This window comes from Leptospiraceae bacterium, assembly GCA_016708435.1.
Classification (GTDB): Bacteria; Spirochaetota; Leptospiria; order Leptospirales; family Leptospiraceae; genus UBA2033.
Genome location: JADJFV010000031.1, coordinates 115,343 through 173,013, shown reverse-complemented (window position 1 = coordinate 173,013; position 57,671 = coordinate 115,343). Strand labels below are relative to the sequence as shown.

The following is a 57,671-nucleotide window of genomic DNA, read 5'->3' as shown; positions in this document are numbered from 1 at the left end:
CCAAGACCTGTTCCGGTTTCATTATTTGTTCCTACTCTACTTGATTTTGAATCAATTCTGAAAAGGGATTCGAGCGTCTTTGAATTCATGCCAATACCTGTATCGTTGATCGAAATTTCTATGCAGTCTTTCAACTCTCTGGAGGTTACTGTTATTATGCCATTCGGGTGTGTAAATTTTATAGCGTTAGTCAGAAGATTTCGTAAAATCGTGCTTAGGCAAAATTCGTCTGCGCATACTATAGGATTTCCTGATAAACTAGATTCAATCGTAATATTCTTTTTGAATGCATTTACACTTACAATGGGAATTGTAAAGGAGATCATTGCATGTAAGTTAAGATTACGGGGGTTAATATTGATTTCACCCGTTTGTGATCTTGCCCATAGAAGTAAATTTTCTAGAAGGGTAAACGCAGACCTAGATGAAGTTTGGATTAACTTGGCGTATTGCAGAAGAGTTGGATAATTTTCCTCCTTTTTGGCTAGAAGTTTTTCTTCTAGTAGATCGGCAATGCCCATGATTCCACCGAACGGATTACGCAGATCATGCGCTATGATATTAAAAAATTTATCCTTTGTTTTGTTTAAACTTTCTAGGTCTTTCATATAATGGTGCAATTCTTTTTCTACTTCTTTGCGCCTAGAAATATTTACTACAGCTACTCTTATAAGATGAGTTCCTTCGATATCTGTAAAAGGCATGGCATCGAATCTTACCCAGAATTCAGAGCCATCTATTTTTTTCATTCTAAGTTCACAGGATTGTTGTTTTTTTGAACGGCGTAATTCTTGTTGAAGATAATGAAAATTATCATGGTCTTGATAGCAAATGAAAGGAAAAATCGGTTGCAATAGAATTGAGTCTCTATCTACTCCTAGCGAAGTGGCTAATGTGAGATTTGCCTCTACAATCTCTCCCTTTTCATTCGTGCTGAAATAGCCAACCGGTGCAAGGTCATAGAGATCAAGATAACGTGTTTTCACTGTATTCAATTCACTATTGATTGTTTCCAGTTCTTTGTATTGTGCTTCTAACTCCAATTGATGTGATTCCAATTCTTCTTCGGCTTTTTTTCTATTTGTAATATCAGTTCGAATTGCAAAGTATTGTTCGATTTTTCCTTCTGCATTTTTGATTGGAGCAATAGTAGTGGCTACCCAATAGTAGCTGCCATCTTTTGCTCGGTTTCTGATTTCTCCATGCCAGGCAAGTCCTTGTTTTAGAGTTGCATACATTTCAATGAAGAATTTTTGGGGATGATAACCTGAATTTATAATGCGATGGTTATTTCCTAATAGCTCTTCTCCGGTATATTGAGAAATTTCACAAAACTTTTCGTTTACATAAAGAATTGTTCCACGAATATCAGTGATTGCTACAATTGCATGTTCATCAATCGCAAACTGTCTTTGCAGCAATTCAACATGTGCTTTTTGAATTCTTTTATTAAATGTTTCAATTAATTCTTCTTTATTTTTTTGATCAGTAACATCTCGAATCGTAGCTTGTATAAAATTATCAGGTCGGAGTAACGCATTCGTTTCCCCCAAGAAAATACTTCCATCTTTACGCCTAAACCTGCGAATATTAATTGCTTTTCCTTTCATCCTCAATTCATCGAGTCGGAGTCGTTGTTCTACTAAATCTTCTGGAAGTTGCGTATCTGGAATCGATAAATTTAAAAGCTCATCATGCGTATAGCCGAGTAGGTTACAAGCTGCCGGGTTTGCGTCCGCAAATTTTGAATTTGAATCCACAATCAGAATTGCATCATTTCCATGTTCAAACAGAAATCGATAATGAGCTTCGCTCTGTTTGAGGGTAATCTCCGTTTCCCTCGCTTTTTGCTTTGCTTCAAAAAGTTTTATAGTCATCTTGATTGTTGTATTTAAAATGATAGGAGCGGAATTCTTTAGTATATAACCATAACAGTTGATTGCTTCTTTTTTTTGAACAGTTTCAACATCGGTGTGACTAGAAATAAATATTAAAGGAATATCTCTTTGCGATAAAATAATATTAGCCGTTTCGATTCCATCCATTTCAGAGCCAAGATCAATATCCATTAACACAATAGAAATTGCAGAGTTAGTTTGAATTTCTTTAATTGCCTTAGTCGCAGTATTTGCGGTAAAAACAGAGTATCCGAATTTTCGTAGAGATTCTTTTGTTACGATACTTAGCATTTCGTCGTCTTCGACTAACAAAATGGGAATGGATGGATTGATGTGCACTAGCGAATTCCCTTGCTTTTTCTGTTTCTTTTTTAGTGAAAAAATAAATAATTAACGTAATTTAAATTAAAGAGGAAACATGTATAGTCTTTTTATTGAATAGCATTTGTTAGACGATAAAAAACTTACGGATATTAATTGAGAATCAGTTTAAAAAAGAATTGTGGCGAATGCGGTTTATTCGATGAAATTATTTTCCAACCCCCGAACTATTGACGGGGATTACATTGATACAGATCTAGAACTTTGTAGAAGTTAAAAGTCATAAAAATTCTTATCATTTTTATTGGTGATATTTTTAAATACAATTACGATTCACGCTTGACTGTTGTTTTAATTCCACCTCGCACACTGAAGTCACCAAATACTTTTAGATGTTTTGGTTTGATCGCTGATTTAAAATCATCGTAGATTTTGTTGACTACGTTTTCGTGAAAGATTCCAACATTTCGAAAAAATAAAATATATTCTTTAAGACTCTTGAGTTCAATACATTCTGCGTTTGGAGTATAGCTGATATGAATGGTTCCGAAATCAGGTAGACCCGTCTTAGGGCAGATGGCAGTGAATTCTGGAATCGTAAAATCAATTGTGTAATCATTACCCTTATAAATATTAGTAAATGTTTCCAGCTCAGGGGTTTTTAAATCGCGAATAGAGGCTTGTTTTCCTTCATAGGATGAGATTGTTTTTTTCATTGGTTACCTTTGGTGATTGGTTAATTTATTGTATCAATAATTTTCAGGGATTGTATGAATCATAGTAAAAAATTAGGCGTCGTAGATTTTGGCGGGCAATACGCTCATTTAATTTCCTCAAGAGTTCGAAGGCTCGGAGCATACACAGAAATTCTTTCGAACGAAGAGAGTTTAGAAAAGTATAAAGAATACGCAGGATTAATTCTCTCCGGCGGACCGAATAGCGTATACGAAAAAGATTCCCCGCAGATTGACTCTAAAGTATTAGAGCTAGGCATTCCGATTTTAGGAATTTGCTACGGACATCAACTCATTATGAAAATTCTAGGTGGCAAAGTAGAATCGTCGGCTAACAGAGAGTATGGTCCTGCAATCTTAGAAGTTGAGGATAACACACCGTTTATCGTAAATGGATTTACTGCTAAAGAAAAAATCTGGATGAGCCATGGAGACGAAGTAGTTGCACTTCCTTCCGGGTTTAAGCCATTCGGTCGAACGGATCATTGCCGTTATGCGGGAGTATTTAACGACACAAAAAAAATCTATGGTATCCAATTTCATCCCGAAGTCACTCACTCCGAAAAAGGATTAGTGTTTCTCGGAAATTTCATTTCCATTTGTGGGCTTTCTAACACATGGAGCATACAGCAATTTTTAGAAGCTAAGATTTCTGAAATCAAAGCGGAGGCTAAAGACAATAATGTGTTCATGCTTATTTCCGGTGGAGTTGATTCTACAGTATCCTATTTGCTACTCGCGAAAGCGCTCGGTGCTGAGAGAGTCAAAGGGTTGTTAATCGACACTGGATTTATGCGATTCAATGAAGTTGAAAATCTCCGTCATAAACTGCATGACTTAGGCGTTGACCTACTCGTCTCAGATGAATCGGAGAGATTCTATTCTGCTCTACATCAAAAATCGGAGCCGGAAGAAAAACGAAAGATTATTGGTCAGCTATTTATTGATTGTAAAAACGATGTAGCCGATAAATTCCATTTGGCGGAATCCAAATGGCTTTTGGGGCAAGGCACTATTTACCCCGATACAATTGAAAGCGGTGGAACCAAGCACTCTCATAAAATCAAAACTCACCACAACCGTGTGCAAGCGGTGCTTGATCTAATGGAAAAGGGAAGAGTCCTCGAACCAATTCGAGATTTATATAAAGACGAAGTGCGTGAACTTGGAACGATGCTAGGACTAGAAAAAAACTGGGTTATCCGTCATCCATTTCCGGGACCCGGACTCGCTGTTCGAATGCTTTCTTCTCATGAGTATCATGGGTTTAATAACCAGGAAGGATTAGAAAAGGTAATTTCTCGTTATCCACAGCTTCACTCTAAAATTCTTCCTGTTCAATCGGTAGGTGTGCAGGGTGACCAGAGAAGTTATAGTGCCTGTGTGGTTTTAAGTGATTCTCTTGCTGATTGGGGCAAATACGACGAAGCCTCTAGTCTTATTACAAACCTTGTAAAAGGAGTAAACCGAATTGTTTTACTTCCTTTTGTAAAAGATTTATCTAAAGTAGAATTTCATTTTTCGAAAGTAGAACTAGATCGTTCTCACTCAGATATTTTAAGAGAAGTGGATGATATAGTATGGAATCACCTGGTTGAAAACAACTTAGTCGAAGCCATCTGGCAAATGCCTGTTGTCCTCGTGCCCGTCGGATCAGAACTTGGAAAATTTAGCATCGTTCTTCGTCCGGTCGAGTCCCAGGAAGCAATGACCGCAAATTTTTATCCAATGGATAGAAACGTATTACAAGCATTATGCGCTAAAATTCAAAAAGTGAAAAATATTTCGTATGTATTCTATGACATTACCCATAAGCCCCCCGGCACGATAGAATGGGAGTAGAGTTAATTATGAATTATGAATGAGGAGTTATTACTGTCATTTCGAACTGCCTCATCGTGAGAAATCTACCTTAGTTCTTAGAACTAGGAAATTTTTTTATTTTTTTGCCAGATAGACCTCTCACATCGCTTGGCGGTAGGTGAGCAAAGCGAAAGGGTGGAAACTGTTCGAGGTGACAGTGTTCAATAGGAGAAATTATGAACTTTGAGTTTTTTCAGAAGACGTTTTATGGGAATTTGATTTCGGATTGGTTGATTGCGGCTGTAATTATACTTAGCTCGCTTGTTATTGCGAAAATTCTTTATTGGCTTTTTAAGCATACGATAGCGCGTCTAACTTCCAAAACCAAGACTAGGATAGACGATATCATTGTTGATATGATGGAAGAGCCTGTTTCGTTAGCTGTTATCCTCATCGGATTTCATTTTGCCTTTGAAGTGCTCACTGTATCACCTGCCGTTGATTCTCTGAAAGGAAAAGTATTTCAATTTTTATTTATTTTAAATGTAGCCTGGTTGATTGAAAGACTTGTGAATTCTCTATTTGAAAATTATCTAGTTCCTCTTTCCGAAGAAACAGAAAATGACTTGGATGATATTATCGTTCCGATTGTGCAAAAGGGAACTGCATTTACCATCTGGGCTCTTGGTATAATCGTTGGTCTTAACAACGCAGGCTATGATGTAGGTGCGGTGCTTGCCGGACTTGGTATTGGAGGTCTTGCATTTGCGATAGCCGCAAAGGATACAGTCTCGAATATGTTTGGCGGATTAACGATATTTATCGACAAGCCATTTGTCAAAGGCGATCGTGTGAAAGTGAAAGGGGTGGATGGGAAGATTCATGATATTGGTTTACGCACTACAAAATTAGAAACGATGGATGGGCGGCGGCTAACAATCCCTAACTCTGCTTTCATTGATAATCCGGTGGAAAATATTTCTTCAGAGCCAACTCGAAAAATTGTGCAGACGATTAAGCTTGCGCATACTAACAATTACACCAAGGTAAATGAAGCAATTCTTTTTATCAAAGGAATTTTGGAGAAAAATAAAAATATCGAAAAAGAAAAGTCAATCGTTAGCTTTATTGCCATTGAAGATACGGGATTTGTTATCCAGTTGATTTATTTTATTCTTCCTAAGTCTTCCAAAGAAATATTTGATACACAAACAGATGTGAATTCAGAAATACTAACTACCTTTGAACAAAATTGGATTAAGCTTTCTTACAATGTTATTCCTAAACAATGAAGTAAAATTCTATGTAAAAGCTAAAAAATTTTAGGACAAATTTAACAGGATTTACATGATGTAATACATAATCCTGTTAATCTTGTAAATCAATCCTGTCTAAGAAAATACACAATAAAACTTACTTAACTCACGTTACGCAAAGAAGTAAAGCTATGGATTATTTTATGAAATTAAGAACATTAGATAAATCTAATGAATCAATAGCCCGCGGCAGCGAACCCACCGTTAGGTGTAACCCCACCTTCAGCGCTGGGCACGCTGGTCGCTCACCTTGCGTAAGGTGAGTTACTTAAGGACTTAAAATGAAATTTTCAATTCTATTTCTAATTGTAATTTCTAGTTGTGCTTTTCTTTTAAAACCAGAAAAGACCCTAGAGCAAAATGCTAATTTGCTATTGCCAGATTATTCTGAAATGAATTATTGGGCAGCTCATCCTGAAAAAAAAGACCTCGCTGATCTGGTTCCTGAAAATTCAGGTTTTACCGATAAACAGGCATTAGCCCGTGCCGATGTTTTTTTTATTCACCCTACCACTCTTATTAAAGGAGTATACTGGAATGGGGATTTAACGGATGAAGCTTTAAACAAGCGAACCGACGAAGGCACGATGAAGATGCAAGCGAGTGTGTTCAATGATTGCTGTCGTGTGTATGCGCCTCGCTATAGACAAGCAGCGATTTTCGCTTTTTTAAAAGAAACTGATGAAGGAAAACAAGCATTAGCCTTTGCCTATGAAGATGTAAAGAACGCTTTCGAATACTACTATCATAATTTTAACAAGGGTCGTCCATGGATTCTGGCTTCTCATAGCCAGGGAACTCATCACGCAAAGAGACTTCTTTCTGAAGTAATTGCGAAGTCAGATATGGGCAAAACGATGGTAGCCGCTTATACGCTTGGCTGGCCTTATCCCGCTAGTGATTCTGGATTGCCAGTTTGCAAATCCGCAACTCAAACGGGTTGCTTGATTAGCTGGAATACCTATGTCTGGGATAAAACACCAAGTCGGCTAAAAGAACTCTATGATAACGGTTTCTGTGTTAATCCGCTGAGTTGGTCTGAGGATAATGTCTATATGCCGAAAGAATCAAACCCGGGGAGTATGCCTAAAACCTTCGATAGAATTCTTCCCGGAATTGCAGATGCAAAATGTGAGAATGGAATTCTCTGGACGCACAAAGTTGCAGAAGATGGATTTCCAACTCTTGAGCTTGGAAAGAATTATCATTTAATGGATTTTCATCTTTTCTATAAGAGTATTCGAGAAAATGCTAGTCTTAGAGTCAAAAGTTTTCTAGAGAAATAAAATCTTGACAATTTCAACCAAGATAATTGAAGCTAGGGAATAATCTTTTAAAATGTAAGAATTCAAATGCTCTTCTTATCGGGATTATTTTTTTCATTTTAAAAGCAGATTATAAGGATAAAAAATGCAAAAATATCTAAAGAAAATAGCTTTCATTTCTCTAATCATTTTCTTTTTGCCAGTATGTGCTACAAAGAAAAAAGATGACTCTCTGCAAACTTTAATTCTATTGTTTTTGTTGCAGAGTATTAGTCGATCGTCTTCGTCGGCAGGAACTAGCACGGGAACTGGGACAGGAACGGGAACGGGAAGTTCTTCTGGGACTGTAAATGTTTCAGGCACGATTAATTATGAAAATGTTCCTCTCAATACAACCACTAGTACGTTAGTTACATCTGGGATAACAAATCGACCCGCTAGAGGAGTCTTGGTGAAATTATTAGACAGTAGTTCGAATACTGTTACATCGACTAGCACTGATAGTTCTGGTGCTTATACGATTACAGGCGCATCAGTCAGTACCTCTACTTTTACTATTGTTGCTGTCGCGCAAATGGTAAAAACAACTTCGCCAACCTATAACTTTCAAGTAGTAAATACAGTCACAAGTGGATCTGTTGGAACAGCTTACGCTGTTTCCTCTTCAAGCACAACGACGAGTAGTTGCACAACGTCTTGTACGGTAAATGTAACTGCCCTAGATTCCAATCGAGGGAGTGGACCCTTTAGCATCCTAGATGTTGTGTATACTGCCATTCAAAAAATACTAACAGCAAATTCGACTACCGTTTTTCCTGCCTTAAATATTAAGTGGACTTCTTCTAGCAATACTGGAAGTTTTTTTACAACATCTACATCTACTTGCGGAACGGGGGTTAATAACTGTATTGTGCTACTAGGAAATCGTTCTAGTGATTCGGATGAGTTTGATAGACATGTAATTGCGCACGAGTTTACACATTATTTAGAGTCTGCTCTATCAAGAAGTGATTCTATAGGTGGTTCTCATTCCAGTAATGATACGTTAGAGCCTAGAATTGCTTACGGGGAAGGACTTGGAAATGCGATGGGAGCAATTTTTTTAGACGATCCAATTTATACAGACACGAGAGCTTCCGGTGGGTTTACTATCAATATGGAGACAGTACGCATACAAACAATGGATTTTATTCAGAAGGTTCAGTGCAATCTGTCATCTGGGATTTGTATGATAGTGTTTCTGATGCGAAAAATTCTCAAACGGATAATCTTAATTATTCGTTCACTAAAATTTGGAATGCGGTGATTGCGCTCAAGACTATTAACAGCATTACCTATATCCATGAATTTATCATTGCTCTAAAAGCGGCTAATACGGGTGATACGACAGCGATTAATAATATTCTGACAATGGAATCAATTGCTGCAACGGAAGGTGCTGAGGCAAATGTGAGTAAGGCTTCCGCCAATACATCTAATGGTCATACTTGCACTGGTTCTGGGACAAGTGCCGGTTATCCTTATAATTTTATTTTGGAAGTACCGGGAGCTAGCACGGGAACTGTAATTAATGCAGTCAGTGTCTCAGGTAGTCAAAATTGTGGAATGACAAGTGTTGCAGCCAATAAATTATTCGGAAGTAAATTCTATAAAATTACTCCTACCAATTCTGGAAATATGACAGTAACAGCGACAGACGGTGGTGGCACAACGGAAGATCCAGATGTTTATATTTTTCAACAAGGAACAAGCGTAAAAACTTGTAACCAAGCTGTTTCAGAAACTTGCACCACGTCAGTCACTGCCGGAAAAGTTTACATCGTAGAAATAAGAACCTATTCGGCTTGCGCTGTGATTTCAAATGCATGCACTACCGGAAATACAAATAACGCAACAATAACCATCACACTACCATAAAGGAGAAATTTATGTTAAACAATTCAATCAAACTATTTTTATTTTGTCTTCTAATTGCCCAGTGTTCTTTGAAATCCAATAATGAACAGAGCACAAGAGTATTTTATACTGATAGAGAAAATCCGCATGCAAAAATGCAACTACCAGTTGAAATTAGTTGGTCGCACGATAGAGCGGGTAATCCTAATCAGCCAATCAATGTAGTCGTTACTGCAAGAGCTTTTTCAAATCTTACAAATGCGAAGATGAATTTGACATTTTCGCCAAACCTAAAAGTTGTAAGTGGTGATACTTCTAAAACATTGGCGACCTTTGCATCGGGAACTTCTACTGAATTAAATTTCACTGTTAGCCCTGAGAAGACTGGCTCATATGATATAAACATTTTACTAAATGCTTCTCTAAATGGAGAATCCATTGGTACTGCCAGAACAATTAGATTCGAAACAATTGATTATGTAGCAGAAAAGCCGCAAGCTCATCCATCCGGATTAGATATAAAAGAAGGAAGAACGGATTACGGGAAATAGCCGTTGTCTTAATCATTGCACAGTATTCTTATTGGAATTCTTTTTAAGAGAGATCCCTGACAGAAAATTTCGGGGATGACAGGCTATCTCAGCTTCTGGATTGTTTGTGACATACAGTCCAGTAGCCGTTCCACTTCTGTGTCTAATGTAAAGTAGCCGCTTGAAATACGGATGGCTCGTAATGCTTCTTCTTTGGAATAACCCATTCGCAAGAGAGAAAAACTGGGATCGCGTGTACGAGACTTGCAAGATGAACCAGTGGATACTACGATATTTGCCTCTTCCATTCCCATCATAAAAAAATCAATTTCATCAATGGGGAGTAGGGTGAATATGGTAGAAGGAAGTCTAGGTGAAGTGGGGGCGATGATCTCTGCTTCCAATTCACTCAGAACTTTTTCGATTTTGGATTTATATAAAGTAAGTCTCTTATTTTTTTCTTCGAGAGTGGCTAATTGCTCTTTGCTGGCAGTTTGAAATGCTTGAATTGCAGGGCTATTTTCTGTTCCTGCACGATGGTTATTTTCCTGGTTTCCACCTTTAAAAATTCCAAGATCTTTTTTTAAATACTTCGCGGGAGCATACGCAAGACTTGCCCCCATTCCCGCTCCAATCTTATGACCACTAAATGTAAATCCTTCCAGAATTGAAAAATCAATTTCAATTTTTCCAAACGCTTGCATTAAGTCCGAAAAGATTGGCATTTCGTATTGGCGGGCAATCGAATAAATCTCCTGCATAGGCTGAATGACTCCCGTCTCGTTTGCTGCATAGATTACAAACACAGGAGCAGGAGCTTGTTTCATTTTGGCTTCCAGGTCATTCAAATCAACTTTACCGGTCTTATCCGTTGCTATCAGATCAAATGGAATTTGGAAGTAATCAAGGGAGCCGTAAAAAGAAGAATGCTCGAATGGAGAAATATAGACTTGTTTAAATTTCTTTAAGTAATCGACTAGACTTGCGATTAATAAAGCGTTAGCCTCTGTTCCCGTTGAGCAGAATACAAATTGGTTCTTGTCCTTCTTCGTAATTTCTCCAAAATAACCGCGCACCCCTTCTAGTAAAGATTGTCTGGAAAGGGAAAAACGAGTAGCACCGGAGGGATTGAAAAAGTTTACCGCGTAATCAGTATATGCCTCTAAGAATAGTTTTGTAAATGGCGGGTGAGTCGCATTGTAGTCGAAGTAGGCAATTCTATTCACTCGATTTCATCTGCTTCTTTGAATCTGTCTAACTTTTTCAAAGTTTCTCTGAGTGAGTTTTTATAATCATTTAGCAAGTCGATTTCTACCGCTCCACCAGTTCTTCCATCAATATTAGAAAGAAGGTTTTCTACTGATTTCAGTGAGAGAAGAGCTTCTTTGTATTTGCCTAGTTTAAAGTTACACTTTGCTATCATCAAATTCGATTGAAAAATATGACTCGCTATGAGTCGCATTGAAATAGGAGATTCCTCTTTTAGATTGTCAAATTCTTTCGCTGCGGTAAATTCCATTTTGGCTCTCTCAAATTCTCCTGTATTAAAAAGAAGAATTCCTCTCTTGAATCGAAAGAATCTTTCATTTCTTTGCTGTCCGGAGTCGGTTGTGCCCTGTAAAAAATATAAAATGGTTTCATAAAGTGCATCTGCTTCATGAGGAGAAGAATTTCTGAGATTGGTATCTAGAAGCAAAATATTGACTCCTCTAATATAGTCAGCCAGTAGAGGCAAATTCGGATCAGCCGCTCTGCTTCCTTTGATTCCTTCTTTGATATTCTTTTTAATTCGAGCCCAGATAATAGATTTTTTCATGAGAGGATTTAATCCATACATTTCATTTCTATCTGCAGCCGGGGCAAGACCAAAGATACGAAGCAAAGGAGCAAAGAAAGATTGTTTGCTTTTTACAAGCTCTTCTGTTTCTTCTTGTAAAATTTCTTCCACATAGGCATCGGAAAAATTTAAAAATGTAGTATAGGCTAATATTATTTCTTCCGGTCTACAAATTGCTTTTGCAACTGATCTAATTTTATCAGCGGCAATAATTTCGGGACCGGAATAATTTAATCCTCGTTTATAATAATCCAGAGCGTCTAATATCGAGTCTGCGTTCTTTCTCCAGTATTCATCGGGAGCAGTTACTTCAGGGAGGCGCTTTCTACTTTTTCCAATCCCGTCTGCTGAAAGTTCTTGGTCGCTTGTCCAACGAATGTTTCTATCTAGCCAGGAGGGATATTGCAAGACTTCATTTTTATTTGCGACAGATTTGTAGTAATCGCAGGCTTCTTCCATATTCTTTAAATGACCTGTTAGTATGGCTGGTCTATTTTTTACATTCTCTAGTTCTTCTTTGAGGCGCGGAGATTTGATTGCGTCTTCTAAGTTTTTATTTAAAATCCCATCACCTTTATCTAAAAATTTTCGCATGACTTTTGGAGAGTGACCGCTCGGAGACATGGTGATTGCATACCAATTGAGGATTGCGTGTCGTTTGAAAATGACAACCGGAAATGCAATCAGCCAAAAAATACCAATTGCCAATACAAAAATTAGGTTGTCTTTTAAAATTTTAATCAATGGTTCCTCTTTCTCTTTGTTCGTAGAGAGCGCAAAAAAGCGTATTACTATAAGAATCGTAAAAAAACCCGATTCTATAAATTAAATTATTGGTTTATTCTGCTCTTTATTTAGTTAAGTACCTATTATCAGTTAAGGGTTACAATATGAATTTATCCGAGCTACAGTCAATTCCAATTCACAGACACGTCTCATCTCTTCTTTTTATTGCAATTATCGTCATTTCAACCTCTGGAATTTTGGGACAGGAAGAAAAGCCTAAAGTTTGCCAACCGCTCGCCGGTGAGACGGAAAGTTTTACGCCTGCGTTCTTGCTTTCTCTCGGAATAAAATACCAGGTGCAGGCAAATCATATGAATACCCGAAATGTGAATCAAATTATCAGCTTGCACCGAAAAGCAATTCAATACTTTCAATTCTATATAGCTTGCTCGAAGGAAAATAATCTTCCTATTAGCAGTTCTACTTATTATCTAAAAGCAAACAGTCATTTTGAAATCAAAGAATGGGCTGAGAGCATGAATGATGTAGAATCCTCATTAGCTCTCGCGAACAATCAATACAAAGAAGCACTTATTTTAAAAGCAAGACTCTTAATTAAGCAAAATAAATTTAAACAAGCAGCAGATCTTTTGGAGAGTGTAATATCATTTTACTCCGAAGATTCTGATTTACTTTATTTTCTTGGATCTCTCAATGCGGAAATTGAGAATTATCCGAAAGCAATTCTATATTTTACTTCTCTTTATAATTCGATCCAGAGAAAAGATGGAGATGCGAAGTATAGGAATTATACGCTCAAATACTTAGGCGATATCTATGCGAAGAAAGGCGATTCTATTAAAGCGATATATTATTATAAGCTTTATCTAAAGTATCGCGAACATGATCCTGAAATATTTTTTACGCTCGCTCAGATTTTAATTACGATAGGCGATTTCAATGAGTCGCGAGCTTACTTAAATAAAATTCTAAAAGTAAATCCTGACTCCAAGCCTGTGATTCAACTCTTAGCAGAAATTCATTTCATTGAAAATAAAATGTTCTCTCTTAGTTATTTTGAAAAATTAAACAAAGAAGGAAAGTTCAAAGAAGAAAGTTTACTTGGCTCGATTAACAAGGTGTTAGTCGGTAAGCACAAAGAAGCAGAAGAATACTTTGTCACCATGTCAGCTAAAAATCCAAATCGTCTGTCTTTACGAATTGCGCTCATTATTATTTATTCCAAGCTTAAAAAAACAGCAGAGCTTGCGAGCGAGCTAAAGGCAACTTCTGAAATTGCGTATTCTTATAAACAATACAATCTTGCAATAGAGCTATCCTTGCAACTTCTTGAATTGTCTTTGACTAACCCTGAATTAAAAATTCGCCCTGTGTTAATCTATGATTTTTTAGCTACTTGCTATGAAGATAGTGGGGCTCCTTTTCTTGGAATTCATTATTTAAGAAAAGGTCTTGATATTTCAGAAGATGATTCTGAAAAAATAAATTTATCTCTACATATGGCAAATATCTACCGGCATAATAAAGTTAAACGCTTTGAAGAATCCAATAAGATTTTGCAGCCTTTGGTCAAAAGTGGAAATCCAAATGTATTTTTCGTAATGGGAATGAATTATTTTTCTCTCGATCAATACAAAGAAAGCATTGCTTCTATTACAAATGCAATCCAAATTGATCCACAAAATCCAAACTTTTATTTTTTCAGAGCGTCTGCTTATGAAAAGAATAAACAGTTAAAAGAAACGATTCAAGATTTAAAAAAATCAATTGAACTAGATGATAAGAATGCGGCTACTTACAATTATCTTGGCTACTTATATACTGAGAATAATATGGAGTTGACGGAAGCGCTTTCTTTCATTAAAAAAGCAGTCGAGCTAGAGCCTGACAATGGAGCCTTTCAAGATAGCCTTGGATGGATTTTATTTAAAATGGAAAAACTAAAAGAGTCCCTTCATCATTTGAATCTAGCCGTTCAAATCATGTTAGATAAAAAAGAAGATGACCCTGTTGTTTACGATCATTTAGGAGATTTATTTTATAAACTAAATGATATGGACAATGCAAATGAAAATTGGAAAAAATCTGTTGAGATGCAAAATAGCCCAACAGAAAAAGAAAAGATACTACAAAAAATTAAAAAATTAGGAATTAGTAAATCATAAGATTACTTGGAAAAAAGCATGAAACATACAATTCGCATTTTATTATCTATCTCCATTATTCTTTTTCTTGGCTTCTGTAAAACAGACAAAGAAAATATTAAAGACCCGGATTATACTGACTCAAAACAAGCTCAAAATTTAAGATACAATGACCCGAGAGCCAAGTCGTTAGTCGAAATAGTCGAACGATTAGAAAAAAATTCTGTTTCGTTCACGGGAGAATTTTCGATGAAGATTCAATCGGGAGAAAACTTAAGAGAAGTAAACAATGTAAATGGAAAAATCTTTTTCGATAGACCCACTGGAAAAGTAAAAATCCAACTCATGGAGCCTTTCTTTGGACTTATCATCTCTCAGATTATTTCTGATAGTAATACAATTCGAATCAAATCCTCCGGACAAGAAAAAATCTACGAGCAGCCAATGGGTGATATCCACATGGTTGATCCTACATCGCGCAAACCTATTGTTATCCCTTACCCGATCATCTACTTCACAATCGCACAAAACTTCATTGAAGAATTCAAATCAGACAAAAGCTATTTGAGTCCGGCAGATAAAAGAGTATTAGTCAAACGCGGTAACGATGAATACAAATATACCTTCTACGACAAAGGCTTAGCTTCTTTAGAATTCCTATCCCCCGAAAAAAAAATCAAAGCCATTTGTGATGTCCCCGAAACCCATAGAACAGGCGACCACCCACCCGGCAGGCTATCTACACGCGTCACTGATTCCACCACAGACATGGATACTTCTAAAGTAGAAATTCAATACAAAAACGTTAAGCGCAATGTAACGATACCGGCTAATACGTTTAGTTTTTAGCGAAATGAAAACAGAGGAAATTATCACAGTCGTTAATAGTTTCTTTAAGCAGACAGAGGCTACTAGGGTGTATCTCTTTGGTTCCCGAGCTAGAGAAGAGGAAAAGGAAAACAGTGATGTAGATTTACTTGTTTATTTTCCAGATCATATTAACCTTTTAAAAATTGCAAAGTATAAGGGACTGCTCGAAAAAAAAGTTAATCAACGAATTGATTTATTGACTCCTGATTCTATTTCAGATCGAATCCTCCCTTATATTCAAAAAGATATGAGGCTAATTTATGAACGATAAGGATAATATTCGTTTGACTCATATTTTTGATTAATGTGTAGAGTTAAATCAAATTATTTCTGATTTTGAGAGTGTAGATGATTTAGATTATATCAGCATGCAACCGTTCGTTTGCTAGAAATTATTGGAGAGGCTTGTGGCAGTTTATCCGATGAGTGCAAAGAAAAATATTCTTCTGTTGAGTGGCAGGCTTGGAAAGACATGAGAAATATTCTAATCCATCAATACTTCGGTGTGGATTACAAAAGAGTTTATTTAGTAGTTAAAAATGAAATCCCTGATTTAATGAATGAAGTAAGTCAAATATTAAAAGAATAGTTTTAAGCCCCAACGGGGCGAAATAATGTGTCGGTATGGGTGCTAGCCCATATCGACCCGTTGTTCTATTATTTTTCTGAAAATTATCTCCAAAACATCGCCCAGAAATATCCAACGAGCACAAGCCATGATATAACTTGTCCTAATAGAAACGCTACTCCTGCCCCCATAACTCCGAATTCGGGAATGAGGGCGGTGTCTAGCAGATAACCGAATACTAGCCGCAATAGAGCGAGGATTGCGAGTATTCGTGGTTTGCCCATGGCGAAGAGTGCGATTCCGAGCGGAGCAAATACAAGTTGGAGCATGTAGTTGGGATAGAGAATTTTAAAAACAGGAATTGCTTCTTCGTATTTATGATTGAATAGTAAGTTTAAAATCGGCTCGGCTAAAAAATATCCAGGCGAAAGTAAAATGGCTACTGCAAAGCTTGCGAAGATTGACTTGAGTAGAAAAGTTTTAAATTCGTCTGTGTGCACAAGAGCGGATAATCGCGGATAGACGAGAGAATTCAAAGTAGAGAGTATGATTACAAATCCACTGAATAGTTGAAGGGCGGTTCCATAGACTGCAACGTCTTCGGAAGAGTGAAATTTATTGAGCAGAAAAATTTCTAATCTATCAGAGACGATGGCAAAGATAGAAGCTACAAACGCCCAGGTGTTGAATAGAGAGAGTTCTTTTGTTGCGAGTCCTATTTCATGGACTTTTGCTCCCCAGTAGATTTGTTTTCTGTTGAAAATAAAAAAGAATAAAACCAAAATAAAAATCGGGCTTAAGCTAAAAATGGAAAGTATATCCAAATACGTGAGAGGTAATTGAGAGTAATGGTTTGTGAGATATAATAAAATTAACCGCATTAAGTTGGCGAGTGGATTCCAGAAGGCGAGTGCTTTATATGCTTGAAAGGAAACAAAGATACTTTCAAAGTAAGATACAAATGAAATTGTTGTCCCGCCGACTAGCAAAATGAATATAATCAGTGGATCTTCGTTGTAAAAGAAATAAGCAAACAAAGCAAGTCCGATTAAAAACAAAAATGAAATACTTTTAATGAGTAGAGAAGATGAGAGGATAATTCCAATTTTGTGCTTATCGTCTTTTTCTGAAGAAAGAAATTTTACAATGGCAGAAGGCAACCCGAATTCTGCCACTGCGAGGATTACGGGAAGAAACCCCAAATAGTATTGGAATACTCCATTCTCCGATTTGTTTAAAATATTTACTGCAAAAATCATAAAGAGCAAATTGCAAATCGAAGAGAATACTTTCGATAAGCTTACATAAATCGAGGACTTTAAAAATCCCGATTTCAGAAAACTCTTTAGCAGATTTTGTATTTTATGAATTAGCTTCATTCTTCCTTATAAAATAATACCAACCAAGGGGGGCAAATAAAACGATATACAGGTTGGTTATAAAATAACGGAAATAGCGAAATAGACTGTCTTCAATATGATAGGCTTTGCCGACTAAGCCAAGTCCAATGTAAAATAGCAATATTCCCGGAAGTAAAAATCCGGCGCGGGTTAATAAGTCTTTTGCGCTCGATACTGCCTCCCACTCAGAGGCTTTTGGAAAAAGGATAGTTAAATACAAAAGCCCTACAAAAAAACCAGCAATAGATCCCGTTCCAATTAATACTTGTTCAAGAGAGGAAATTTGTGGGTGAGTGGTTCCTTTTGAAAGTAGGGTACTTGCAAGTGTTATTGCAATGATCATAAGAGAAATGGAACGAATTACTTTTGATTTTGACTCTTCTGCTAAGTTTATAAAAGGAAAATTTGGAATTTTATAAAAAAGAAATTCTATGAGTAAAAGGCTTGTTAGCCCCATTGTGAATCCGCCTAGAACATCACCCGGATAATGAACTCCTGCATACATTCTACTAAAGGGGGTGAATAAGATGATAAAGACCGCGAATGCTCGAAAGAATTTGTTTTTAAACTCTAAAAATAAAATTCCCCAGACTAGAATGGAAACATGCGAATGACCGGAAGGAAAACCAAAAGAAATCTCTTTAATCAAATCGCTTTGCACAGCGAGGATTGTATCTGACAAATCAATCGGTCTAACACTTTCAAAAAAATACTTGGCTAACCCGTTGAAGAAAGCAGTCGAGAGAAGGGCAACTCCTAATTTGATTCCGAAATTTTTGTTATAACAAAAATATACAAAGGGTAGTAGGAAAACCCAGAAATTCGCTCCTCCCATGAAGTGACAAAGAGTAGAAAGCCATCTGAGTATATCACCTAACGTTCCTGTTGGATGCGGAATGGCTTCTAGAAAAAGATTTCCAAATAGATAGCCATTTTCAAATAATACATGGTGTTCGTTCATTTTATTCCTCTTTGAACTTTCTAACTTTGTTGATTTCTTTTGATAGAAGGATTGTCTCGCCTGCTAGTTTACCTTCTAGTTTGTGAATGCCTTTTAAAATGGAGTTTTCGGAAATTCCTGTCGCGACAAAGCCAAAGAAATCTCCCGTAACAAGATCGTTCTTGTCTAAAATTTCTTCTTCCTGTCTGCCAGTTGCTATCCATTTTTCTAAGTGTTTATCTTCGTGCGGGCGGATAATCGCTTTAAACTCCGACCCTGTAGCTTTTGCAATGACGGCACCGATGAGTCCTTCGGGCGCTCCATAGGTTCCGATGATAGCATCGTAATTTCCTTTCTCGAGGCAAATGTCCATTATGCACGTAAGAGAGCCGGAGTCTATGAGGGAAATTCCACAATTTAATGAGCGGATATCTTCAATTAGCTCCTTGTGTCTTGGTCTGTCTTGAACGACTATGATTAAATCAGAAACATTCTTTTGTAAGCAGGAAGCGAGTCGCTCTAAGTTTTTTTCTACGCTTTCTTTTGGTTTAAATGGATATTTCATTTTCGGTGAGGCTATCCATTGTTCCATATAAGTTCCGGGCATTCTATGCAGTCCGTCTTTTTCAGTAAAAGCAATTACGCATAGAGAATTTGGTAAGCCCTTTGCGAAGTTCGTAGTGCATTCGAGTGGATCGACCGCAATATCAATTTCAAATCCTGCTTCGCCCAATACTTCATCTTCATAGAGCATCGGTGCATTGTCTTTTTCGCCTTCGCCAATTATGACTCTAGATTGAAAAGGTAGTTTGGAAAGTTCTAATCGCATTTTTTCAACAGCAATCTGGTCAGCCTTTTTCTTGTTCATTTTCCCAAATTCGGGAAATGTTTTACACGCGGTCTTTTCTGTAACATTTGCTATTGCGTTTAATATATCTTGGATTTTTGGGTTAGATTGTATCAAAAATAAATTTGTCATCAGAGAATTCCAAAAAATGACTTTCCCTGTGCCTCCATGACTCTCTAGCTAATCTTTTTACACTGCCTACATTATGAAAATCTTTTTATTCCTATTTTGAAAAGAAAAAGTGACAAAGTTAAGCTTAGATAAAATAACGATTATACAGAATGAATCAAACTCTTTATTATAAGAATTTGCCACAGAGGCACAGAGACGCAGAGGTTTCAATATGGGATGACGAGAAAAGCACTTTTATCAATAATTGAAACAGAATATAAAAACATTGGCATAGAATTAAAAATTAATAAAAATGAAATAAAGAACTCAGTGTCTCTGTGCCTCTGTGGCAGAGAATTTATGAGTTCTAAATAAGGACATTATGGATATTAAATACCCAACAGAATGTAGTGATTCTAAAGAAGTCTTTTCTATTTGGAAAAATTTTCGAAAGGAAGTAATTGCCTGTTTGCAAAAAACTCCAGCAGACGAATTTACCAAAAGTCCAGAAGAAGGGCGTTGGTCTATTTCGGAAGTCGGCGAGCATCTTTACATTACGGAGTGGAATATTGCTAGATCTGTGCCAATTATAATGTCTGGTAGAGGAAATGCATTGTTTGCCGGATATACGAAAGAGCCTGACTATCGAATGATAAAAGTTACTCTGATGAAACCATCAGGTGTAAAAAATCCTCCTTCTGTTTCGCCTTTGCATAAATATAGTTTTGAAGAATTGCTTCCATTACTAAATAAAGCCGAGTCCAAATTGGAAGAGAGCATCAATAAATATTCCAAAGAAGAATTAATGAAGTATAAAATGGAGCATCCCTATTTTGGTGACTTGCATATTTTCGATTTTATTTGGGTGATGGGTATGCATGAAAATTCTCATTTAGCTGCTTTGAAAAAACGCACACAGGATTATTAGACCAATGTCGTTTATCTGGAAATTATTCTGGGAGTTTCCGCTGACTGCTGCGGTTACTTTGTTTTTGCCCGCGTTTTATTTTTTTGTATTGGCGACAGTTCCTCCTATCACAATTCAAAATTATTTCTATTCGTATCCGGGTAAATTAAACTTAGTGAATTGGTTTTTATCCTCTCTCTTTCACGCATCTGTTGGACATTTGCTTTCCAATATTGCTTTTCTTTATTTTCTTGGACGTGCGGTGGAAGCGAAAGTAGGAAAGGGTAAATGGTTGTTATTCTATCTAATGGCAGGAGTTATTTCTATGATGGCAGACTCTATCATTCGCGGGTTTATGTTAGGAGATAGAAGAGTTCCATCAGTGGGTGCCAGCGGGGCTATATCGGGATTAGCCGCTATTGCTGCTTTGCTTTCCCCTGTGACTTATCGGATTGCCGGTCATAATTTTCCTTTTCCTGTGTTCTTAGTCGCATGGATGATGGTATACACTGATTTTATGCTCGCATTTTCTTCTGATATGATAGCGCACTGGGCACATCTGGCAGGATTTTTTTCTGTGTTTATTACGGCTTATTTACTCAATCCAGCGGACCAGGCTCGTATTAAGAATGGATTTATTTTTAATTTTACTTTTTTTGTTTTAACAGTTATCCTCTTATATCTGATTGAAAATAGGTGACCTATGCATATTAAATTTAATGCTTTCGATTATACGGCAGAAGATACCTTCGTAAATTCTGAATATGAATATTCAGGAGATAAAAATTCTGGTTGGGAAATAAAACGAAATGGAACCGACTATCTCAGGCTTGGCAGCGGATACGAATTGTTAAAGACAAAACTCTGCGGTGTTTGCTCAACTGATATTGCTAGAAGATTTCTTCCTTTCCCACTTCCACAGATTACCGGACATGAACTTGTTGCTGAGACCTTAGACGGCAAACAGCATTTTGTCGTTGAGATAAACGATACTCCTGCGGCTAGGGGTGATTTGCTGCAAGATCAATTTTGCATGTCTGGAATTCCTACTCATAGTCCGACGAGACTCGTTTTAGGAATTGATAGACTGCCCGGCGGATTTGGTCCCTATATTCTAGCTCCACAAAATGCAATGGTTCCTTACGATAAAATTTCAGATTTAACGGCAGTGATGATTGAGCCATTTGCTGCAGGCTTACAAGCAGTAATCGCTTCACCTCCGAAAGAGGGAGATTCCGTTGCTGTTCTTGGACCTAGAAGATTGGGAAGTCTTCTGATTGCTGCTCTTAAGGCGTATAAAGAAAATTATAAAATCGATTTTACAATTACAGCACTTGCGAGACACGAAGAGCTTTTGGTTTTAGCAAAAAAACTCGGAGCGGATAATGGCATTAACCTTACCAAAGTAAATCCTGAGTCTTTACGTAAATTTTACGATATTGTGTATGATACAACTAGCACGGAGGCAGGCTTTCAGTCGGCACTTAAGTTTGCGAAAAGAGAAGTGCATTTAAAATCTACAAATGGTATGGAGATGTGTGGCTTTCATAAATTAACCGAACTTGTTGTAGATGAGCTTTCTATTTTACCTTTTACAAAAGAAAATTTAGAGTTTAGATGGGAGAACCAAACGCATAGAAATGATAGAATCTATTCAACATTTCCTGTGAGCTTAGAAAACAAAGAAATCAAAGTCTACGAGTCTGATATTTTGAGTGCAGAGACACTTTTAGAATCTGAAGAGTTTGCAGATAGACTTCCCCGTTTTGACTTGGGGGTTGCTTCTTCTATTTCTGAGGTTGATGCCTTGATTCGACCAAATCCAGCAAATGAAAACTCACTCATTCGACCGAGAGGAGCGATTTTGTTTAAAGGGGATAGTGCTGGTAATCCGCTACTTGAATTTATAAACGGGGGTGGTAGTCTGCGCACTTCTCGTTGTGGAGATTTTCACTTGGCTATACGTCTCCTTGAGGATAACAAAGAATTAGCGGATAGTCTATCAAAGAATATGATTAGCCATTTGTATTCCGCAGAAAAGATGACAGATGCATTTGCAATGGCAAAAAATCCAAACGCGATCAAGGTAGTCGTTGAACATAAATGAAAACAATTGAAACTTCGCTTGGTTTTCCCCTTGAGCAAGACGAGAATGGATGGAAAATCCATTTAGAAGAGCTTCGTCTATTTACTGGTTTATCGGTATTAGCCAGAATTCTTGCAGATCAGATATTAGATCAAATGGCATCGCATTTTGGAGATGTGTCTTTTTCTTACAAAGTCAATCCCAATATCAATCCTGAACTTTTAGAAATGCAGATAGTGGCTATTCAAGTGTATTCGAAGTCAGGCGTATTGGATGATGCACTATTTCATACGGACGAATTTCATTCTCAGCTTAGAACTATTTTCGGAACTTTTCAACGACCAAAGTGGGCAAAGAAAATTCATCCGGAATTTTATGGAGAAGATCCTCGAGAGGTAGAATCTCTAGCACTAGTTTTTCCTTTCACTGTTAGGTCTGGATAAAACAAAAACTTTCAATTCATTTTGGAAAGAGTGGCTAATGTCCATTATACCGGGAAGTTTTTTATGAGATTAACAATCGAAACTGCTTCTGAGTCGATTCATGAAAATTCTAAGAATAGAATGATTGTTGATGATTTAGATGCCCGTGTCTATATTGCCGGAACAACCAAGCTTTCTGAATCTATCAGTGATAAAATTTTAACCGCTTCCAATAAAGGATTGGTTTCTTATTCAGAGGATAACGCTCCGTATAGTTCTTTATTTGAACAATTGCATAAAACTCATTTAGAGAAAGTAGACCAGATCAATTTTTATTGGAATCGGAATTTTTCTGAGCTAGTGCAAGATTTAGTTAAAGAAGAGCAAGTGCTTATCTTTAAGAAAATATTTCTTAGCTTAGAAGATGAAGCTGTGTGTAGACTCTTGCAGGATGGTGAGACAATTCGTTTAGAGCTAGGAATTATTTTTGTAAACTTGTATCTAACACGTCTTACCCGCGTTTTGAATTTCAGCCTCGGACAGGATAAGAAAAGTTTTACGCTAGACTATTATCTAAAACGAATGCCTAGTCTAGAAAAAATTGCTGATTCAAAGAGTCATGGTTTGGATTTTTCGAAGACTCGAATATTTTTGATTCATCATATCACTTCTGAAATTATTGCACTCATAGAAGCATTTCGTCGGCTCAATGTAGAAGCACTCGATGTAATGTTTGTGAAATACGCGGGTGTAATTCCTTCTGCTTATTTGGATGTGCTTTTAGATGTTGCCGATAAGAATTTCTTTATGGCAGGTCTAATGCGGCATCTAACAGAGAATAACCGCGAATTCTTTACCCCGGCAAAATATTATACTGATATTTCTGCTCATGTTAAATTACAAGAAACGATGCTCGAAAACAAATTCGGCTTTTTAGAGGCAATGAAATATCTTTCTTGTTATTTCTTTTTGTTATTTCTTTCGAGAGCATACGACGACAAAAAGAAAATCCTAATTGTGGAAGACGGTGGCTATCTTGCTCCTCTTCTAAATGAATATTGTCTGGCTGGTAAGACTACAGAGGAAGTCTATGCAATGTATCAAATTGCGCAGAGCATTCCAAAGGAAGAATCATTTACAAAGCTCTTGCAATCAACTCTAGTGGGAAGCGTTGAGCATACTCGAAACGGTTACGATAGATTATCCTCTGTCATTGCAAAACATGGAAACCTAATTAATGTTGCCTATTCGATTGCTATTTCAAAGAATAAGGTTGTTGAGGAATCGAAAGAAGTTGCTCATTCTATTCTCAGTGCCATTGAGTCAATTCTACACGGACAGGGAATGATTCTTTCCTCTAAGAAAATGATTATACTTGGCGCGATGGGGAATATCGGTAGTTTCCTCTCGAAGTATGTGCGGGATGGAAGGTTACATGATTCTAATAAGGAGCTCATACAGGTAGATATCCGTTATCCGTCAGTGACACGCGAAACCTATCGAGCACTTTCAGAAATTCCGGAAGAACTTTTTTTATCACTCGAATTATTCATTGGTGTAATCGGAGCATCTATTGTAAAGAGAGAGTTTTTAGAAAAATTGATTTTGAAAGGTAATAAGACTAGGCTCATTTTTGCCTCTGGATCTACTAAGACAGTTGAGTTTTCTGAACTCTCAGAATATCTTTACGAAGTGTTCTCGATGGAGTCACCTATGATTGGAGAGGTTCCTGTCCAAATTTCCTATGACAAAATCATTGACCCTCAGACGAATACAATTCAAGGAACAAAGGTTTTAATTTCGTTCCTATCCCAAGGAAGTAAAGTAGAAAAGACGATTTACCTACTTGGAGATTTGAGTCCTATTAATTTTTTATTTTACGGAGTTCCAACGGAAACGATGGATTTAATTATTTCGCAGCTAACTAGTGTTAGCCTTGGTCTATTACGTCAATACAAAAAGGGAGAATTACCCGATAACGGATTGTATGCAGTAGACCATCAAATTGATGAATGGGGAAGAAAGTTATGAAATCTAAACATGGGTTATTCCAGATTACACAAAAGGTATTTATTCGAAATGGGAATTTACTGCTTGTGATGAAAGATAAGAAGTCCGGTGCAGGAGATTTACCGGGTGGAAGAATGAATGAGGATGAATTTTTTATGGATTGGATGGATTCCTTGAATCGAGAATTGATTGAAGAGTTGGGTAGTAATTTCCAAGTTAAAATTAATCCCGCTCCAATCCTTGTGCATAAACATCGTGTGAACGAAGGAAATCATCCGTGCGTAATCATTGGATACGATGGAGTTTTTCTATCAGGCGAAATTTCCATCTCTGATGAGCATGATTTTTTTCAATGGGTAGATGTTAATACTTATAAACCAGATGAGTTATTCTCTGAATATATGTTAGATGCTATGAATGTTTATTTGAAAAGGAATTAGAATGAATCGATTATTTCGCTATATATTGTTTATACTATTTGGGGTTGGAGCATTTTACTATGCATGGTCGGAGGGAGATAGAAGAGTCGGAGAAAGGGAATACTCAAAATTATCCTCCACTATACCACCTCTTCTAGTAAGAAGCATTGGTTACGATCGTAGCAATGGAAACATCCTTGCAATGCAAGCCTATATGAATGTCCTAGACTATTCTACTCCGGAAAGATTTTTTGAAAAACTTGATTCTTACTTACTCGAAGCAAAGAAAAAGGGTTTCGTAAATGAGAATACTGTTGTAGTCTTCCCTGAGCATATAGGATCGGCTCTCGTATTACTTGGTGAAAAGACGGAAGTATATGCGGCTAATTCTGTTTCGTCTGCCTTCTCTAAAATTGCCGTTGGAAATTTGATTGGATATTCAAAAGCGTCTATAGCACATCCCGGTAAAAATAAAATGGAAATCATATTTAAAATGAAATCCGAAGAAATGAAAAATGTTTATACGGATACATTTCATAGACTATCAACGTTTTACAATGTTACAATTATAGCGGGTTCTATCATTTTACCGCAAGCTGAAATCAACGCAACTTCAAACGAGATTGAACTGAAAGGGGGAAGTGTTTACAATTCTAGTTTTATATTCTTGCCGGATGGAAAAATACATCCTAAGATTGGAATTAAATATAATCTATCCATGACTGAGCAGCAAATAGCTGTAACCCCCGCATCGGGAAAAGAAAATTCATTTTTACAGTTTAAAAATATTGGAATTGTTCTGTCAAATGATTCCCTTTACAATTCAATCTATGCTGAAAATGGAAAGGACAAAGAAATAATCATCGCATCGTCTGCCATTTTCGAAAAGGATGTGATTGATTGGAAAACGGAGGATATTTATTCTCCTAAAGAAGCACCAGATTCTGCCTTAACTCAAGCGGAACTTTGGCGTAAATACAGTATTTTTGAAAAAACAAAACTTTCCCAAGCAAATCGAATCACAGTTCAAGTTGTAATGCTTGGTAAATTCTTTGATCTAACATTAGAAGGGGAGACTGCAGGAACGCTTCGTTATATCGCCACAGAAGGCTTGGATAATAAAAGTCCCGCGATTCTAAATATTTGGTTCTAGTTCTGCTTGACAATTTTGAAAAGAAATTTTTACTCTAATCATGACCGAAATAATTACCTCTAAAAAAGAATTCCATATCCAATGCCCTCATTATATGAAGAACTTAAAATCCTGTCCTGGATCAAAGAAGATTATCTTTCCAGAAGACATGGAAAGGCTGGAATCTTGTTGTCTTTCGGAATCATACTCTGCCTGCGGAGTGCTTAGAGAGTTAAGCGAGAAAGCAGCGTAATATTTCTTGGATAGTCATTTTTTCTTCCTAGCAATTTGTATCCAACTTCTCCCATAATTGTATTCCATTCTAATGCCGCAAATAGATGCTGCTAAACGGGTGAGTCTGTCAAACTGCGGTTCGAGCAGAGTATCAGGTAGGTTATAACTTTGCAGTGCTTGTAATCTTTCTTTTTTATTTTGGGGTATAGGGGGATTTGAGTTTTTGTTTACCATGTCTTTTGAATTATTTTTGGTTTCTAATTTATATTATTGCAACCTAGCTATATTTAACAGAACTTTTTGTTACAGAGGGGCTTAAAAAAAGAGAATAAAATAAAGCCAGTGTTCAGAACAGAAAATTCTTTGGCTTTCAGTCTGCTATCCTAGATGGCATTGTTATGGAAATTTTAGAAGTTGCGATGAAATGCTTGTATCATAAATTTCGAAAAAAGGTATTTCTCAATTTATTTTCTCACTTCATTTTTTTTTGGTTTTAAGCGAAAAGTCCGGCTGGTTAAATTCAGCCATAATTTCTAATACCTGTTCTTTTACAGAGAAAAATAGTTCGACGAATCTAGGGTCAAAATGTTTTCCAGATTCGTTGCGAATCAGCTCAAAAGCCTGCTCAGTCGACCAGGGTTCTTTGTATGGTCGTTTGGTAGTTAATGCGTCAAAGACATCTGATATCGCAACAATGCGGGCTGATTCTGGTATTTCATTGCCACTCAGTCCATGTGGATAACCACTACCATCCCATTTTTCATGGTGGTACAGTGCGATTTCAGCGGCCATCAAAAATAGGGGAGTATCGCTTTTAGCCAGAATCGAATGACCAACTTCAGAATGCTGTTTCATGATTACCCACTCTTCATCAGTAAGCTTTCTTGGTGCTTTGAGTACGGAATCGGGAGTTCCGATTTTGCCTGTGTCATGCAAAGGTGCAACCAATTCAAGCATTTCTGCCCTTTCTACCGGCCAATCTGCAGCGGAAGCGATTGCTCGACTGTAAGCAGCCATTCGCCAAATATGAAGACCAGTGTCCGTATCATTGTAATGCCCGGCTTCAGCCAGCATGTGAATAGCGGCATTCTGGCTCTTTTCTAGTTCATGGGTCTTTAGTTCGACCTTTTCTTCACAGAATTTTTTCTGCTGAGCAAGGGCAATATGCGTTCTAATTCTTGCAAGGGTGACGACAGCCGAAATTGGTTTATGAATATAGTCTACTGCACCTGCTTCAAAACCTACCCTTTCGTCATTTGCACTTGACATTGCTGAGACGAAAATCACCGGTATGCGGGCTGTCAGAGGATTTGCCTTTAATTTTCGGCAGATTTCATAACCATCCATGTCAGGCAGCATTACATCAAGTAATATTAAATCGGGCAAAGGTAGACTTTGCGCCTGGGTAAGTGCCTCTTGCCCGTTTATCGCGATTCGGGGTTTGTATTCTTCGTTCAGTATACCTTGAAGTAGCGTTGCGTTAAACTCTACATCATCGACTATCAATATATGCATTTTTTCCATGTTTTATCTCAATATGTATCTACGTTTTTTTCTTCTTAGTGGTTTTATTTTTTAAGCAAGTCATCAGGTATTCATTCATTCATTCATTCATTCATTCATTCATTCATAATTTTTTTTACCTTTTCCCATTCTGCTAAAAGCATTTCAAATTGTTCTGGTAACAGTTCCATCCCTTCAGGTTCTTTTAGTATCATTTCCATTTCACCAGTTATGCGTGCCATGCCTTTGCAATGAAGATTCAGTGCTATCCCTTTGATATTGTGTAACATACGAGCTGTACCGGTAGAATCCTTTTTGCCAATCAATTCCCCGAGTTCCTTCAATTTTGGTATGCAATTTGTTTGTGCCTGTGCGAGCAATTTATCGATGACGTCCTTATTGCCTATATTTTGAATCAAACCCTCTCTATCAAAAAGTTCTGTATTATTTAGAGCGTAAGAACTCAGGTATTTTGAAATTATTAATTTGATATTTTCTTGCGCTATTGGCTTTGTCAAAAAGTCAGTCATTCCGGCAGAGAGGCATTTTTCTTCATCTTCTTTGAAAGCCCCTGCTGTTAAGGCAATAATGGGAACCTGGTTGCTACTGATTTGTTCTAATTTGCGAATTTCTCGGGTAGCTTCAAGACCGTCCATTTCAGGCATTTGCACATCCATAAAAATCAGATCAGGTTTATTCTCTTTGAATTTAATTAGTGCTTCCTGCCCGGAACTGGCCTCTATAAAATTAGCTTTTGGTAAAAACTCATATAGAATTGTTTTCAATAAAAAAATATTCATTTCTACATCTTCTGCAATGAGTATCGAAACCTGTTCCTTATGCAGTGTCGCATCGAGACTTTCGGAAAGATTAGATTTTTTAATATCAAAATCGGGGGCATGGATTTGACGCAGGTATGCGGCAAGATCGCCCATTTTAACAGGTTTTACCAAATTAAATCGAACGCCAAGTTCATTGCTTCTATTAACTATTTCTGCATCGTCCGAAGAAGAATGTAGTAAGATTATAGGTTGTTTCTCAGGGGTAAGTTTGAGCTGTTCCCGTATCAAACGAATGGTTTCCAAGCCGTCAATGTAAGGCATGTGGTAGTCGCAGATAATGAGGTCGAATGGTTTGGACTGTTCTAACATTTTTAAAGCGGTTAGTCCGTTATCACTTGATTCACTTTGAATACCCAATGTTTCTAACATCCGTTCCAAAATGAGTCGGTTATTTGCATTGTCGTCAATAATCAGACAGCGTTCAATTTTATCAATGCTGCCGATGAATGGCTTTTCACCATCTTCGGTCCTAGTGACAATTTCAAACCAGAATGTAGAGCCTTCACCTTGTTTACTATCAAGTTGAATTTTTCCACCAAACTTGTTGACAATCATCTCAGAAATAACAAGACCTAACCCTGTGCCTCCATATTTACGAGTAATAGAACCATCTGCTTGTGAAAATGCTTTAAAGAGTTTTCCTTTTTGTTCTTCGGTAATACCAATACCTGTATCCCGAACAGATATTATGAAATTGCCCATGCCATTTTGCTGACTCTCATAGGCTATTTTTAGTTCTACTTCTCCTGTTCCGGTGAATTTGACCGCATTGCTGAGTAGATTGGTGATGACCTGTTTTAAGCGGATAGGGTCAACCATTCCATAACGAGGCATGTTGGTATCGATATTCAATAGGACTTCTAGATGTTTTTTAGAAGCCGAATATTTTACAATATCAACACAGTTCTCTACTAACTCAAACATGTCAGTTTTGATCAGCTCGAATTCTAACATTCCAGCTTCTATCTTAGAAAAATCTAAAATATCATTGATGACTCCAAGCAGAGTATGTCCAGATACATTCGCATTATCTACGTAAGTTTGTTGAACATGCGATAAGGGAGTGTTTTTCAGTAACTCGGTAAAGCCAATGACACCATTTAGAGGGGTGCGAATCTCATGGCTCATATTGGCAAGAAATTCCGATTTAGCTTTATTTGCTTTTTCGGCTGCTTGTTTGGCGGTCACCAGTGATTGCGCAAGTAACTTTTCTTGTGTAATATCCCAGTTTGTGCCGACCAAACGAATAGGTTGATTATCAGAATCTCGGATTACGGTTGCAAGTGCTCTAATATGGCGAACAGAATTATCGGGCCATACTATCCGAAATTCTGTATTGAATTCTTTTTCCCCTTTGATTGCCAGCTCAACTTCCCTCTCACTTCTTTCCCTATCTTCAGGATGTAAGCTGGAACGCCAGGCTTCGTAGATACCAGAAAAAGCATTTTGGTTAATTCCAAAAAGTACATACATCTGGTCATCCCATACCAGTTTGTTTTCCACAATGTTATAATCCCAGACTCCGATACTTGCAGCCTTTGTGGCCAGATCCAACCGAAGAGCTGTTTGGTGAGCCAGTTCTTCCACCTCTTTTCTATCGGAAATGTCTTGAGCGGCTCCTCTTAACCCTATAATTTGATCTCTATTGTCAAAGATTGCTTCTCCACGTACCCACATCCATCCATTAGTCTTATCCTTTCGAATGGTTCTAAGTTCGAGCTCGTAGGGAATTCCTTTCTCACGTGTTTGTTCTAAGGATTTTGAAAGTAGTTCCCAACTTTCTGTGGTAAACAATTTCATATGCTCGGTGTAAGGTGGAGGAGGTAGTTTTGGGTCAAACCCATACATTTTGTACAATTCTTCTGTCCAAACTATTTCATTGGTTAGAAAATCAAGTTCCCAACTGCCCATTTTCGCAATCTGTTGTGCGTTTTTAAGAGCTTCTTCACTTTTCTGGATTCGTAAACGGTTTTTCTTATCGGTGTCAATATCCTGCAAAACACCAAACATTCGAATGCACTTACCATCTTTAAATTCTGCATTGCCAATCGCCCTTACCCAAAGCAGGCGACTTTTTGCAGTTTTTATCTGCAATTCTAGGTCATAGGGTGTGCCACTTATCTGGATTTGTTGAATGGCTTTTTCGAGTTGTGTCCAGCTTTCGGGGGTATAAAAATTTGCCATCTCGTCAAAGATGGGTACATAACCATGTGGCACTTCATGGATTTCACAAATAGTATCTGACCAAGTAATTTCTCCTGTCAAATTGTTAAACTCCCAACCACCAACCCGCGCCACCTGGTTGGTTTGTGCTAGGAAGTTTTTGGTTTTCTCTAATTCAAGTTCTGCTCGTTTACGGTTAGTTACATCCAGAATAAAGCCATCGAGATAAACGACTTCATTTTTTTCGTTTCTGATTGCCAGTCCTTTTTCATAAAACCAGAGCACACTACCATCTTGGTGCAAAGTACGGTATTCAAAATCCCAGGGGATGTTTTGATCAATACAGCGTGTAACTTCACGGGCGGTCCAATCTTGGTCATCAGGATGCACAAGACTGCCATAACTCCGAACTGCATTATTGATAAAATCATTCGCAGGATAACCGCAAACCTGTACAACCTCGCCACTCATAAACAGCATTGTCCAGTCAGCATCAAATTTACAGCGATATGTAATACCTGGTATATTCTGAATCAATGATTGATATTTTTCTTTGGTTTGAATGATATCCAACTCAGCTTCTTTTTGTAGGGAGATATCCTGCACTATTCCCACACTACGGAGAGCTTTTCCTTCCGCATCATAATCAGTTCGGCAGTTTTCTTTCAGCCATTTGATGCGCCCGTCACTCATTTGTAGACGATGTACAATTTCGTAGGGCTGTTTAGTTTCTAGAGAGTGGGTATAGGCATTGTTTACCAAATCACGGTCATCAGGGTGTATGGTGCTTAAAAAGCCCTCGTAGGTGGCGCCAAATTTCTCTTTGTTTATTTCAAAGATTTCAAAAACAGAATCTGACCAATGTAGACGGTTAAATATCAGGTCAAGTTCCCAGCGACCCATTTTGGCGATGCTTTGGGCTTCGAGGAGATTCGCTTCACTTTCTTTCAAATACTGCTCGTTAAATTTGTTCTCAGAAATATCACTTACATACCCATCAAGACGGATAGGTAGACCCAGCGCATCGTGAATCACCTTGCCTTTGTTAGAGATCCATTTTATTTTTCCGCTTCTGGTTACAATTCGATATTCTTCGTGATAGTGACCCTGCTCGCTCAACTGCTTGTAAATTTTGTTGATGACTTGCTTGTCGTCTTCATATATTACTTTTTCCCAGAAAGTATTGTCCGCCATAAAGTCTTCATAGGAAATTTCATACAGTCTAACAGCCGATGGTGTCATAAACAACATTTTGTAATCGGGCAGACTTACCGACCATACAACATCGTCCATTTCTACAAAAATGCTATCGAGTTTTTGTTGGGCAGCTTTCAGTTCAAGTTCTACTTTTTTACGGCTTGTAATATCCTTGCGAATGGACAAATAATGCGTAATCTTGCCGGATTCATCAAAGATTGGATTGATTACAGAATACACCCAGTATTCGCTGCCATCTTTGGCACGGTTTTTAATTTCTCCCTTCCAAATTTTACCCGAAGAGATGGTTTTCCACAGATCCTGCCAGAATGGTTTATCGTGGTAGCCGGAATTAATGATACGGTGGTTTTGTCCTAGTAGTTCGGCTTCGGAATAGCCACTGATTTCACAAAAGAGGTGGTTGACTTTTACAATGATTCCCTTACTATCTGTCATAGAGACCAAAGAACTCGCATCAACGGCGTTAGTAATGTTACGAATTTCCTGCTCTTTTTGTTTTTGGTCGGTGATATCTTGGAGCATTCCAAATACGTGTGTTACTTTCCTATCTAATACAATGGGATAGCCCGAAGCTCGTACCCAACGATGATTGCTTTTGGCTGTGATAAATCGACAGGTAACATCGAAAGGAACAAGTTGTTCGATAGTTTTATTGATGGCTTGGGAAATCACAGAACGATCACTAGGATGGTAGAATTCAATTCCGTTTACCTTATTGTGGTCAAAGTCTTTGTCTACTTCGTGGATAATATAGACCTCATCAGTCCAAATGGTTTTACCGGTAGCGAGGTCAAGTTCCCAGGCTCCTAAATTTGCTATTCGTTGGGCATCGTTAAGCAGGGTTGTATTTCGTTTGAGATTCTGATGTTCACGTCTAGCAATAATATTGTCGACTACCTCTTCTGCCAATAGTCGCAAAGATTCTTTCTGGCTTTCGGACAGATTTTTAGGTATTCGATCTATTACGCACAACGTTCCAAGGGCAAAACCATCTGGTGTTATTAGCGGTTGGCCGGCATAAAACCGTATATTAGGATCACCTGTGACGAAAGGGTTCTTCTCGAAACGTTTATCTTGGGTCGCATCTGTAACTTCAAATATCTGCTTATCCATAATGGCATACTGGCAGAAAGAAATATTACGTGGTGTCTCTGTGGCATCGAGACCAAAGTTCGACTTGAACCATTGGCGGTCTTCATCTATCAGGCTCACAAGTGCAATGGGTACTCCACAAATGGAAGCGGCTAATCGGGTAAGCCGATCAAATTGTTGTTCAGGCAAGGTATCTAGCAGGTTATAGCTTAGCAGTGACTTTAGTCTTTCTTTTTCATTTGGGGGGACGGGTGTATTGCTGGGGTCTTTTATTGCCATGTCTTCTAAATAATATTTTCTAAAATCAGTTGGACCTGTAAAGTTAAAAAAAGCAAGTAATTCGGTTCAAAAAACTTATGTTTCTCTTTCTAGTAAATTGCATCCAACCTCAGGAGTAAAGTTAATATGTTATTTTCTTGATTGCATAATTATTCGTATCTGTAATGTAAACAACACCAGATGAGGGGTTAACGGTAATTCCGACTGGGTAATTAAACCTGGAAGCAAAACGAGTTGAATTCACATATCCTGCTAAGGGAACTCCACCTGTTGTTGCAGATAATGGACCAGCATAAGTAGTTACCATTCCCGTATTCGGATCAAGCATACGTATCGCATGATTGAGAGTATCCGTAATTAAAAGCATCCCTCCAATGTTTGGAGCTTGGGCTGGAACAAAGACGATTCCCTGTGGAGTATTAAATCTAGCTGCAACACCGCTACTATTTTCATATCCTGGATTGAGTGCGCTACCAGCAATAGTAGTTACTATTCCAGATTGAGTAATTTTTCTGATTGTGTGATTGTTGCTATCTGTAACATATATGTTGTTAGATGCATCAATAGCAATTCCTCTCGGTGCATTAAATCTTGCAGAAGTTCCTGTTGCATCTATAGATCCTGATATAACAGTAGGGTAAGCTCCTGCAAGTGTTGTTACTACGCCAGCCGATGTAATCTTACGAATTACATGATTTGTTTGATCAGTTACAAATAAAATTCCCTCAGAATCAATGGCAATTCCTTCTGAATTATAGAATCGAGCAGCAACACCAGTAGCGTTTACATAACCAGCTACTCCTGAACCTGCTAGGGCTGCTGCGACAAGAGTAGAAGGCAATGTTACCTTTTTAATATTTTGACCAGTTGTATTTGTTATAAAAAGTTCTGTATTCGCATGATTTATAATTACACCTCTTGGACTATTTAATCCCGCAAGGCTTGTCGTTAAACCAGCAGTAGCCCCTGAGAGAATGAGAATTCTTAAATTGTTGCCAGACATGTTCGTGATAAAAAGTTTTTCAGTCCCAGCAATATTTGCCCATGCTAAAAATCTTGGCAGATTATACCTTGCAAGAAATGGATTTAGAGCAGTTCCTTCTGCCGTTCCAGAAGCAACTGAAAGCGGACCTGATATTGTAGTTACCGATCCCCCATCAACTCCGGACTCGGAAGAAGTAGTAAAGACAGAAGTATAAGGATTACCAGTCAGTGCATTACCAGATGTATCCTTAATTCCAGACGTTAGTTGCAATGTATGAAGGGTAAAATTTGCCAAAGGAGTAGTAGATGAAATTAATACAGCAGAAGTCCCAACTGGAGTAATCGTTAATACCATTGGAAAAAGACTTCCATTCGCCGTGATGGTAATATTTGCCGAAATTAAAGTAGCTGAATCTACTGCTTTTTGAAATGTAACGAGGATACCCGCTGTGGGAGATACATTTAAAGTTGTGTTAGCTGGGCTAACAGAAACAACACTCAATGGAAGACTATCTGCTCCAGTGGTAAAATTCCATGCATAGTGTGTAGCCAATGGTATTCCTTCAATGCATTTTACATCAGTTGTAATTGTAACTGTATAAGAAGTATAGGTAGAAAGATTACCAGATGGCACTATCACTGCTACCTCACTATTCAGCATATTTATTTGAGATAAAACAGTAGTAGTTCCTTGAAGCAATGTTATAGTAGTGGAGTCTATGCTTGTAGGAGTCATTGGTTTACTGAATGAGATAATAATACTTGAACTGATTGAAACATCAATCGCATTTTGTGCTGGCAAAACCGAAATAATCGTAGGCGCGACACTAGAAGTAGTAGTAGGTGCAACACTAGAAGTAGTCCCTCTGTTGACAGAAAAAAATGGTAATGCTAATAGTAGTTTCTCATTATCCTTCGTATCTTGCTGAGGGAGTTGATTTAATCCAGCCCATCCACATTCTCCAATGGCAAAGAATAATACAAAAGAAAGCATTAAAAATATCCGTTGCTTTTGATTTTTCATGATATGCATCTTCATAAATTCTCCTCGAGTAAATATAAATCTACTCTTCTAGATAGTTCCGCAATTTTACTTTTCTTTGAATCCCCTGTTTCACCTGCCGCAGATAATTGAATCCGAGATTCCTTTATTCCCAAACCTATCAAAATTCTTTTAACCTTTAATGCTCTTTGCCAGGAAAGACTTAGATTTGATTGAAACTTACCAGTCTTATCCGCATAGCCTACGATCAGAAGTCTTGAATTAGGTTTGTCTAAAATCGAATGCAATTTCTCTAATTTTTTTTTCTCTGATTGGTTTAGTGAAAATGAATTTGTTTTAAAAAGAAAATAAGAGTGGAGTAGTCCCCCTTGATTTATATTCCTTGCTGTGTTTTCTTTACCAAAAGCGAAATTCTGTGTTTGTTCCTTACTTTCCTCCTCTGGCTTATTAGAATTAGCTACAACTCTGGATTGTGTGTATTCAGTAGAAGATTCCGGTTTTCGATTTTCGATAGGAGGATTTGATGAAACCATTGCAACTGTTGACTCAATACCTGAAATTTTTCCTTTTAAAAAAGCCACTTCCTTTTCCAATTCTCCAAGCTTTATATCACTCTGGCTGGGTGAATTAGGAATAGCAGGCTCTCCTTTCTTTTCAGGTAGAGCATCCTTTTTTACAACTTGGCAGGTTTCTACTCGTAATGTTTTACGACTAACAGAAAAAAATAAACCTGTGATAAGAGATAAAAATTTATCTCCTCCTGTCGCAAATTGTTCAACCTTATACGAGTAATCAGGAGAGGGAAAGATTTCTTTTGTATTAACAGTGTTTAAAGGATAACTTCCATACAAAATATACCAAACTTTTATTTCAGATGAATCATTACAGGAGACATTCTTTCTCTCTAAAATAATATCCTTATCTGGGTATGGATTGTATATGCGCAATTGCTCTGTATTTGCACACCCTTGTGCTAAAATAAAAATAATAAAAATAATTTTATGTTTCATGGTGTCTACCTACAATAGATAGTTTATATCATAGGCTAGTTTTTAAGAGAATGCAATAAGAAAAAGTAGAGATTATTTATTAAAAAATATATAGTTAAGGGTAACTACTTACATTGTGACTCTCAAAATCTGCTGCAATTTTCTATTCAAGCCTCTGATTGATATATAGTTGTCTGGCTAGGTGTGTCTTTCTGGCGCTGAAGCGGCAAATCTGCATCCAACCTCTCTCATAATTCTACCCTATGCTATTCTCATAAATGAAAAGCTTAAATACCACTTCTCGCAAATAAGTTCCACTATTTTTCTACAAAGGGGTATAGCAAAATCGGATTGCTCCTTATTCATAAAGATGTGTTTTGAACTAAGCGGAGTAAAATTTTATTTTATTAAATAGTTTCGGATAAATGTTAAAAACTCTGTTATTGATTGTTCATAATTACCAGAAAGCAAACTAGATTCTACAGTTTCTTCTGAGCCATTGTGAAAATGGTTAGGATACGTAGGAATGTCTTTCCATTTTAAATGAGCTGCATTATCATGACGAAATATTGTCCCATCTAAATTTCGTCTTTCCCAATGATAGCTGAATTTATTTTGCAATTTTAAAGAAAACCAAATTGTTAAATAGCTTTGGTCAATAAATATAACCTTAAAAGAATTCTCTTCCAATTCAGATATATCTACAATAATGTCTGAGAAATCTTCGCAGATTTGATTGATTTTATGAAAAGGAACTATCAAGCCAGACTTCTTAAAATTTCCTTTATTTTATCTCGTTTATATTCAAGGTGATCAAATTCTTGAAAGTCTTCCCAGGAATCTTTTTCTTCTACTAATCCTTTTTTATACAACTCTTCAAATTCATATATTGAGGCTATTTTATATTTGCCAGCAATGGAAAGTATTTTTGAATTTACCTGTAATAAATTTTTCTCTAGTAATGCTTTTGCTGCAAAGAAAAATAATTCTTCCTTTGGTATATTTAGTTCATGAGCAAGGATTTTCGATAAAGTTTTTTCTTCTCTAATCATTTCCATAAAATTTCCTTATTTCATTCAATTGTATTATCTCAGTCTAAAATGTAAAATCGTTTTTCGGTAAATTCAGCTTCTTTCATAATGCCTAGTGAATGGACTCGGAGCATTCCATTTTCCTTTTTAGAAATTTGTATCAACTTCTTCCATTCTAATCCCACAAATGAAAAGCTTAAATACCACTTCTCACAAATAAGTTCCACTATTTTTCTACAAAGGGGTATAGCAAAATCGGATTGCTCCTTATTCATAAAGAGAACAGAAGAGTCGGGGGTTATGTAAGATATACCTTTGATGTCCAAGAAAAACCAGTTTTTAAAAACTCGTCAATCTCATTGAACAGTAACGATAAAGTTGTGCAAATTTACTAAAGCCCCAACGGGGCGCAATACTCCCCGCATGTCTCAGCCCATGTAAGAATTCAAGACGTTATTACTTAATAAATCAACTCATCCACACCAGTGGATTCAAACGAAATAAGTTTATAAACTGGAATTGTGTTGCGATCTTTTAAGTGGTTAACAGTGATTACATCGTATTTGGATACAGATTCATAAGACCACCATCGGTCAGCTTCGTCTTTTAAGTAAATCACTGGATAGGGAAGTAAATTTCCATTCACTGCATCTGTAAATCTTGCTACTCCGGCATACTCCCCATTCACTCGATAGGCTTGACCGGAAAATAATCCGGTTAATCTTTTCTCTGCTTCTGAATCGAATTTGTTTTTGCGATAGCGATAATATACTTCATCGCCATTGCGATCATAGAATACCGCATAATCGCTGTAAGTCTTTTTGAAGAATAGTTTTAGTTGTTCGGGGAATCGATAAGACACATCTGTAATTTCTTCTTTGTATTGACGTATCCTTTTTTCTTTGGTAGAAATATCTCCATTGTATTTTTCGGAGGGAGGAGGGGACTCAGCAGAAACGATAAAACTAAATATTAGAAGTAAAAGTATTTTGCGCATAGAAAAATCCTCTTAGCGTTTATCAGGTAGAACTAGGTTTTCTTTTTTCTCTACAATAGGCTTAGGAGAAGAAGAGTCCGGAGTAGTCGTAGAATTTTTCATCTGTCCCTTACTATCAGTAACGCCTTTTTGTTTCCATTCCTCAATGATTTTCTTTGCTAATTCCTGGACTTTTCTATTTGGGTCTCTTTGTGCTTTGTATTCTACAAGTTCAATCACATTTGGATCGGGAACTTCGCCTAACTGTTTAATCGCTCTTAGCCGCACAGCAGGATCATCGTCTTTTGCGTAGACAATTAAGTCTTTTAAGAATGTCTTTGTCTCCAAGTAAAATGAGTGCACTGATTACGTAGAGTTTTAGTCCTGAGTTTTTCTTAATATCCGTTTTACTCTTTGATTCATTTATCTTTGCAAGCATTGTTCGTAGCTCTGATACTGCTCGAGGAGAATGCATCTTACCCAATGAATTGACTGAATAAGAGCGGAGAGTTACATCTTCTGAATCGTCAGTCGCAACATCTAAGAGTGCAGACTCTGCTTTATTGTCTTTTATCTTTCCAAAATACAAAGCAATGCTTGAACGCAAATCTAAGCTTGTAGTCTTGTCTCTAAATTTATTTTCTAAGAATTCAGAACTGTTCTTTCCTGATTCTAGTTCTGATAAAGTATTAATTGTGGCAGAAACGAGAGTGCTACTCTTTGTAAAATCTTGATTCTTTAAAAATGATCCTAGTTCTTCGGATGCTTCTTCGATTTTTAGTTTTTGAATTGTATGAATGGCTGCGTCTTTGACATCATCTGATTTGTTATTAACTGCTTCGATGATATTCTTGGATTCTGTTTTTACTTCCAGCTCTGCAAGTGTTCTTAGACAAGATACTTTGATTCCATTGTCAGTATCATTTGCGAGAGTATCGGAAACAATTTTAACTAATTCGTCTAGTCCTTCTGTTGATAGATGCGACAACTCACGCATAGCCTCTTTTCTTTCTTTGTTAGAGCCAAACTTAAGGACTTTCTCTATGATTTCTTTTTTCTTTTTTAATTGTTCAGGAGTAAGACTATGCTTCTTTGCTTTTTTCTTGGATGAGCTGTCTCCTGAATGCTCAACATCTTTGATTCCTTCTGCTTCATCTATTTCTAAAGGAGCTTTGTTTGTCTCCACGCGAGATGGAGTAATTTCACTTCCTGGAGAATCTGAATTCTTTTTTACATCTAAGGAAAATAAAGAGAAGGGAAGAAGAATCAGAAAAAGGAGTAAATTATTCTTGTTTAGCAGATTTGAGAGCTTCGTTTTCTTTTTCAAGTTCGAGGATTTTCTTGTTGAGTTCATTGAGCATATGTAAGTTTTCCAGATTTTGTCTGAATTTTGTAATAAGTTCATCTATATCCTCGCTGAGCAACTCTATATTCCATGGCTTTTCCACATAACGACTGAGTCCCCCATGATTTATAGCGCGTATCGCAGAATCTAGTCCCGCTTGCCCGGTAAGCAGAATCTTAATGGCATCTGGAAGTTTTTTGTGAATCTCTTCCAAAAACTTATCGCCTTTCATATTAGGCATTACTTGATCGGAAATGATAAGCTCAATCACTTCCCCACTGTCGTGAATTTCGTCGATCAAGGCAAGTGCATTTTCTGCACTATCCGCAACTTCTACGTAATGAGTATCTCCAAATCGTTGTAACAACTGCTCCCGAAGAGTCTCGAGAACCGATACTTCATCATCGACACATATAAAATAACCTTTAGATTTCGTCATAGTTGAATTTGATTGCATATCTATTGAATATAATCTTATTTAGAAGTCCATTGAAAAATTATCCGCTGAGATAAAAACATTTAAAGTATACTCTTTAGATTTGAATCGGTCATTTCGAACCCCGCGTTACTGCTAGATTTACGGCAATGCAATTAAAATTGGGGTGAGAAATCTATTTGACAATAACACGATATCGTTAAGCAAAATAGACCTCTCACGGTTTTCCTGTGTTGTCGCGCCTTTCTCTTACACATGTTCGAGGTGACGGATAACTAAACTCCTAGAAGTATTTTCCTAGAATTTCAATTCCTTTTTCTTTGTAGCCTATGTCTTCCACACGATGTTCTGGTTTTGGATCTCTCTTAACCATCCATTCCAGTTGCTCTTTTGCTTTGTTCTTTTGTCCTATATCAATGTAAATCTCAGCAAGGTAGAGTCTGTTGTTGAAAAAATCAGGTCCTAACTCAACTGCTTTTTCTAAATGTTGTAGGGCTTTTGTTTTGTTTCCAACAGATATAGGCCAGCCCGGTGCTTGGTGATAGATTCTACCTAATGCACGGTGAGGTCCGCCAAAGAAAAACTTTTCATTTTCTTTCAGAACTATTTCATAGCTTCGTTTCATCGGGTCAATAGATGAGAGAGAAGCCATCATCCCACGGCAAAGACCAAGCATACCAACATTAGAGGCATACCAGAAGTTACCGTAAATCGCTTTTGGATTCATCGTGATGGCTTCTTTTCCATAGTTCACACCATGTTCATAGTATAGCTCTTGCTTTTTTGAATTTGCTGTTTCGAAAAGACCTTTGTAAAAATAAGCACTAGATAATTTTCCGCAAATGATATCCATATCTGGATTCGTTGCTTTCAATTCTAAAAGCTTATTGATCGCCTTATCTAAATTACCCTCTGTTTCCCTTTTGTCGATAAACTCATTTACTTCTTTCAAAATTTCCAACATGTCTCACTCTCTTCCTTTATTTTTTATGTATTTGATATTTTAATGATGGGCTTTTCACATCTACTGGTTTCACATTCCAAATTTGATCTGCATATTCTTGGATGGTGCGATCAGAAGAAAACTTTCCAATTCTCGCTACATTCAAAATTGATTTCTTTGTCCAAAGTGCCTGGTCTTTGAATTCGTTTGATATTACCCGCTGACAGGCTGAGTATGAATCGAAATCAGCCATGAGTAAATAATTATCTTGATTCACTAAATTGTCATAGATAGGACGGAATAGATTCGCATTGGACATAGAGAAGAAATTCTCTTTGATCAGTGTGAGTATTCTTTGTAATTCGTCGCTTTTGTTGATGAAGTCCCATGGGTGGTAACCCCGTGCCTTTAAGTCCTGCACTTCTGGAGTTTTGAGACCGAAGATATAAATATTTTCTTCGCCTACTTCTTCCATGATCTCTACGTTAGCCCCATCGAGTGTTCCAACAGTCAAAGCGCCATTGAGCGCAAACTTCATATTACCTGTTCCACTTGCCTCTGTTCCAGCAGTAGATATTTGCTCGGACAAATCACTCGCTGGAAAAATATTCTCTGCAAGAGATACTCGGTAGTTTGGAAGGAATACAACTTTTAGTCTTCCGTTTACTTTTGGATCATTGTTTACTACAGTTCCTACTGCATTGATAAATCGAATGATTAACTTAGCCATATAATATCCAGGTGCTGCTTTTCCTGCAAAGATAAAAGTTCTAGGAACTACTTCTTTGTAAGGATTTTCCTGAATACGGATATATAAACCAATCACGTGGAGGATATTTAGAAGTTGGCGCTTGTATTCATGAAAACGCTTGATCTGAACATCAAAGATAGAATTCACATCTACTATAATTCCTGTATCGTGTTGGATAATCGCAGATAGACGTTCTTTGTTTTCTTTTTTGATTCTTCTCCATTCTGATTCAAAGTCTGGATCAGCGGCAAATGCTTCTAAACCGCGTAACTTCTTAAGATCAGTAGCAAAGTCATCTCCAATACGACTTGCGATTAAAGCGGATAATTGTGGATTAGCCTTAAGTAAAAATCTTCTCTGGGTAATTCCATTTGTCTTATTGTTGAATTTTTCAGGCCAGAGTTTGTAGAAGGCAGGGAATACAAGAGTTGTTAATAGATCCGAGTGAAGAGCGGCAACTCCGTTTACACTATGACTTCCAATTACAGCGAGATTAGCCATACGCAATAGTTTATCAGGTCCTTCATGGAAAACAGATACTTGCATGATTTCGTGCTCGTTTAATTTTCCTGAAGAGCGTGCTTCATTTAAAAAACGATAGTTAATCTCGTTAACAATTTGTGCATGTCTTGGGAGGAGAAACTCGATTAGACTGACTTTCCATGTCTCCAATGCTTCTGGTAACACGGTGTGATTGGTATAAGCAAATACTCTTGTAGTAATGTCCCAAGCTGCTGCCCATTCTAGTTTTTCATCGTCCATGAGAATACGCATGAGTTCAGGAATTGCAATACTAGGATGAGTATCGTTTAATTGAATCGCTACTTCGTCAGGAAAACGAGTAAAGTCTGTATTAAAACGTTTGTAGCGGTTAATGATGTCTAGTAGGCTAGAAGCCACCATGAAGTATTGTTGCTTGAGACGTAAAATTTTTCCTTGCTCTGTTGTATCGTTTGGATACAGAACTTTAGAAATGTTTTCTGTTTTTTGTTTGTCTTCAACTGCTTTTAAATAATCTCCATGGTTGAAATAATCGAAGTTAAATTCTTCGGAAGCTTTTGCAACCCAGAGACGAAGGTTATTTACAGTAGTCGTGTTGTAACCCGGAACAGAATAGTCATGAGCTTCGGCGACTATCGTTTCAAGCGGAATCCATACTGACATGAGTTTTCCGGTTGGGTCAATCTTAGTTTCCACATGTCCGTAGAAATGAACGGGATATACTACTTCGTGTCGAATGATTTCCCATGGATTACCACTTTTTTGTAACCATGCATCTGGCTTTTCAATCTGAGAGCCGTTTTCTATTTGTTGATTGAAGATTCCATACTCATAACGAATCCCGTAACCATAACCGGGAAGATTGAGAGTGGAGAGAGAATCCATAAAACAAGCCGCAAGTCTTCCTAAACCACCATTTCCTAGTCCTGCATCGGGCTCGTATTCTACGATTTCATGTAAATCATATCCGAAACCATCTAGAACATCAATGAGTAAATCCTGTAATCCTAAATTGATCATCGCATTGGAAAGAGTTCTACCAATCAAAAATTCTAGTGAGAGGTAATAGACTCTTTTTGGATTCTTGGCTCTGTAATTAGATTGGGTTTCATTTAAGCGATCAACGATTATATCGCGCACTGTAAAGCTAAGAGCTTCGTAAATGTCTTGTTTGGTAGTATTATTTCGGTGTTTTCCGACTGTATATTCTAAATGATGCGCAAATGCTTTTTCGAGATTTTCTTTGTTTATAATTGGTTCTCGATCCATTAAATCCCATAATTTATTATTGTTATTATCCATCGTTCCCTCTTTTTTCGGAAAATTAAAACGCCTAAGTTTATAACCTAGAACTCTTTTTTAATAATCAGGATATTTCAGTCATCCTTTATTTTACATGCAAGTGATTTTTAATTTTTCAGAAAATATTTATTTTTTTGTTGCTAAGCTCATGAATTAAATTATCTTTCTAACTCATATTCGGCTTTTCACTTTTAATATTGTATTCGATAAACAACTTCCTATGAAAAAAAAACTACTTCTTATTCTAAGCCTCTATTTATTTTCATTTAATCTATTTGGTCAGGTGTGGACTCCGCCTGGAGTCAATAGTCGCCCCACATCCGATACATTTACCTATGATTTTGGTATCAACCAATACAACAAAGACACTTATTTGTATTTGGCACCGGGTCTCAATATGAACTTCGATAATAAATGGGGATTCTCCATGCAGCTTCCCGTGAATATTTTGCTAAATGATGCAGATCCTAAGACGCCGGGGGCAAAAGTAGGACAGATTCGTTCCATTGATTACGATTCCAAATCAGACTATCAGAGAATTCTAAACAATATCTGGGTTGGAAACTACGGAGTCTACAAACCAAAAGAAATTACTTACTCTCTATTCGTAGGTAGGATGTATGATGGATACATCGGTCACGGAACAATCATTAATCGCTATGTAAATAACCAGCGGGTAGACGTATACAAATTAGGTGTCATGGCAGATATCAATACTGATTACGGTGGAGTGCAAGTTTTTACTAACTCCATTTACGACAGAAAAGAAGTCAATGCAGGAAGAGGATACATTCGCCCTTATGGAATTATTACTGGAATCATGGACTTAGTATCAGGCAAAAAGAATATTGCCATGCTTGCGGCTAATGGAAACGTTCTAGATGATGTAGGAAGAAAGAAAGTAAATGAAGAAATTAATTCCTCACAAGAAGAAGAGCGTTATGTAGAAGTCGAAACAGATCCAAAGACGGGCGAAAAAAAAGAAGTAGAAAAGACAGCCCCTAAGAAGGAGCGAGTCTTTGATAACGAAGAAGCTGCTCCGAACAAAGTATTTGATCTCAATCGCTTTGCAATTGGTTATACTTCTGCCTATGATGGAACAGCACCTACCGCACTTGACTTGGATACAACAGGAAGTATCCGCTTTGATAAAACCAATAACGCAAAAGTAAAATCAAACCGTAAACAAGGCATAGAAGGGTATGACGCAGAATTTAAAATTATCAGCACGGATACTTTTGAATTAACCCCGTATGCCGATTACAATCGAATTAAGAACGTTCCGAATTCTCTCGGTAGACATTATGGTGTAATCACAAAGATAGGCACAAAGGAAATCAATGTAATCATTCGTCCTGAATTTAGAAGTATGAGTTCCAATTATATTCCCATGTATTTCGATTCTTTCTACGAAATCGAACGCTACCAGGTAAACTTAGATACAAGCTTTCCTTACACAAAATACGAAGCCCTACAAAACAAACCTACAGATGGAACTACCGTAAAAGGCTATTTCAATACATTCATCGTCAACATCTACAAAGTTGGCTTTGAAGTAAACTACGAAGACTACAAAGGCAAGAACAACTCACGCGTATTCTTAGGTGCCTATATCCCTTTCGGAACACTCTTCCGCTTTTCTGCTTTTTATACCAAGAAGGGATTCGATAAAAACACCGAAGCTTTTAAAGTAGACGACAAAGCCCAGGGTGCCGTTGAAGTTGCTATCAATCTAGGTCCTTTAACTCTCAAACTACAAAACAGACGCCGCTGGGTTCTTGATAGTGACACCAATCAATTCAAAGCAAAAGACGAACAAATGATTTTCTTCTCAGGCGGAACTGCGTTTTAGTAGTTCTATCTGTGCTAGAAAAACGTGAGTGCTACTTCACTTCTAAGAATATTTTCAGAGACTGAAATATTTTGAAAGCCTAGGCTTAAAAAGTAATCTATGTCTTCGGCGATTAAGCCTGACTCTGGTCCTAGGACTATTTGAATGGAATCTTTTAGATATAAATCAGAGGATAGTTCAGTGAGATACTTGTGGTTGAAGTCTAGTAGAAAGCGGCTACTGTCCGTTAGATGCTCTTTGATTCGATACTTATTCTTTAGGACTTGAATCTTGGGAGCGATGACTCTGCCGCCTTGTTCTAGTCCTAGAATAATCTCATCGAGTAAATTTCTGTCTGTCCAGATGGAGGAATGTAAATAAGAGAATTCTGATTTCTCAGAAGGAAAGAAGTATAATTCTGGAATTCCGCAATTGGCACATAGATGAATCATTTTCTTAACAGTCTGAGGTCTTTGGATTGCGGAAAATACTCGTATGCCAGAAAGAGCGCTATGCGTCAAATCCTTGGTTTCCTCTTCATAGCGAATTAGAACTTCGCGATTTTCGGTATCAATCGAATGAATGATTGCTGTGCCGATGGATACATTCAGTAAGCCGGCTTTTAGTCTATCGCCAATTTGAGACTTTAGGGTTTTTAGGATATGATTGGATTTTCTAGAATCAAGGCGGAATAGGGAATGACTGATTAATTCCTGCTCTTCTAAAATGATTCGATTCATGGAGTTTAAATTTCTACAGAAGGCTCACTACCAGGAGGACGAGTTTCTGGTTTGGGAGTAGGGTCTGTTTCCGGGTCTTGGAAGAATTCTTCACTTTCTTTTTCTTCTTTGCTAGGCTCGGTGGGTGTATTGTAAATCTTAATGATGTTTAAAAGAAGAATTAGAAATAGAAACAAAGGAATTAAAAAGCGAATGTCTTTATGAGAGCGAAAGTAAGAAGAAAGAGAATCTAAGAAAGGAATCTTATATCTAGGTGGATTTTTATGTGGAGTTAAGTCAAAGTTGCCGGAGAGGTAAGTCTTTGGATCATCGGGATCCATTCTAAAAGAGGTTGAACAATTAGGACAGGTGATAATCAAGATTCCCATGTCGAGTGGGAATCTTAATTCGGTATTACAAGCAGGACAAGAGCGAATATATCTCACTTCGCCCCATCAATCATTAATATACCAAAGAACTTTTGAGAACTTGGTTGCTTTCTTTGTAACGTTTGTTTGCTCTGTTGTCATTTGAATCAAAGATAGAAGTGAAGAGTTTATCAAATTGAATCAAGTGCTTTATGTAGTAGGTTTGTTTGAAAACGTTTTTAGTTGGGTTAGTCTTTGTGTTTTCAACATCAGCTAGTTTGTATAGACCATAACCTTTACGATCTTTTTGCTCAGGAAACGGAACACCTTTAGGGTCTCTCATTGGAAGACCATCATGTTGGTAGAAAACAGTGATTTTTTCGTCGTGCGGTTTTACTGTGTCGCCAGCTTTTCCGTTTTCAACGTGAGGAGCACCATCAGTTACTTCAGAAATTTTGAGATCAGTTTCTTTGAATTGGTTTAAGATGATTTTGCTTTTGATCATTTTGATTGGCTTTGGAGCTTCTTTCATTGGATCTTCTGCCCAACCAGCACCTTCGTAGAAAAGAATGATATATTTGCTTCTTGCACCGAGGTTCAAGTCAGTCTTTCCTTCTTCTGATTTAACAAAATCAAAAACTTCTAATCTAATGCAATTGTTTGCAGGGTCAGTTTGTTTGCTATCAGGTGCAGCTACGCAATCACCATCTTTTTCAGTTCCCTTGTATAAAACAGTTTTTCCAGGCAAAGCTTCTACTCTTGTTCTAAAAAGCTTTGTGTGTCTTTTTAAACGGTCATTTATAAAAGTAATTTGCTTATCGAGAGCTTCTTCTGTTTCATTTACTTGTATAGAGCTTTGTCCATTTAGAAGTTCAGGATCGCCTGGGTGTTTGCCCGTATCGCCGCCGCTACCCGCTGTATCTTTTGCTTGGGAAAACAGGCTGGCACTCATTAAAAAAACTAGGATTGTAATCAATTTCATAAAGTCATTCTTCCTTAAATCTTCATTCGATTTCTTTTTGGATAATAGTAATTACGATAGGAAATATGTAAAGTATTATCCTTTATAAATTATCGGTCTTTTGCAAACTTAATTTAGCTTTGTAAAAAAAATTACTGTTTATTTTTAGAATTAGGCTAGAAAAGCTTAGAATAGGGGAATATGGATAGCCACAGAGGCATATAAATAAGATTAAAGTATGTTTTGTAGTTCGACTAGCATTCTTCTGGAAATGGGAATGGTCTGTTTGTTTTTTAAGACGGCAAGGGTTTCGGGTTTTAGGCGAATAGAATCAATATACTCAATCCTAGTAATATAGGCTTTGTGGATTCGATAGAAATTTTCGGGAAGATTTTGGCTGACTGCGTTTAGGTTTTTTTTCAGAGTAATCGGGGGCTGTTTTTTGGAATGGATGATTGTTTTCTTTCCTTCTCCTTTTAGATAGGTGATTTCGGAGAAAGGTAAAAGTTTAATTTCCTCATCCGTCTTACAGAGAAGATACTTTCCGTTTTTTTTCCACTTGGTCTTTTCTTTGAATTTCTCTAGAGCTAAAAAAAGTCGATTCTCGTCGATTGGTTTTGGAACAAAATCAAGAACGGAAAATTCAAATGCGTCGATTGCTTTTTCGAGACGACCGGAGATAATAATGATTTGCGTATTGTGATTTTTTAAATTCTCTGCAACGGATAATGAGTCTTCTCCGTAAAGTTGGAGATCGAGTAAAACCAAATCGACTTCTTTTTCTTCTAAAAATGCTTCTGCCCCGAGTAAACTCTTTTCGTGAAAGATAGATATTTTCTTTTTTGCAAAATACTGTCTGACTCTTGCTTCTATGAATCTGGCAGATACAGGCTCGTCTTCTATTATTAATATTTTGAGCAGGGAATTATTTTCTTGTTTTGAATCTTTCATAGTGTCCTAAGTAGTAAGCTTTTACACCATAATTTTCATTTGTCAAGGGTTCGGGAATGAACGGTCAAAATTGGGAACAAACGGTAATATCGTTTTAAAAAACAATTTTACTTCGCACTAACTTTTTTATTGCTTTAGCAATTTCTAAATATCCAGATGCTTCTTCTATGTTTGGTTCATAGGCTTCGTCAGGATAACGTTGATCTACTGCAAACCTACTTAGATTACCAACGTCAATGTTTTTAAATTCTGTGTCAAAGTCAGAGCATAAATTGAGAAGGTAATTTAGATTATGTTTGTAATCGAAATCGTGCTCCTTAAAAATTAAAAATGCCTTTAAATATTTTTCTACTGATTGTTGGCAATGAAAGCCAATAACATTTAGAACGAAATTGGGATCATGCTTAAATAAAATTTCTGTTGCATATAAGAGCCTGTCTGAAAAGGATATTTGAGGCTCTTGGAGCTTAGCTTTTATGAATAGAATAATATCTTCTCAGACACGCTCTAAGTCTTCATCAGCTTTTGCAAACCAATTTAGAATATTTTGCTTTTTATCTTGGTTCATACAGGAATTAACTCATTCATAATACTGCGAATTAAATGACCATGTAATTTACTTTGTTTTTGAAGTTCGGCTTCGGTTTTTATAATGATGTCAGAATCAATTTTTGATTGAGCTAATACTTTTCTAATTTTTTCGGATAGAGTTACTTTTTCACGAATAGATAGTGTTTCGGATATTTTGATTAATATATCATAATCACTTTTTGAGTTGCTTTCTTTGCGGGCACGAGATCCAAAAAGCATAATTTCCGAATCAGGAAAAAAATCTTTGATTGTTTTCTTGATTAAAGTGATTTGCATTTCTTCCATATCTCTATAATAAAACTGATTAAGAAATTTCTCAAGCGAAAAATTAACCATTCTTCACATCGACTTTTACAACCCAAAGTCCATTGTCATAGAATTGATCGACATTCCATCTACCGGGGGAAAATTCTTCGAGTGCGGTTTGGATGTATTTTGTGCCGATGCCGATGCGGTTAGAGGGAGTAGAATTTTTCTCGGAGGAGGTGGAAGTAAAAGTATAGAGTAGGGAATCAGTTGTGAGTTCTTTACGCAAATGAAATTTGAGTCCAGAGTAATTTCCTTTGGCATGGGTAAATGCATTTTCGATGAGAGTGTGAAACAAAAGAGGAGGAACTTTCTCGTCTCCGCTTAGGTCCTTTGTGGATAACGCGTAGTTTTCCTCTAAACGAAGAGACATGATTTTTAAATAAGCATCGCAAAATTCTAATTCTTTGGCAAGAGTTACTTCTTTGACATCTGGAATTTCCAGGATATTACGAACCTCGGCACCTAAAGCGACAATCATATCAGCGGCTTTCTTGGGGCTTTCCCAGATTAGCCCAACAAGAGAATTGAGAGAGTTTATTAGAAAATGAGGTTGAATGATGGTCTTGAGTAAGTTCATTTCCAGTTTACGCCTTGTATGCCGCTCTTCTTCTAAATTTAATTTTTCTTTTAAAAGCTGGAGTGTCTGCGATTCATTTCGTTTCTGGATTTGGTTGTATCGATCGCCTAACGCTAAGGAAAATAGAGTCATCTCTAGAGCAGAGCCAAATAGGATTGGATAGAACATAAGATAGGAATACTTCCAGGAAACGGGAACATGCATGAGTCCATTTAAATATCCTGCGGATACAAAGATACAATAGGTAAGCCATGCAATGGTAAAATACTTTGCGGAACGATTTCCTCGCATCCATTCTTTAATCCCAACATAAGGAAGTAGGAAAATTGTAATTAGAAATGTTGTAGAGTGAGTTGTTGCTTCAAATCCCCAGATTACCATTGGAATATAGGCTAGTAAATTGATAGCAATTATAAGTTTAAATAATATATTTACTTTTGGATATTTATCATTTAACTGTAAAAGTGTATTTGTAAATAAAATTAAGGAAGGCGCAACAAAACAAAAACCGGTAGATATCCAAAAATTTAAAAATGATTCCGAATAAATAATATTATACTCATTTAAAACTCTATAGTATATAGTTTGATAAGTGATATGTATAAAAACAAATAGAATATAATAAAAATATGCTTTGTCTTTGGTGAAGAAAAGCAAAAAAAGATTGTAGAAGAATAGCATTAATCCAATTCCAATGAAAGCCCCAAGATACATAGAAAGAGAATACTCATAATTCGAATAACTTTCTTTATCCTGTAGAATAAGATTTAGTAAATTAAAATTTCTATCTTCCATATAAAGGTAGAGACTGCATTCTTCCCCTGGTTCTAAGGAAATCAAAAAAGAATGAAGGGAATGCTTTCGATAGACTCGTCTTTCTATTTCTGGAATTGATCTACCAGCAGAGAATACTTCTAGTTTGCCACTACAAGCCTGGTGGAGAATGAATTTTTCCCCTAAAAAAGTGAATGATGGAACCGCGATCCATTCTTGCTTCTTATCCTCTCCATTTTTAATTTTGAACTTGATCCAAACTCCCGTATTTTCTATTATAATAGTAAAGTATTTCCCTATTGGTTGGAACCTCGCTTCTTCTTTTTTCGCATACTCTAGGTTAGCCGTCTTTTCTTTGTCTAGGAGGTAATCGGCATTCTCCATTAGAAAATAGGTGCCTTCTGATTCATGAAGTGTAATAGTTGGAGGTTCTGCCAAGAGAGAAACGATAGGCGCAAGTAATAATATTAGGTGCAAATGAAAGGATATTCTTAAACATGCAGGTTTCATGGTAAACCGATATTTCCCTCTAGTGCCTAACGTGTAAAGTATTTTTCGAAAATTATGGTGGGCTTTTACCATCCTTTTAGTTAACGTTTACTCATAGCCGCTCCAGTTACGCTTATAGATCCGCTCTTAAGCGGTTTCTAACCGACACTAGACCGGACCTATAGCGGCTAAATAAGCGGAGCTAGACCGGAGATGAGTAAAGGACATCTTATCGGATACAAGGTCATTTCTCACACTTCGCACAAACTGATGTGTCCACCCATTTGCTTATTCGCAAATCCAACACCTTCGTAGGTTCGAAATGACTGTATAATCCTTAACTTAATGACATTGTTGGCTTTCGCCGACCTTTGCCTTCGCATGTTCGAGGTGACAGTAAAATCCTTATTTGTAAACCATTGTTCGCAGTCGAGTAGTTCCATTTTTTTATTGACAAGAACGAAAAGTAGGCTCAAGGTAGCTTAAGTATGAGCGCAATTCTTGAAAAGTCGTATAAAGATAAAGCCTTACGGTATGATTTAGATTCTTACCACAAGCTAGGTGCGACTGGTGCGATTGGGCGCAATACTGAACTCATTCATGGAGTCATCATAAACAAAATGACAATTTCCCCAAAACACAGAAAAGTCGTGAACAAGCTCCGTGATATTCTAACCAGTGTAATCGAAGAAAGATTTATCGTGCTCCAGGAAAGTCCAATCTCAATTGGAGACTCTGAGCCAGAGCCTGATATTTCTACGATATCCGGAACCCATGACGACTTTGGAGACAAACACCCCGAAACCGCAGCCTTCGTAGTTGAAGTTGCCTTTAGCTCCTTCGAAGACGACCTACTTAAAGCAGACATCTACGCAAGCGCGAATATCTCCATCTACTGGATTCTAGATTTACAAAACAACAAAATCGAAGCCTTCCAAAATCCCGAAAGCGGCAAATACACATTACACACCACCCACACTCTAGAAGAAAAAATCCCTTTACCTCTTACCAATAGATCTATTAGTCTCGCTGAGATTATTTAAACTGTAGTTTAGTCTTCTTGTAAATCTTGTTCTCATGTATCGCTTTTGCTTTTCCGCCTGACTATATTGTAAAAACTTTTTTACCAAAAGTTTAACTAGCTTTTGTATAACCTTACAACTAAAGGCAATCTAAGAGTAACATAAAAGCGACATAGAAGCCGAAAAGGGCAATGAAGTGGCTTTTACGTCCCTTCTATGTGGCTCTTAGGTAACAAGTCTTTGTATCGGGGTTGTGTAAAAACAAAGATTTTAATAAACCACGAAGAACACAAAGTTCGCGAAGGTTAAAATTTCCTAGGAAATTTTGTTTTTTTCTTCGTGTCCTTCGTGCTCTTCGTGGTAAAAAGAATGTTTTTACACAGTCCCTATTTTTAATAAAAACTGTTAGTCTAGCAGAGATTATTTAGGCTTTGTTTAGTCTCCTTTTACCGCTTGTTCCCAAATACTACCGTTCGTTCTCGAACCCTTGACAAAGGAATTTTGTGGTTATAATGAATCTCATTATTAAGTTGAGAGGGATGAAGTATGAGATTAAAAAATAAACAGAAAATAAAAATCCACTGTATACGGATTGGGCTAACAGCCTTAGTTGTTATGCTTTTATCGTGTAATGATCGTAAGCCGTATGATGGAGATAAAAAAGTAAATAACTTTGCTTTGTTAAAAATACTGACAACTAATGGTTTGCCGCCACTGGCAAGTCCAACGGGAGGTGGTTCAACTGGTTCAAGCTCTACGGGAACAACTTCGACAACTACAACCACTACTACGAGTAGCGGATTCTGCAATACATCTGGCATTTATTCAAGTTGCTCTGCAAGCACTCCTTATTCTTGTTATGCAAGTTCATCCTGCTATGCATCGTATTCATCTTGTGCATCTGTTTCTCTTTGCGGAGGCTCTGGAAACTCTACCTGCAGTTATTATGGAACCACTTATGGTTGTTCTTCAAGTGCTCCCTATTCCTGTTCAGCTAGTTCATCCTGCTATGGTAGCCTAACCGCGTGTAAGTCTGCATCTATTTGCGGAAGATAATTTCAATTAAAGGATAACAACATGAAACCTCTTTACCTGTTTCTAATTTTAGTGAGCCTAATGGCCAATTGTTCAAGTAGCTCAGAATCTACTCGTGGCTATCAACAATCCAAGGAAAATGCTTTTTTAAATGGCGATTTCCAATCGTCCCTGGATTCATACCGAAATGATGTGAGTGAATCTTCTTCGAGAGATCGACTGCTTCATCTTCTAGAGGCCGGAATTGTTGCACATACGATGGGTGATTACAATAAGAGCAATGTAATTTTCAAAGAAGCCGAAGAAATTGTAGATAGTCAGAAGACAAGTGTAACAGCGTCTACTGCTAGTTTTGTGCTAAATGATTCATGGAATAATTTTGAAGCGGAAAGTTTTGAAATTGTAATTCTTAAATTCTATATAGCGTTAAATTATGCACTATTAAATGATTTGGAAAATGCAAAGAGAGCATTTAAGAAAGTAAACTTTGAACTTACTTCTATGAAAGGCACAGATGCAAAATACAAACAAATAGTGATCGCACGCTATATGGATGCAATCATTAGCGAAGAGCAAGGCAAATACAATGATTCTCGCGTTGAATGGAAAAACATTGAACAGATTTTAGGGAAATCAGATACCGTGCTTGCAGAAAGATATATGTTAGCCGTTAAAGAAAAAAATGCTGGAGATCAAGCAAAGTATTCTGCCGGAAAACAGCTATTAGCTTCTTACGATAAAAATCTACAGAGTATTCCATTTAATAAAAAAATGGGCGAAATTGTCGTAATCAATCAAGCTGGTATGGCAGCAGCAAGAGAATCAAAAGGAAAGATAGGAGATGAGCCGGTATTTAGAGAAATTTTATCTCAAATGATTCAGTTAGAATTGAATAAACAAAATATAGGTGATATGAACTTAACTCCCTCCGCTGTTCTGTATGCAATCGGGCAAGCAGAGAATCCAATACCAGAATTTCAAATGAAAGAATTAAACCCTCTTTCGCAAGAAATCTTTATTAATGGAACGTCAGTCGGTAAGATGGAATCTATTACTGATTATTCAGAGATTGCAATGAAAAATTTTAACGAGAATTATGAGGCTAAAGTTAAAAAGAATGCAGCCTCTATAGCCACCAAGGCTGTAGTCGCAATGATTGCTGCCGAAGTTGCCAAGAAAGCCGCACAGTCAACATTTGATAGAGCAAAGAATGAATGCGATAGGTTAGGAGCAATAGGAGGTAGTATATGCAAATTAGCTGCACAAGCAGCGTATGATTCAGCGTTTGGATTTGCAGCAGGCAAAATTGCAGGTGCAATAGTAAAACCAGATACTAGATCCTGGAGACTACTACCTTCTAACTTTCAAGTCAAGAGAGTATTCCTTGAAGCTGGAGACTATGATTTCAGCTTTAAAGTATTTGGAACGGATAATAGTGAGTCTAGAACCGAAAACTTCAAAGTAAAGGTAGATCCAGGCAAACCAATTTTTATAAATCTAAGAACAGTCAAGAATGGAGTGGAATAATGAAATTAGTCTTAATATTAATATTTTTACTAAGTATCCAATTAGTCGCAGAGGATGCAAAGCAGACCTCTAATAAACCACAAGTTATTATTACTTCGGAAGGACCTTTTCCTACTTTATTTATTCCAAGTAAAAAAATAAGTCCCGTCGAAAAGGAAGCTAAACAAGCAAGAGCAGTCAGTGAAAAAAATTCTGGTAGTCTCACATACATGATCGCATTTCCGGGCACTAGACAATTAGCAAGAGATCCTAGTAGTGGTAAGGGTCTTATTCTAAACATTAGTGCATGGCTCTTACTTGCAAACATTGCCGTCCAATCTGTAAATTTAGGTATAGCACAAAAAACATATCAGCATTCCCATGGGCTAACTTATTTAAATTATATGGTCATACAGCGATTTGCCTCTTCGCCAGCAGAAGCAAAAATGGTAACTGATTTCTTGGTCTATGATTCTGCCTCTGAATTTGGCAAGCTCAGACAGGATTATACCGGTGCAGCACAAAATACTACTTTGGCGATAGGTTTATTTGTAGGCTTATATGCACTGAATATAATCGATTTAATTGCATTTTCAAAACCAACTACATCGGCTAGTTCCAATCATCCGCAACCAAAGTCAGGACTTGACTTTCAAACAAAGGTTGAAAACTTTCCTGTAGTCAGTGGAAATTCTTATGCGAATAATAGAGAAACAAATTATACTCTTGGATGGAGACATGTATGGTAAACATTAATATAAAAAACCAATTTAGACGAAATGCATTTAAAGCTATTGGAAATCTAGTTCTGATGATTTTCCTTTTAAGTATTAGCACTGTATGTAAGGCTAATCTGAATAATGTGACCGATCCAATGACTCCTATTTTTTGGCTTCAATATATGCTGGGTAATCCTAATTTGCCACCGGTTAATTTCTCCCTAACCGGAAGTCTAAATGAAGGAAGATACAATCATACAGCAACATTATTAAGCAATGGAAATGTTTTAATAGCGGGCGGATACAGTAACTCCGGCGGCTATCGTTCTTCCGCAGAATTATATGATCCTACTAAGGGTAAGTTTACTCTTACTGGATCTATGAACTTAGCCAGAGAGAAGCATACAGCCTCACTTTTAAATACTGGTAAAATTTTAATTGTAGGCGGATACAATAGTTCAAGCGGAACAATGTCTAGCACAGAGTTGTATGATCCCACTACAGGAAGTTTTACGAGTGGAACTTCTACAACTTCTCCAAGATACCTTCATACCGCGACAGTATTACAAAACGGTAAAGTATTATTAACCGGTGGAGGTAATCGCTCGAGTATAGGCAATACAACGGTATATGCAACTGCAGAGTTATATGATCCGGCTACTGGTGTATTTACCGCTACGGGTAGTATGAATCTAGCGAGATTAACCCATAATGCCATATTATTGAGTTCAGGAAAAGTATTAGTATCCGGTGGTGCGAATCTAACTACAAATTTATCAAGCGCAGAAGTATATGATCCTACAACAGGAATATTTACTTTAATTAGTAGCAGCATGAATCTTTCCAGATTTAACCATACTGCAAATACACTTTCTTCTGGCAAAGTCTTGATTGCAGGACAAAATTCAACGAGCACTCTCGTCAATGCACAAGTATATGATCCAACCGCAAATGTATTCTCGACTACTGGAGCAATGGGAACAGGTAGAAGTGAACAGATTGCAGTAACTCTGCCGAATGGAAAAATATTATTAACCGGTGGAAGATCTGCGGATAATGGATATTTGGCAGATGGAGAAATATATGATGAAACGCTTGGAACTTTTGCAAGTGCTGGAAATATGAAATCCATTCGAGTAGCTCATACAGGGACATTACTTGGAAACGGAAATGTCCTAATAGTTGGAGGTCTTACAGATAATTCAAATTCTACAGTGTCATCGGCTGAGTTATACATTGGTGCGAGCCTTAATACGCAAGAATTCACTGTAACAACCTTTGCTGGATCTGGCGCTGGAGGAAGCACAGACGGAACAGCAACAGCGGCTAGTTTTAGTTATCCGGATGGAGTTGTATTCGATAAATCTGGGAATATGTTTGTTGCTGATTTGAATTCAAATAAGATTCGTAAAATTACTGCATCAGGAATCGTAACAACCTTTGCTGGGTCTGGAAATTCTAGTAGTATAGATGGAACGGGAACAAGTGCAAGCCTCTATGGTCCAGCAGGATTAGTTTTTGATAGCACAGGAAATTTATATGTATGCGATTACTATGGTCATAAAATTCGTAAAATAACAAGCGCAGGAGTTGTAACAACCCTTGCAGGATCAGAATTCTCTGGAGGTTCTGATGGGACAGGAACAGCGGCTAGTTTTAATTATCCGGATGGAATTACAATTGATACAGCCGGCAATTTATATGTAGGTGATAGTGGAAATCATAGAATACGAAAAATTACTTCATTAGGCGTTGTAACAACTTTTGCTGGTTCTGGAAATGCTGGTAGTCTAGACGGAACAGGAACAGCGGCTAGTTTTTATTTGCCGAGAGGTGTAGCTGTAGACTTAAGCGGCAATGTATATGTTGGTGATAGTGGAAATAACAAAGTTAGAAAAATTACGGCATCTGGAGTTGTAACAACTATAGCTGGGTCTGGTAGTTCTGGTAAAGACGATGGAACAGGAATAACAGCGAGTTTTAATAGTCTAGATGGGATAACACTAGATACCGCCGGAAATTTA

48 protein-coding genes and 1 pseudogene (2 of these 49 running past the window's edge) are annotated in these 57,671 nt (G+C 37.2%); 23 read left to right on the top strand and 26 right to left on the bottom strand.

Annotated features, from left to right (window positions below; all coding sequences use genetic code 11):
* Positions 1-2,237: the 5' portion of a PAS domain S-box protein gene (locus IPH52_19695; GenBank protein MBK7057228.1), read on the bottom strand. 121 nt of this gene lie to the left of the window's left edge; 2,237 of the gene's 2,358 nt are visible here — the first part of the coding sequence; the start codon lies at positions 2,235-2,237; its stop codon lies off the left edge, out of view.
* Positions 2,238-2,545: 308 nt separating this feature from the next.
* Positions 2,546-2,935, bottom strand: coding sequence for an NADPH-dependent 7-cyano-7-deazaguanine reductase QueF (gene queF, locus IPH52_19690; protein ID MBK7057227.1), 390 nt, complete (start codon positions 2,933-2,935; stop codon positions 2,546-2,548).
* A 54-nt stretch (positions 2,936-2,989) separates the two neighbouring features.
* Between queF and guaA the strand changes: the two genes are divergently transcribed.
* From guaA to IPH52_19660, 6 genes are all read left to right on the top strand, one after another.
* The gene (gene guaA, locus IPH52_19685) at positions 2,990-4,795 is read left to right on the top strand and encodes a glutamine-hydrolyzing GMP synthase (protein ID MBK7057226.1); all 1,806 of its coding nucleotides are present in this window, start codon (positions 2,990-2,992) and stop codon (positions 4,793-4,795) included.
* A gap of 197 nt (positions 4,796-4,992) precedes the next feature.
* A complete protein-coding gene (locus tag IPH52_19680; GenBank protein MBK7057225.1) occupies positions 4,993-6,048 on the top strand; it encodes a mechanosensitive ion channel family protein in 1,056 nt (351 codons plus the stop codon).
* 305 nt (positions 6,049-6,353) lie between these two features.
* The gene (locus IPH52_19675; GenBank protein MBK7057224.1) at positions 6,354-7,358 is read left to right on the top strand and encodes a DUF3089 domain-containing protein; all 1,005 of its coding nucleotides are present in this window, start codon (positions 6,354-6,356) and stop codon (positions 7,356-7,358) included.
* A 124-nt stretch (positions 7,359-7,482) separates the two neighbouring features.
* Positions 7,483-8,643: a hypothetical protein gene (locus IPH52_19670; GenBank protein ID MBK7057223.1), complete on the top strand. Its 1,161-nt coding sequence runs from the start codon at positions 7,483-7,485 to the stop codon at positions 8,641-8,643.
* Entirely contained in the window at positions 8,640-9,254 is a 615-nt protein-coding gene (locus IPH52_19665) for a hypothetical protein (protein MBK7057222.1), read from the top strand. The genes IPH52_19670 and IPH52_19665 overlap by 4 nt, the downstream gene beginning before the upstream one ends.
* Before the next feature lie 11 nt (positions 9,255-9,265).
* Entirely contained in the window at positions 9,266-9,784 is a 519-nt protein-coding gene (locus IPH52_19660) for a hypothetical protein (protein ID MBK7057221.1), read from the top strand.
* Between the two features lie 83 nt (positions 9,785-9,867).
* Here IPH52_19660 and IPH52_19655 read toward each other — a convergent pair whose 3' ends face one another.
* Both IPH52_19655 and IPH52_19650 read right to left on the bottom strand, forming a co-directional pair.
* Positions 9,868-10,989, bottom strand: coding sequence for an aminotransferase class V-fold PLP-dependent enzyme (locus IPH52_19655; GenBank protein MBK7057220.1), 1,122 nt, complete (start codon positions 10,987-10,989; stop codon positions 9,868-9,870).
* Positions 10,986-12,344: a hypothetical protein gene (locus tag IPH52_19650; protein ID MBK7057219.1), complete on the bottom strand. Its 1,359-nt coding sequence runs from the start codon at positions 12,342-12,344 to the stop codon at positions 10,986-10,988. Before IPH52_19650 ends, IPH52_19655 begins: the two co-directional genes overlap by 4 nt.
* Positions 12,345-12,490: 146 nt before the next feature.
* Between IPH52_19650 and IPH52_19645 the strand changes: the two genes are divergently transcribed.
* The 4 genes from IPH52_19645 to IPH52_19630 all read left to right on the top strand — a co-directional run bounded on the left by IPH52_19645 (position 12,491) and on the right by IPH52_19630 (position 15,950).
* A complete protein-coding gene (locus tag IPH52_19645) occupies positions 12,491-14,512 on the top strand; it encodes a tetratricopeptide repeat protein (GenBank protein ID MBK7057218.1) in 2,022 nt (673 codons plus the stop codon).
* Between the two features lie 18 nt (positions 14,513-14,530).
* Positions 14,531-15,340 (top strand): hypothetical protein, encoded by an 810-nt coding sequence (locus IPH52_19640; GenBank protein MBK7057217.1) that lies wholly within the window; start codon positions 14,531-14,533, stop codon positions 15,338-15,340.
* Positions 15,341-15,344: 4 nt separating this feature from the next.
* Complete coding sequence (locus IPH52_19635) at positions 15,345-15,632, top strand: nucleotidyltransferase domain-containing protein (GenBank protein ID MBK7057216.1); 288 nt, start codon at positions 15,345-15,347, stop codon at positions 15,630-15,632.
* 111 nt (positions 15,633-15,743) lie between these two features.
* Complete coding sequence (locus tag IPH52_19630) at positions 15,744-15,950, top strand: DUF86 domain-containing protein (GenBank protein MBK7057215.1); 207 nt, start codon at positions 15,744-15,746, stop codon at positions 15,948-15,950.
* An 83-nt stretch (positions 15,951-16,033) separates the two neighbouring features.
* On the opposite strand, the gene IPH52_19625 is transcribed toward IPH52_19630, so the two are convergent.
* Genes IPH52_19625 through IPH52_19615 form a run of 3 tightly spaced genes read right to left on the bottom strand, consistent with a single transcriptional unit; the run spans position 16,034 to position 19,248 of the window.
* On the bottom strand, positions 16,034-17,308 hold the full coding sequence (locus tag IPH52_19625; protein ID MBK7057214.1) for an oligosaccharide flippase family protein: 1,275 nt from the start codon (positions 17,306-17,308) through the stop codon (positions 16,034-16,036).
* Positions 17,292-18,290, bottom strand: a complete 999-nt coding sequence (locus tag IPH52_19620; GenBank protein ID MBK7057213.1) for a phosphatase PAP2 family protein — start codon at positions 18,288-18,290, stop codon at positions 17,292-17,294. Before IPH52_19620 ends, IPH52_19625 begins: the two co-directional genes overlap by 17 nt.
* 1 nt (position 18,291) lies before the next feature.
* Entirely contained in the window at positions 18,292-19,248 is a 957-nt protein-coding gene (locus tag IPH52_19615; protein ID MBK7057212.1) for a fructose-bisphosphatase class II, read from the bottom strand.
* Positions 19,249-19,609: 361 nt separating this feature from the next.
* Between IPH52_19615 and IPH52_19610 the strand changes: the two genes are divergently transcribed.
* The 7 genes and pseudogenes from IPH52_19610 (at position 19,610) to IPH52_19580 (ending at position 26,456) form a co-directional block, all read left to right on the top strand.
* Positions 19,610-20,155, top strand: a complete 546-nt coding sequence (locus tag IPH52_19610) for a DinB family protein (GenBank protein MBK7057211.1) — start codon at positions 19,610-19,612, stop codon at positions 20,153-20,155.
* Positions 20,156-20,159: 4 nt separating this feature from the next.
* Positions 20,160-20,834, top strand: coding sequence for a rhomboid family intramembrane serine protease (locus tag IPH52_19605; GenBank protein ID MBK7057210.1), 675 nt, complete (start codon positions 20,160-20,162; stop codon positions 20,832-20,834).
* Between the two features lie 3 nt (positions 20,835-20,837).
* Positions 20,838-22,241 carry an alcohol dehydrogenase catalytic domain-containing protein gene (locus tag IPH52_19600; GenBank protein MBK7057209.1) on the top strand — a complete coding sequence of 468 codons (1,404 nt, stop codon included), beginning with the start codon at positions 20,838-20,840 and terminating at the stop codon, positions 22,239-22,241.
* Positions 22,238-24,673: pseudogene (locus tag IPH52_19595) on the top strand (hypothetical protein). Before IPH52_19600 ends, IPH52_19595 begins: the two are co-directional and overlap by 4 nt.
* Positions 24,655-25,092 (top strand): NUDIX hydrolase, encoded by a 438-nt coding sequence (locus IPH52_19590; GenBank protein ID MBK7057208.1) that lies wholly within the window; start codon positions 24,655-24,657, stop codon positions 25,090-25,092. Before IPH52_19595 ends, IPH52_19590 begins: the two are co-directional and overlap by 19 nt.
* 1 nt (position 25,093) lies before the next feature.
* Entirely contained in the window at positions 25,094-26,224 is a 1,131-nt protein-coding gene (locus IPH52_19585) for a hypothetical protein (protein MBK7057207.1), read from the top strand.
* Positions 26,225-26,264: 40 nt separating this feature from the next.
* The gene (locus IPH52_19580) at positions 26,265-26,456 is read left to right on the top strand and encodes a hypothetical protein (GenBank protein MBK7057206.1); all 192 of its coding nucleotides are present in this window, start codon (positions 26,265-26,267) and stop codon (positions 26,454-26,456) included.
* A gap of 458 nt (positions 26,457-26,914) precedes the next feature.
* On the opposite strand, the gene IPH52_19575 is transcribed toward IPH52_19580, so the two are convergent.
* The 12 genes from IPH52_19575 to IPH52_19520 all read right to left on the bottom strand — a co-directional run bounded on the left by IPH52_19575 (position 26,915) and on the right by IPH52_19520 (position 43,795).
* Complete coding sequence (locus tag IPH52_19575) at positions 26,915-27,961, bottom strand: response regulator (protein MBK7057205.1); 1,047 nt, start codon at positions 27,959-27,961, stop codon at positions 26,915-26,917.
* A 95-nt stretch (positions 27,962-28,056) separates the two neighbouring features.
* Entirely contained in the window at positions 28,057-33,534 is a 5,478-nt protein-coding gene (locus IPH52_19570; protein ID MBK7057204.1) for a PAS domain-containing protein, read from the bottom strand.
* A 121-nt stretch (positions 33,535-33,655) separates the two neighbouring features.
* Positions 33,656-35,557, bottom strand: a complete 1,902-nt coding sequence (locus tag IPH52_19565; GenBank protein ID MBK7057203.1) for an Ig-like domain-containing protein — start codon at positions 35,555-35,557, stop codon at positions 33,656-33,658.
* On the bottom strand, positions 35,554-36,531 hold the full coding sequence (locus IPH52_19560) for an OmpA family protein (protein MBK7057202.1): 978 nt from the start codon (positions 36,529-36,531) through the stop codon (positions 35,554-35,556). The genes IPH52_19565 and IPH52_19560 overlap by 4 nt, the downstream gene beginning before the upstream one ends.
* Positions 36,532-36,909: 378 nt before the next feature.
* On the bottom strand, positions 36,910-37,272 hold the full coding sequence (locus tag IPH52_19555) for a hypothetical protein (protein MBK7057201.1): 363 nt from the start codon (positions 37,270-37,272) through the stop codon (positions 36,910-36,912).
* Positions 37,269-37,562 (bottom strand): hypothetical protein, encoded by a 294-nt coding sequence (locus IPH52_19550; GenBank protein ID MBK7057200.1) that lies wholly within the window; start codon positions 37,560-37,562, stop codon positions 37,269-37,271. The genes IPH52_19555 and IPH52_19550 overlap by 4 nt, the downstream gene beginning before the upstream one ends.
* A gap of 439 nt (positions 37,563-38,001) precedes the next feature.
* Positions 38,002-38,538: a hypothetical protein gene (locus IPH52_19545; protein MBK7057199.1), complete on the bottom strand. Its 537-nt coding sequence runs from the start codon at positions 38,536-38,538 to the stop codon at positions 38,002-38,004.
* A gap of 12 nt (positions 38,539-38,550) precedes the next feature.
* Positions 38,551-38,865, bottom strand: coding sequence for a HEAT repeat domain-containing protein (locus IPH52_19540; GenBank protein MBK7057198.1), 315 nt, complete (start codon positions 38,863-38,865; stop codon positions 38,551-38,553).
* Entirely contained in the window at positions 38,813-39,844 is a 1,032-nt protein-coding gene (locus IPH52_19535) for a HEAT repeat domain-containing protein (protein MBK7057197.1), read from the bottom strand. Before IPH52_19535 ends, IPH52_19540 begins: the two co-directional genes overlap by 53 nt.
* Positions 39,801-40,301: a response regulator gene (locus IPH52_19530; protein MBK7057196.1), complete on the bottom strand. Its 501-nt coding sequence runs from the start codon at positions 40,299-40,301 to the stop codon at positions 39,801-39,803. Before IPH52_19530 ends, IPH52_19535 begins: the two co-directional genes overlap by 44 nt.
* A gap of 280 nt (positions 40,302-40,581) precedes the next feature.
* Positions 40,582-41,262 (bottom strand): tetratricopeptide repeat protein, encoded by a 681-nt coding sequence (locus IPH52_19525; protein MBK7057195.1) that lies wholly within the window; start codon positions 41,260-41,262, stop codon positions 40,582-40,584.
* A gap of 16 nt (positions 41,263-41,278) precedes the next feature.
* Positions 41,279-43,795 carry a glycogen/starch/alpha-glucan phosphorylase gene (locus IPH52_19520; GenBank protein MBK7057194.1) on the bottom strand — a complete coding sequence of 839 codons (2,517 nt, stop codon included), beginning with the start codon at positions 43,793-43,795 and terminating at the stop codon, positions 41,279-41,281.
* Positions 43,796-44,015: 220 nt separating this feature from the next.
* Between IPH52_19520 and IPH52_19515 the strand changes: the two genes are divergently transcribed.
* A complete protein-coding gene (locus IPH52_19515) occupies positions 44,016-45,647 on the top strand; it encodes a hypothetical protein (protein ID MBK7057193.1) in 1,632 nt (543 codons plus the stop codon).
* Positions 45,648-45,661: 14 nt separating this feature from the next.
* On the opposite strand, the gene IPH52_19510 is transcribed toward IPH52_19515, so the two are convergent.
* From IPH52_19510 to IPH52_19480, 7 genes are all read right to left on the bottom strand, one after another.
* Complete coding sequence (locus IPH52_19510) at positions 45,662-46,366, bottom strand: RsmE family RNA methyltransferase (protein MBK7057192.1); 705 nt, start codon at positions 46,364-46,366, stop codon at positions 45,662-45,664.
* 5 nt (positions 46,367-46,371) lie between these two features.
* A complete protein-coding gene (locus tag IPH52_19505; protein MBK7057191.1) occupies positions 46,372-46,791 on the bottom strand; it encodes a hypothetical protein in 420 nt (139 codons plus the stop codon).
* 16 nt (positions 46,792-46,807) lie between these two features.
* Positions 46,808-47,695 carry a hypothetical protein gene (locus IPH52_19500; GenBank protein ID MBK7057190.1) on the bottom strand — a complete coding sequence of 296 codons (888 nt, stop codon included), beginning with the start codon at positions 47,693-47,695 and terminating at the stop codon, positions 46,808-46,810.
* A 210-nt stretch (positions 47,696-47,905) separates the two neighbouring features.
* A complete protein-coding gene (locus tag IPH52_19495) occupies positions 47,906-48,625 on the bottom strand; it encodes a response regulator transcription factor (GenBank protein MBK7057189.1) in 720 nt (239 codons plus the stop codon).
* A gap of 94 nt (positions 48,626-48,719) precedes the next feature.
* Positions 48,720-49,115 carry a HEPN domain-containing protein gene (locus IPH52_19490; protein ID MBK7057188.1) on the bottom strand — a complete coding sequence of 132 codons (396 nt, stop codon included), beginning with the start codon at positions 49,113-49,115 and terminating at the stop codon, positions 48,720-48,722.
* Between the two features lie 74 nt (positions 49,116-49,189).
* The gene (locus IPH52_19485; protein MBK7057187.1) at positions 49,190-49,501 is read right to left on the bottom strand and encodes a nucleotidyltransferase domain-containing protein; all 312 of its coding nucleotides are present in this window, start codon (positions 49,499-49,501) and stop codon (positions 49,190-49,192) included.
* A gap of 43 nt (positions 49,502-49,544) precedes the next feature.
* Entirely contained in the window at positions 49,545-51,353 is a 1,809-nt protein-coding gene (locus IPH52_19480; GenBank protein MBK7057186.1) for a histidine kinase, read from the bottom strand.
* 500 nt (positions 51,354-51,853) lie between these two features.
* Here IPH52_19480 and IPH52_19475 point away from each other — a divergent pair, with 500 nt between their 5' ends.
* From IPH52_19475 to IPH52_19455, 5 genes are all read left to right on the top strand, one after another.
* Complete coding sequence (locus IPH52_19475; GenBank protein ID MBK7057185.1) at positions 51,854-52,408, top strand: Uma2 family endonuclease; 555 nt, start codon at positions 51,854-51,856, stop codon at positions 52,406-52,408.
* Positions 52,409-52,933: 525 nt separating this feature from the next.
* Positions 52,934-53,443, top strand: coding sequence for a hypothetical protein (locus tag IPH52_19470; GenBank protein MBK7057184.1), 510 nt, complete (start codon positions 52,934-52,936; stop codon positions 53,441-53,443).
* 21 nt (positions 53,444-53,464) lie between these two features.
* Positions 53,465-54,949 carry a hypothetical protein gene (locus IPH52_19465; protein MBK7057183.1) on the top strand — a complete coding sequence of 495 codons (1,485 nt, stop codon included), beginning with the start codon at positions 53,465-53,467 and terminating at the stop codon, positions 54,947-54,949.
* A complete protein-coding gene (locus tag IPH52_19460) occupies positions 54,949-55,677 on the top strand; it encodes a hypothetical protein (protein MBK7057182.1) in 729 nt (242 codons plus the stop codon). The genes IPH52_19465 and IPH52_19460 overlap by 1 nt, the downstream gene beginning before the upstream one ends.
* On the top strand, positions 55,671-57,671 hold the 5' portion of the coding sequence (locus IPH52_19455) for a hypothetical protein (protein MBK7057181.1). It continues 1,251 nt past the right edge of the window; only the first 2,001 of its 3,252 coding nucleotides appear in the window; it begins with the start codon at positions 55,671-55,673; its stop codon lies off the right edge, out of view. Before IPH52_19460 ends, IPH52_19455 begins: the two co-directional genes overlap by 7 nt.

What these genes read in the sequence shown, in the direction of transcription:
- IPH52_19465 (MBK7057183.1), top strand. Translation starts at nt 53,465, where the DNA reads ATGAAACCTCTTTACCTGTTTCTAATTTTAGTGAGCCTAATGGCCAAT.
- IPH52_19660 (MBK7057221.1), top strand. Translation starts at nt 9,266, where the DNA reads ATGTTAAACAATTCAATCAAACTATTTTTATTTTGTCTTCTAATTGCC.
- IPH52_19485 (MBK7057187.1), bottom strand. Translation starts at nt 49,501, where the DNA reads ATGGAAGAAATGCAAATCACTTTAATCAAGAAAACAATCAAAGATTTT.
- IPH52_19585 (MBK7057207.1), top strand. Translation starts at nt 25,094, where the DNA reads ATGAATCGATTATTTCGCTATATATTGTTTATACTATTTGGGGTTGGA.
- IPH52_19570 (MBK7057204.1), bottom strand. Translation starts at nt 33,534, where the DNA reads ATGGCAATAAAAGACCCCAGCAATACACCCGTCCCCCCAAATGAAAAA.
- IPH52_19580 (MBK7057206.1), top strand. Translation starts at nt 26,265, where the DNA reads ATGACCGAAATAATTACCTCTAAAAAAGAATTCCATATCCAATGCCCT.
- IPH52_19600 (MBK7057209.1), top strand. Translation starts at nt 20,838, where the DNA reads ATGCATATTAAATTTAATGCTTTCGATTATACGGCAGAAGATACCTTC.
- IPH52_19645 (MBK7057218.1), top strand. Translation starts at nt 12,491, where the DNA reads ATGAATTTATCCGAGCTACAGTCAATTCCAATTCACAGACACGTCTCA.
- IPH52_19560 (MBK7057202.1), bottom strand. Translation starts at nt 36,531, where the DNA reads ATGAAACATAAAATTATTTTTATTATTTTTATTTTAGCACAAGGGTGT.
- IPH52_19680 (MBK7057225.1), top strand. Translation starts at nt 4,993, where the DNA reads ATGAACTTTGAGTTTTTTCAGAAGACGTTTTATGGGAATTTGATTTCG.
- IPH52_19615 (MBK7057212.1), bottom strand. Translation starts at nt 19,248, where the DNA reads ATGACAAATTTATTTTTGATACAATCTAACCCAAAAATCCAAGATATA.
- IPH52_19475 (MBK7057185.1), top strand. Translation starts at nt 51,854, where the DNA reads ATGAGCGCAATTCTTGAAAAGTCGTATAAAGATAAAGCCTTACGGTAT.
- IPH52_19495 (MBK7057189.1), bottom strand. Translation starts at nt 48,625, where the DNA reads ATGAAAGATTCAAAACAAGAAAATAATTCCCTGCTCAAAATATTAATA.
- IPH52_19625 (MBK7057214.1), bottom strand. Translation starts at nt 17,308, where the DNA reads ATGAAGCTAATTCATAAAATACAAAATCTGCTAAAGAGTTTTCTGAAA.
- IPH52_19525 (MBK7057195.1), bottom strand. Translation starts at nt 41,262, where the DNA reads ATGTTGGAAATTTTGAAAGAAGTAAATGAGTTTATCGACAAAAGGGAA.
- IPH52_19605 (MBK7057210.1), top strand. Translation starts at nt 20,160, where the DNA reads ATGTCGTTTATCTGGAAATTATTCTGGGAGTTTCCGCTGACTGCTGCG.
- IPH52_19670 (MBK7057223.1), top strand. Translation starts at nt 7,483, where the DNA reads ATGCAAAAATATCTAAAGAAAATAGCTTTCATTTCTCTAATCATTTTC.
- IPH52_19520 (MBK7057194.1), bottom strand. Translation starts at nt 43,795, where the DNA reads ATGGATAATAACAATAATAAATTATGGGATTTAATGGATCGAGAACCA.
- guaA (MBK7057226.1), top strand. Translation starts at nt 2,990, where the DNA reads ATGAATCATAGTAAAAAATTAGGCGTCGTAGATTTTGGCGGGCAATAC.
- IPH52_19470 (MBK7057184.1), top strand. Translation starts at nt 52,934, where the DNA reads ATGAGATTAAAAAATAAACAGAAAATAAAAATCCACTGTATACGGATT.
- IPH52_19620 (MBK7057213.1), bottom strand. Translation starts at nt 18,290, where the DNA reads ATGAACGAACACCATGTATTATTTGAAAATGGCTATCTATTTGGAAAT.
- IPH52_19575 (MBK7057205.1), bottom strand. Translation starts at nt 27,961, where the DNA reads ATGGAAAAAATGCATATATTGATAGTCGATGATGTAGAGTTTAACGCA.
- IPH52_19500 (MBK7057190.1), bottom strand. Translation starts at nt 47,695, where the DNA reads ATGAAATTGATTACAATCCTAGTTTTTTTAATGAGTGCCAGCCTGTTT.
- IPH52_19635 (MBK7057216.1), top strand. Translation starts at nt 15,345, where the DNA reads ATGAAAACAGAGGAAATTATCACAGTCGTTAATAGTTTCTTTAAGCAG.
- IPH52_19640 (MBK7057217.1), top strand. Translation starts at nt 14,531, where the DNA reads ATGAAACATACAATTCGCATTTTATTATCTATCTCCATTATTCTTTTT.
- IPH52_19515 (MBK7057193.1), top strand. Translation starts at nt 44,016, where the DNA reads ATGAAAAAAAAACTACTTCTTATTCTAAGCCTCTATTTATTTTCATTT.
- IPH52_19530 (MBK7057196.1), bottom strand. Translation starts at nt 40,301, where the DNA reads ATGACGAAATCTAAAGGTTATTTTATATGTGTCGATGATGAAGTATCG.
- IPH52_19550 (MBK7057200.1), bottom strand. Translation starts at nt 37,562, where the DNA reads ATGATTAGAGAAGAAAAAACTTTATCGAAAATCCTTGCTCATGAACTA.
- IPH52_19510 (MBK7057192.1), bottom strand. Translation starts at nt 46,366, where the DNA reads ATGAATCGAATCATTTTAGAAGAGCAGGAATTAATCAGTCATTCCCTA.
- IPH52_19545 (MBK7057199.1), bottom strand. Translation starts at nt 38,538, where the DNA reads ATGCGCAAAATACTTTTACTTCTAATATTTAGTTTTATCGTTTCTGCT.
- IPH52_19460 (MBK7057182.1), top strand. Translation starts at nt 54,949, where the DNA reads ATGAAATTAGTCTTAATATTAATATTTTTACTAAGTATCCAATTAGTC.
- IPH52_19590 (MBK7057208.1), top strand. Translation starts at nt 24,655, where the DNA reads ATGGGGAAGAAAGTTATGAAATCTAAACATGGGTTATTCCAGATTACA.
- IPH52_19675 (MBK7057224.1), top strand. Translation starts at nt 6,354, where the DNA reads ATGAAATTTTCAATTCTATTTCTAATTGTAATTTCTAGTTGTGCTTTT.
- IPH52_19610 (MBK7057211.1), top strand. Translation starts at nt 19,610, where the DNA reads ATGGATATTAAATACCCAACAGAATGTAGTGATTCTAAAGAAGTCTTT.
- IPH52_19565 (MBK7057203.1), bottom strand. Translation starts at nt 35,557, where the DNA reads ATGAAGATGCATATCATGAAAAATCAAAAGCAACGGATATTTTTAATG.
- queF (MBK7057227.1), bottom strand. Translation starts at nt 2,935, where the DNA reads ATGAAAAAAACAATCTCATCCTATGAAGGAAAACAAGCCTCTATTCGC.